Genomic DNA, 56,577 nt, shown 5'->3' with positions numbered 1-56,577 from the left:
GGAAGCCCAGCAGCGTCAGCGCCGCGCCACCGATGGAGCCCAGCAGGCCCGCGCGCGGCACCGCCCGCGTGACCGCATCGCCGAAGAACGACAGCACCAGCTTCAGCACGCCCATCACCACCAGCGAGGCCATGCCGAGCTGCCAGGTGGCAGTGGCCGCGGCCTGTTCGTCCAGGCCGGCCTGTTTGAAGCCGACGAAGGCCGGGCCCAGCACCAGCAGCGCCATGCCGATGCTGGTGGGCGCGTCCAGGCCCAGCGGCATCGCGGTGACGTCATCGCGCCCGGTCTTGGCCGACAACCGGTGCGCCATCCACGTATAGATCAGGTTGCCGACCAGCACGCCCAGCGCGGTGCCGGGGAACATGCGGGTGAACACCACCTCGGCCGGGAACTGGAAGATGCCGATCAATGCGGCGGCAATGAAGCCGAGGATGGACAGGTTGTCCACCACCAGGCCGAAGAAACCGTTGAGGTCGCCGGGAACGAACCAGCGGCGCACGGGAGAAGCCGATGCGGTCATGGGAGGCCGAAGAAGGAAAAGGGAAAGGAGGGAATGGCGGACCACAGGATAAGCCGCCTTCCCCCGCACGCGGGGGAAGGAGCAGATCGACTCAGAACGATACGTCCACCGCGTGGCGCGACCACAGCACCGACTGGTGGCCGGTGGCCTGCTTCCACGCCAGGCGGATCGCCTCGACATCGGCGCGGCGCTGCGGCGTGTCCTCGTGCAGCACCACCAGCACCTTGGTCTTCAGGCGATTGGGTTCCTTCGCACCACGGAACAGCCACTGGCCGTAGGCATCGAACACGGTCAGGCCGTCCGGGAAGCGCGAGGTCACTTCCTTGTCGAGGAAGGCGCGCCACGTCGCTTCGGTGATGGGCTCGGCCTGGGGGCGGTCCGCCGGTCCCGTCTCCTCTCCCACCCCGAAGTACAGCTCGCTGCGCACCCAGCCACTCGCGCTGGCCGGACGCAACGTGTCGCCTTCCAGCGTGGCGGTGGTGGCAGAGGGCGATGCGACAGGCGGCGTGGACGCACACCCGGCAAGCGCAAGAAGGACCAGCAGCCAGACAGCACGGTGCGACATGGGGGAAGACCTCGTGGGAGAAGGACAGGATGGAGCATGCCGCCGCGATGGCCATATGACGCGGCGGCATAAGGTGATGGAGAGCGGAGATGACACACGGTCCGCAGCGGCGGTTAATATATCGCTTCATCGCAATATAGCGATAGACTCCGCCCTGCTCCCTCCCTCGCCCCACGAGACCCGCATGTCCCACCCCGTCCTTGCTCCGCTCGGCGCCGCCATCGTGCTGGCGCTCGCCGTCCCCGCCCATGCCCAGACCGCGCCTGCCGGCGCCACCGACCTGGACGCCGTGATCGTCACCGGCACCCGCGCCACCGACCGCACCGCGCTGGAATCCACCTCGCCCATCGATGTGCTGACCGCCGAAGACATCCGCCAGGCCGGCGTGCTCAACGGCGAGCTCGGCAGTGCGCTGCAGGCGCTGCTGCCGTCGCTGAACTTCCCGCGCCAGTCCAACTCCGGCGGCGCCGACCACATCCGCGCCGCGCAGCTGCGTGGCCTGAGCCCCAACCAGGTGCTGGTGCTGGTCAACGGCAAGCGCCGCCACACCAGCGCGCTGGTCAACACCGACAGCAAGATCGGCAAGGGCAACACGCCGGTGGACTTCAATGCCATCCCGGTCAGCGCGATCAAGCGCATCGAAGTGCTGCGCGACGGCGCTGGCGCGCAGTACGGCTCCGATGCCGTCGCCGGCGTCATCAACGTCATCCTCGATGACACGCCGGAAGGCGGCGCCATCGAAGCCAGCTATGGCGCGCACCACACCAAGGTGGAGCCGATCGACCAGACCGTCACCGACGGCCAGACCGGCTTCTTCAGCGCGCAGGTCGGCGACCGCATCGGCGACGGCGGCTTCTTCCGCGTGGGCCTGGAGTACAAGCAGCGCGAAGGCACCAACCGCGCCGGCTTCGACCAGATCCCGTTCTTCGAGGAGCAGACCCCGGACAACCTCGCCCTGGCCGGCCAGCGCAACTACGTGCTGGGCGACGGCAGTTCGAAGGACATCAACGCGTGGCTCAACGCGGCCGTGCCGCTGGGCGAATCGGCCGAGCTGTACGCCTTCGGCACCTACCACCAGAGCGATACCGAAGGCGCGAACTACTTCCGCTACCCCGATGGTGTGGCGAACTGGAAGGAGGTCTATCCGAACGGCTACCGCCCGATCTCCGAAGGCGAGAACCTCGACCTGGCCGGGGTGGCCGGCGTGCGCGGCCAATGGGGCGAATGGGATTACGACGCCAGCCTCAATCATGGCCGCAACGAATTCACCTACCGGCTGCGCAATTCGCTCAACGCCTCGCTGGGCCCCAGCAGTCCCACGCGCTTCAAGACCGGCGACTACGAGTCCGCACAGACGCTCGCCAACCTCGACCTGAGCCGCGTGTTCGGCGCGCATACGTTCGCCACCGGCCTCGAGTTCCGTCATGAAACCTTCGAGACCGGCGCAGGCGATCCTGCCTCGTACGCAGCCGGTCCCTTCACCGACCGCCCGACCGGCTCGCAGGCCGGCGGCGGGCTGACGCCGCAGGACACCGCCGACCTCGACCGCGATGTGTCCAGCGTCTACGCCAGCCTCAGCAGCCAATGGGGCGAGAAATTCACCACCGACATCGCCGCGCGCTACGAACATTACGACGACTTCGGCGGCGAACTGACCGGCAAGCTGGCCGCCCGCTATGAGTTCGCGCCCGCCTTCGCGCTGCGCGGCTCGGTGTCGAACAACTTCCGCGCACCGTCGCTGAGCCAGATCGGCTTCGAATCCACCTCCACCGGTTACGACGCGTCCGGCCAACTCACCCAGGGCCGCCTGCTGTCGGTCAACAACCCCATCGCCCGCGCCCTGGGCGCGCAGGACCTGGACCCCGAGAAGGCGCTGAACCTCAGTCTCGGCTTCACCAGCCGCATCGGTGAGCATTTCGACGTATCGCTGGACGTGTTCCGCATCGACATCGACGACCGCGTGGCGATCACGGAACGCATCACCGGCGATGCGCTGACCGATTTCGTGCTGGACAATTTCGGCGTGCCGGGCGTGCAGAGCGCCAACTTCTTCATCAATGCCGCCGACACCCGTACCGAAGGTGCGGAGCTGGTGGCCAACTGGCGGCAGGTGCTGGGTGACGGCAACCTGCTGTTGACCGGCGCCTACAGCTACGCGAAGACGGAACTGAAGAACATCGCCGTTACGCCCGCCGAACTGCTCGCCATCGACCCCACCTACGTGCTGTTCGGCGTTGAGGAGAGCAACACGCTGACCGATGCCGCACCGCGCACGCGTGGCATCTTCACCGCGAGCTGGAACAACACCGATTGGTCGCTGCTGGGACGCGTCAGCCGCCATGGCAGCGCCAAGCGCGTGTTCAACTTCGGCGGCGGCTTCGAGCCGGAACAGACCTACGGCGCCGAGTGGCAACTGGACGCGGAAGTGGAATACCGGTTTTCGCCGCAGTGGAGCGTCGCGCTGGGCGGCCTGAACCTGACCGACGAGTACCCGGACCTGTCCAGCGCGGACATCGCCTACTTCGGCAACCTGCCCTACGACGTGCTGTCGCCGATCGGCAGCAACGGTGCGTATTACTACACGCGGGTGCGCTACACCTTCTGAGTGCCACGGGCATCGCCGCCTCCCTCACGGAGGCGGCTCGACGAACTGATCGTCCGGGGGCCGCAGACCACGAACGCATCGCAATGCGCCCGGACGGTGAACAACAGGGACGCCGCCTTGCAGCCAAGCATGAAGAACTCGCCGCCACGCGCCCGGATGACGAACAACCTGTAGGAGCAGCTTCAGCCGCGACCGGATACCTGCACGCCGCAGGAAACACATGCGCATCGGCTGCCATCGCCCGCGACAGGCATCATCACGAGCACGGTCGCCGTGCGGTCGCGGCTGAAGCCGCTCCTACAGGAAGCGCGCCCGCTCCTCCTCCGTCGGCACCCGGCATGCCGTCATCCCGAACCACCGGTACCGGTGTCGCGCGATCCAGCGGTATAGCGGATCGCGCACACCACGCGGCACCAGGGCGATCACCAGGGCAAGCCGCCACGCACCGCCCAATCCCATCAGCACGCGACGGATCGCATCGCTGTCGGTCCATGCGCAATGACCATCGACCAGCAGGAACGACGCAGGATCGTCGGGATCCAGCCCATGCCCTGCCAGCAGCGCGCGCCCTGCGTCCGACTGCATGGCGGCGAAGCGATAACGTCCCACGCGATCATGCTTCAGCAGGAAGCGTACCCATCCATTGCACAGCACGCAGATGCCATCGAAGACGATGATGGGGCCTTGTGCAGCGGAGGGGTCGTTTGGGGTCATTCAACCTCTCCGTGACGCTTGAGGGCTCCCCTCTCCCCGCATGCGGGGGGAGAGTGCCAACGACGAGTGAGGGGCGAACGGAGTCCGCCATCCGTCGGCCCACTGCGGTGATGCAACAGGCGACGCACGGACATACGCTCGTCTTGCGAGCGACGAAAAGCGCCCCTCATCCGCCCTCCGGGCACCTTCTCCCCCGCGCGCGGGGAGAAGGAAGGCCCATCACGCGTCGCGGACATCGAGCCACCCGCGGTAGTGCACCAACAATCCGGTGAACGGCAACGACGCCCAGACGTCGAACCGGTAGCGCCCGTCCTCGCCGAACTCTCGTGCGCCCACGCCCGTGAACCAACGCGCCGGCAACGACACGCCGAACACACTCACCCGAACGACGCGCCATGCGATGGCGTGGTCCACGACCTCCAGTCGGAAGCCGAACGTCGCCAGGCCCAGCCGCTCGCACAGCACCTCACCGTCGCGCCACAGGCGCGAGGGCATCGCACGCCCGCCGATGAAGCGCGTCCAACGCTCGGTGTCAGGCGATGCCTCGATCTCCACGCATAGCGGGCCGGCGCCAGGCGGCGGAAGATGGGTGGCCGCGGCGATCAGCCGTGACAGCCATCGACCGCCGCGCTCGACCTCGACGCCACCCCGATATCGATTCACGCCCTGCGCCATGTGCAACGCGCGCACCGGCACCGGCAGCCCGTCGAACGCCGGCCCCAGCACCTGCGCGAACAACGACCTTACGGCTGCATCCATGCCAGCGTGGCGATGCGGCCGCTGCGGCCATCGCGGCGGTGCGAGAAGAAGCGCGCGGGCTCGCTGATCGTGCAGAGATCGCCGCCGTGGATGTCCGCAGGCGTCACGCCATGCGCGGCCAGCCGTCGGCGTGCCAGCGCCGGCAGATCGGCCAGCCAATGGTTCTCGCGTGTCGGCACGAAGCAGGCTTCGGCATCCGCATCGTGTGCGACGAACACGTCGAAGACGTCCTTGCCCACTTCATACCGCCGCGGCCCCGCAGCCGGACCTATCCACGCCATCACCTCCGCCGCCGGCGTCGTCATCGCGTCCAGCGCGGTTTCCAGCACCCCTTTCGACAGGCCGGGCCAGCCGGCATGCGCGGCCGCGATCTCGCTGCCGTCCTTCGCGGCGAACACCACCGGCAGGCAGTCGGCGGTGAGGATGGCCAGTACCACGCCGGGTGTCGCCGTCACCAGCGCGTCGGCCACCGGTTCGTCGGTATCCGGATCGGCAGGCGCATCCACACGCAGCACGTCGATGCCATGCACCTGCTTCAGCCAGTGCGGCACCGACGGCAGGCCGGCGAGTTCGACCAGTTGCGCGCGATTGCGCGCCACCGTGGCCGGGTCATCGCCATCGGCGGCGTAGCGGTTGCCGAGGTTGAAGGTGTCGAACGGTGCCGCCGAACATCCCGCGCCATGACGCAAGGTGGTGAAGGCATGCACGCCGGGAGGCGCAGACCAGCCGGCGGACACGACCGGCGCGCGGTTCATCCGCGCTGCGCCTTGCTGTCCGCGCGCAGGGCCGCCAGCAGCGCCACCATGTCGGCCGGTACCGGCGCGGTGACGCGGACCGGTTCACCGGTGGCGGGGTGAGCGAACTCCAGGGTCTCGGCATGCAGCGCCTGTCGCCGGAAGCTGCGCAACACGGCGATCAGTTCCTCGCTGGCGCCCTTGGGCAAACGCAGCGGCCCGCCGTACAGCGGATCACCGATGATCGGGTACTTGATGTGCGCCATGTGCACGCGGATCTGGTGCGTGCGGCCCGTTTCCAGCCGGCACTCCAGCGCGGTGTGCGCGCGGAAGCGTTCGCGCAGGCGGTAGTGGGTAACCGCATCGCGGCCATCCTCGCGCACCGCCATCTTCAGTCGATCGCGCGGGTGGCGGTCGATCGGCGCATTCGCCGTGCCGCCTGAGACCATCGCCCCGACCACCACGGCCAGGTACTGGCGGTGCACGTCGCGCGAGGCCAACTGCGCCACCAGCGAGGTATGCGCCGGCACGGTGCGTGCGACCACCATGACGCCGGAGGTGTCCTTGTCCAGCCGGTGCACGATCCCGGCGCGCGGTAGCGCCGACAGCGACGGGTCGCGGAACAGCAGCGCGTTGACCAGGGTGCCGGTGGGGTTGCCCGCACCGGGATGCACCACCAGCCCGGCAGGCTTGTCCAGCACGAACACATGCTCGTCCTCGTACAGCACGTCCAGTGGGATGTCTTCGGGCAGTGCGTGGGTCTGGGTGTCCAGTACCACGTCCAGGCTGGCGGTCTCGCCGCCGCGCACGGGGTCGCGCGGGCGCACCACCTGGCCGTCCAGCAGGGCGTTGCCGGACTTGATCCACTCGGTCAGGCGCGACCGGGAGAACTCGGGGAACAGCTCCGCCAGCGCGGCGTCGAAGCGCCGGCCGGCCGCGCTGGCGGGCACGATGGCGGTGCGGAGGCTGTCGGGGGAATCGGTATCGGTCATGCGGAAAGACATCCAGGGAGGCCATGCTCGGTCCGTATTGGCCGATTGTTCATGGCGAAGGCGGCGCCTAGGCTATCATCGACAGCCTGTTTCCCTGCCGCGGCCTGCCGCCAGCCCATGACCCAGCGTGCCCTTCCCCGCTCCACCCGCCGTTCCGCGCCCGCCCGTTTCGTCCTGCTGGCGCTGGTAATCGCCTTCGCCGGGACCGGCTGCGGCAAGATCTTCAAGAAGAAGGAAGCAGCGGAAAACCAGCCTGTCGAGGTGATGTACCAGGAAGCCCACCAGGCGATGATGAACAACAACTGGGACCGCGGCCTGCAGAACTTCCGCCGCCTGATCGCCCAGTATCCGTACGGCCCTTACACCGAACAGGCATTGATGGAATCGGCCTACGCCGAGTACAAGTCGGGCAAGCTGGACGATGCGGTCACCACCATCGACCGCTTCATCCGCACCTATCCGACCCATCGCAACGTCCCGTACATGTACTACCTGCGCGGGCTGGCCAACTCCAACCGCGACACGGTGTTCCTGCAGAAGGTCTGGCGCCTGGAAGCCAGCCGTCGCGACCTGGCCACGCCGATGCAGGGTTACAACGACCTCAACCGGGTCGCCGAGAACTACCCCAACAGCCGCTATGCCGCCGATGCGCGCCAGCGCATGAGCGTGCTGCGCAACCAGTTCGCCCTGCACGAGCTGGACACCGCGATCTACTACCTGCGCCGCGATGCGTGGGTGTCCGCCGCCAGCCGCGCCAAGTACCTGCTGGAAACCTACCCGCAGAGCAGCCACCAGAACGACGCCATCGCCGTGCTGGCCGAGGCCTACACCCAGCTGGGCAACGAAACCCTCGCCGCCGACGCCAAGCGCGTGCTGGAAATCAACGATCCGCAGCACCCCTGGCTGGCCGGCAAGTGGCCCGACTACCCGTGGATGGTGCGTCGCCTGAACCCGTTCGGCGCCGAGAAGTCGATCAATACCGCCGACAGGCGCAACGACGACTGATCCAACCGGACACGGAAACGGAAAAGGGCCGCAAGGCCCTTTTTCATGTGCGGATGCCTGCGCGCCCTGCATGCGCAGGTGTTCCGGCTCCGCCCGGAGCGCGGCGACTCACTCGTCGTCCGCAGCACCTTCCCAGTCGAAGCGCGTAAGCACCGCCAGCTGTTGCGGTTCGATCACGCCGTTGTGCTCGATGCCATCGATGACCCAGGTAGGGAACACGGTCACGCCCGCCGCCGCACAGGTAGCCGTCATCGGCGCGTTGCGCCCGCCGGGTGAGCATTCCACGTAGGGCAACTGCTCCGCCGCGTGCCCGAAATGGCGCTTCTGCCGGCTGCACTCCACGCACCACGAAGCACCGTAGAACTTCGCGCCATACGCGGACAGATGCTGCGCCAGCGCCTCCGCACGTCGACTCTCCGGACGCTGGTGCAGCAGCCCGCTCTGGTGCACGTGCAGGACCGCGACCACCAGCAGCACCGGCAGCGCGTGGACGCCCCACCAGCGGCCCCAGGGCTGGCCTGGCGCGGACGCGGGGCGACGCGCCTGCAGCCACGCGAACATCGCCACCAGCACCGCCAGCGATGCCAGGCAACCCACGCAGAAGGCATCCAGTACCCACGCACCGACCACCGTCAGGTAAACGCTGATCGCCAGCCCCAGCAGCACCAGCCGCCACTGCCGTTGCCAGCGCAGCAGCGGCGATGCCTTGCTCATCACGGATACCAGCCCGACCACCGCGTACAGGCCGAAGCCCCACAGCGCCATCGGCACGCCGAGCAGGGTCGACCAGCCGCTGCGCTGGATCGCATCGCAGCCGCCGTCGCTGGTGCAGAACGCCGAAGCCGAACCGCTGCCCGCCGTCCAGGCCAGGTAGCCGGTGATCAGCAGGCCCAGCGCCGCCAGTGCCAGCATCACCCGGTCCGGCGGTGTCGCGTGACGGGGTGCGGGGGATGCCGTGCGGTCGCGGTGCGGCGAGCGCTTCTTCTTCCTTGCCATGCCGTTTCCTTCCTACAACGCGTACTTGTTGGTGATCGGGTAGCGGCGTTCGCGACCGAAGGCCCGGCGCGACACCTTGGGGCCGGGCGCCGCCTGGTGGCGCTTCCACTCGTTGATGCGCACCAGTCGCAGCATGCGGTCCACGGTCGCTGCATCGAAGCCGGCAGCGACGATCTCGTCCCGCGACTGCTCCAGGTCCACGTAGCGGAACAGGATGGCGTCCAGCACATCGTACGGCGGCAACGAATCCTGGTCCTTCTGGTTCTCGCGCAGCTCCGCGGACGGCGGACGGTCGATCACGGCAGGCGGGATCACCGGCGCACCGCCCACGGTGTTGCGCCAGCGCGCCAGCGCGAACACCTCGGTCTTGTACAGGTCCTTGATCGGCGCATAGCCACCGCACATGTCGCCATAGATGGTGGCGTAGCCGACCGCGTATTCGCTCTTGTTGCCGGTGGTCAGCAGCAGGCCGCCGAACTTGTTGCTCAATGCCATCAGGATCACGCCGCGGCTGCGCGACTGCAGGTTCTCCTCGGTGGTGTCGGCGGGCGTGTCGCCGAACACCGGGCCGAGCGCTTCAAGGAACCCCTTGAACGGCGCCTCGATGGAGATCGCCTCCAGCTTCACGCCCATCGCCGCGCACTGCTCGGCGGCCAGGTCGTTCGACAGGCCGGCCGTGTAACGCGACGGCAACCGCACCGCGGTGACGTTCTCCGCGCCCAGCGCATCCACGGCCAGCGCCAGCACCAGCGCCGAATCGATGCCGCCGGACAGGCCCAGCCACACCTTCGAAAAGCCGTTCTTGCCGCAGTAGTCGCGGATGCCGCGCACGATGGCGCGCCACGCCAGCGCATCGCGGCTCTCGTCGCCATCGTCCATCCAGACCACCGGACTGAACTTGCGCGTGGCCACGTCGAAATCGACCACCAGCCACTGGTCGGTGAATGCCGCCGCCGCAGGATGCACGGTGCCGTCGCCATCGGCGACCACGGAGGCCCCGTCGAACACCACCGCATCCTGTCCGCCCACCACGTTGAGGTAGGCCAGCGCCATGCCCGTCTCGCGCGTACGCTCGGCGATCAGTGCGTCGCGCTGCGCATGCTTGTCGCGGTCGAACGGCGAGGCATTCGGCACCAGCGTGAGCACCGCGCCGGCCTTCCCGGTTTCGGCCAATGGCTCGGGGAACCAGAGGTCTTCGCAGATGACCAGCCCCACCTGCGTGCCTTTCACCTCGAAGACACAGCTGCCACCGTCCGGATCGACATCGAAGTAACGGCGCTCGTCGAATACCGCGTAATTGGGCAGTTCGCGCTTGCGGTAGGTCACCTCGACCGCGCCGTCGCGCAGCACGCTGGCCGCGTTGTAGACCACGCTGCCCGCACTCTGCGGCCAGCCGACCACGGCGACGATGCCGTGCGTGGTGGCGGCGATCTCCGTCAGTGCCGTCTCGCAGTCGGCCAGGAAGCGCGGCCGCAGCAGCAGGTCCTCCGGCGGATAGCCACTGATCGCGAGTTCGGGAAACAACACCACGTCGGCGCCGTATTCGTCGCGCGCCTCGGCGATCATGCGCTGGATGCTCGCCGTGTTCTGCGCGACGCCGCCGACCGGGAAGTCGAACTGCGCCATGGCGATGCGGAGGGTCTGGGTCATGTCGGCCTTCTGAAACTGCCTCTTCCCCCGTGCGCGGGGGAAGGCTGGGATGGGGGCGAGTGTCCGAGCCAACGGAGTATCAGCGCCCGGACACCTTCAAGATTCGCCATGACCTCATTATTCCAGAAGCGCAGGGTGCGGAACCCTTTCTCACGGAGAAACGCATCGCGCGCGCAGTCAGTCTCGGCGTCCATATGCTGTCCGCCATCCACCTCGACGACCAGTGCGCCTTCGAGGCACCCGAAATCGGCGATGTATGGGCCTATCGGAACCTGCCGACGGAAGCGGAAGCCTTCAAGTTGCCGACGACAGAGGATGCTCCAGAGCCGGCGTTCCGCGAGCGTCATGCCGCGCCGCAGTTCGCGCGCGCGGTTGCGTTTCTGTCCTTGTCGCATAGTGCACGCCCTGTGCTTGGGCTTCGTGGCCATTTTGCCCCCATCCCAGCCTTCCCCCGCAAGCGGGGGAAGGGGCGGACCGCGCGCGGGATCGGGATCGGGATCGGGATCGGGGATCTTGGACCGGAACCGGGAAACTTTGCGGCCCCCGGACAAGGCCCCCTCCTCCGCTTGCGGGGGAGGGTTGGGGTGGGGGCAACGAAGCCTGTGTCCCCACACTTGCCCGGAACAACCCGAACGTCACTCCCTTTCACCCGCCGCCCAGAAAGCAGAAAGCCGCCCGAAGGCGGCTTCCTGCGTGAAGCGCGACAGCGAGGCTTACTTCACCAGCTTCGCGATCGCCGCGCCCAGGTCGCCCGGCGAACGGACGGTGACCACGCCCGCTGCTTCCATCGCCGCGAACTTGCCTTCCGCCGTGCCCTTGCCGCCCGACGCGATCGCACCGGCGTGGCCCATGCGCTTGCCGGCCGGAGCCGAGGCGCCGGCGATGAAGCCGACGACCGGCTTCTTCACGTACTTGGCGATGTACTCGGCACCGGCTTCCTCGGCGTCGCCGCCGATCTCGCCGACCATGATGATGCCTTCGGTCTGCGGGTCTTCGTTGAACAGCTTCAGGCAGTCGACGAAGTTCAGGCCGTTGATCGGGTCGCCGCCGATGCCGATGCAGGTCGACTGGCCCAGGCCCACTTCGGTGGTCTGCTTGACCGCTTCATAGGTCAGCGTGCCGGAGCGCGACACGATGCCGATCTTGCCCGGCTTGTGGATGTGGCCCGGCATGATGCCGATCTTGCATTCGCCCGGGGTGATCACGCCGGGGCAGTTCGGCCCGATCAGCACGGTGTCCGGGTGCGAGCCCTTCAGCACGTTGTCCACGCGCAGCATGTCCAGCACCGGGATGCCCTCGGTGATGCAGACGATGACCTTGATGCCGGCCGCGGCCGCTTCAAGGATGGCGTCGGCCGCGAACGGCGGCGGGACGTAGATGACGGATGCATCGGCGCCGGTGCTCTTGACGGCATCGGCGACGGTGTCGAACACCGGCAGGTCGATGTGGGTGGTGCCGCCCTTGCCCGGGGTGACGCCGCCGACGACCTGGGTGCCGTACTCGATCATCTGGGTGGCATGGAAGGTGCCCTGCTGGCCGGTGAAGCCCTGCACGATCACCTTCGTGTTCTTGTTGATCAAAACGCTCATGGATAGTTCCTTCGGTGTCGTGGATCAGGCGGCAGCTTTGACGGCAGCGACGACCTTCTTGGCACCGTCGTTGATGTTGTCGGCCGGGATGATGGCCATGCCGCTGTCGCGCAGCAGCTGCTTGCCTTCTTCCACGTTGGTGCCTTCCAGGCGGACCACCACCGGCACCTTGACGCCCACTTCCTTCACCGCGGCGATGATGCCCTCGGCGATCATGTCGCAGCGGACGATGCCGCCGAAGATGTTGACGAAGATGCCTTCGACCTTGTCCGAGGACAGGATCAGCTTGAACGCCTCGATCACGCGCTGCTTGTTGGCGCCGCCGCCCACGTCGAGGAAGTTCGCCGGCTCGCCGCCGTTGAGCTTGATGACGTCCATGGTGGCCATGGCCAGGCCCGCGCCGTTGACCATGCAGCCGATGTTGCCGTCCATGGTCACGTAGTTGATGTCCATCTCCGAGGCCAGCACTTCGGTCTCGTCTTCCTGGCTCTTGTCGCGCATCGCGACCAGGTCCTTGTGGCGGAAGGCGGCGTTGTCGTCGCTGTTGAACTTGCCGTCCAGCGCGTACAGGTTGCCGTCGTCCAGGATCGCCAGCGGGTTGATCTCGACCAGCGCCAGGTCCTTCTCGTTGAAGATGCGGTACAGGTTCACCATGATGGTGGCGAACTGGCCCGCCTGCTTGGCGGTCAGGCCCATCTTGAAGCCGAACTCGCGGCCCTGGTACGGCTGCACGCCTTCGACGAAGTCGACGTTGAGCGTGTGGATCTTGTCCGGCGTCTCGGCCGCGACCTGCTCGATCTCCACGCCGCCCTCGGACGAGGCGATGTAGGTGATGGTGCGGGTGCCGCGATCGACCAGCACCGACAGGTACAGCTCCTTCACGATCTCGCCGGCGGTGGTCACCAGCACCAGGTTGACCGGCAGCTCCACGCCGGCGGTCTGGTAGGTGGCCATCCTGGTGCCCAGCATCTTGCCGGCGGCCGCCTTCACGTCATCGACGGTCTTGCAGAACTTGACGCCGCCGGCCTTGCCGCGACCGCCCGCGTGGATCTGGGCCTTGACCATCCAGGGGCCGTTGCCGAGGGACTGGGCGGCAGCAACCGCTTCGTCCGCCGTGGCGGCGACTTTGCCGGCCGGGACCGGGATGCCGTACTCGGCCAGCAGCTGCTTGGCCTGATATTCGTGGAAATTCATGCGTCACCGTGGGTAGGGAACAGAAGACATCGCCCACGGCCGGGGCCACGGGGGCGGCGGCGCGGGCGAGCCCCCTATTGTCGCCGACCGGGCCGGATGGCGCAAAACCCGGTACCTAAGCCTTTGGTGGAACAGGCGGAAACACGGTCCCGGCGCGCAGCCGGGGGCCAGCCTGCCTATACTGGCCGCCTCGTCACGGGGAAGTACGAGTCTTGCGTCAGGCCCAGTCGCTCCTGTCCCGCATCGAATCAGTACCGCGCCGCGAACTGTATTTCTTCGCGCTGTACCGCGTGCTGGAAGCGGGCATCCTGGCCGCGCTGATGTTCAGCCCGCTGGGCGATGTGCTCGGCCAGCCCCGCCACGAAGACCTCGGCATGCTGGTGGCCATCGGCTACCTGGTGCTGGCGCTGGTGCTGTTCTTCGTCGGTCGCAGCGTGCAGTGGCTGGTGTGGATCGTGTTCGTCAGCGTCTGCCTGGACGTGCTTGTCGCCGCGCTGATCACCCACGCCCTGCCTGGCGCCACGGCCGGCGTGGCGATGATGCTGCTGTTCAATGTGTCCGCAGCGGCCCTGCTGCTGCCGTCCACCCGGATGGCCCTGGTGGTGGCGCTGATCGCCATTGCCGCGCTGTTCGGCGAGTATTTCTTCACCCTGTTCCACGACCAGAACAGCAGCCGCTCGCTGGCCGAAGTCATCATGTTCGCGGTCAGTTACCTGGCCCTGGCCTACCTCGCCCACCAGGCCGGGCAAAAGGCGCGTGCCAGCCAGGCGCTGGCGGACAAGCGTGGCGAGGAAGTCGCCAACCTGTTCGAAGTCAACGAACTGATCATCCGGCGCATGCGGACCGGCGTGCTGGTGGTCGACGCCGACAACCACATCAAGCTGTCCAACGAGGCCGCCAGTCTGCTGCTCGGGGACGGCGGCGATGGCAAGGGCGTCGACGGGAAGGGACTGTCGCTGCAGCACGCGGCGCCCGAACTCGCCCGCCGCCTGCAGCGCTGGCGCAATGGCTGGCAGACCGACGAAACCCCGATGCAGTTCTCGCCGGACCAGCCGGAAGTGCAGCCCCGCTTCGCCCGCCTGCTGGCCGACAGCGACACCTCGTTGATCTTCCTGGACGATGCCACGGTGGTCTCGCGCCGGGCCGAATCCCTGACCCTGGCTGCGCTCGGCCGCTTTTCGGCCAGCCTGGCGCACGAGATCCGCAATCCGCTGGCCGCGATCAACTACGCCGTGCAGCTGCTGGAGGAATCCCAGCAGGTCAGCGACGGCGACCGCCGCCTGCTGCAGATCATCCACCAGCAGTGCCAGCGCACCAACGGCATCGTCGAAAGCGTGCTGGGGCTGGCCCGTCGCGAACGCGCCACCCCCGAGCACGTGGACCTCAATACCTTCGCGCGGCGTTTCGTGGACGAGTACCAGCAGACGCTCTCCATCGAGACCGACACGCTGGAAACCATCATCGGGGCCAAGCCGGTGCCTGCGCTGGTGGATTCACGCCACTTGCAGCAGGTGGTCACGGTCCTGGTGCAGAACGCGCTGAACTACGGGCGCCTGCCGGGGGAACCCGCGCGCATCCGCATCCGCGTGTTCAATGCCGATGGGCGCCCGACCATCGACGTGATGGACCGCGGCCCCGGCATCCCCGAGGCCGTGGCGGCGCAACTGTTCCGGCCGTTCTTCACCACGTCCGAGCATGGCACCGGCCTGGGGCTCTACATCGCCCGCGAACTGTGCCGGGCCAACCAGGCCACGCTCGAATACGTCCCGGTGCCGGGCGGCGGCAGCTGTTTCCGCATCATCCTGCCCGGGCCGCACGCGTTGTTACCCGCGTAGGCACGGCTGGCCGCGCCGCCGGAATCCCCTGCAGGAGGCCCTTCATGCCCCACCGGGGCACATGGGCAGGATGCCTTCAGATGTGATCATGCAACCGCTTCTTGCCCAAGAGCGCCCATGCGGGCAAGCCCGGGACGCACGGCATACATGCCACGCCACGATCACAGGCCGTTGCCTACCATGATTCACATTCAGCCGGTACACTGCCCGCACAGGGGCAAGAGGGGGGATGCATGAATCAAAGCCGTAGTGCCCTGATCGTCGATGACGAGCGCGACATCCGCGAACTGCTGACGCTGACGCTGGGCCGCATGGGCCTGCGCATCGACACCGCCGCCAATGTAGGTGAGGCCCGCGAGTTGCTGGCACGCAACACCTACGACCTGTGCTTCACCGACATGCGCCTGCCCGATGGCAACGGCATCGACCTGGTCGGCGAGATCTCCCGGAACTATCCCAATACGCCGGTCGCCATGATCACGGCGTTCGGCAACATCGAGCTGGCGGTGGAAGCCCTAAAGGCTGGTGCCTTCGATTTCGTCAGCAAGCCCGTGGACCTCGCTGTCCTGCGCGGGCTGGTCAAGCACGCGCTTGAACTGAACAACACCGATCGCGCTCCCCCGCCTCCTCCTCCGCCCGAACAGGCCAGCCGCCTGCTGGGTACGTCGGCCGCGATGGATGCGTTGCGCGAGACGATCGGCAAGGTGGCGCGCAGCCAGGCGCCGGTCTACATCATGGGCGAGTCCGGCACCGGCAAGGAGCTGGTGGCCCGCACCATCCATGAGCAGGGTGCGCGCGCTGCCGGTCCGTTCATTCCGGTCAACTGCGGCGCGATTCCCGCCGAGCTGATGGAAAGCGAGTTCTTCGGCCACAAGAAGGGCAGCTTCACCGGCGCGCACGCCGACAAGCAGGGCCTGTTCCAGGCCGCCAGCGGAGGCACGCTGTTCCTCGACGAGGTGGCCGAGCTGCCGCTGCCCATGCAGGTCAAGCTGCTGCGCGCCATCCAGGAAAAAGCGGTGCGCCCGGTTGGCGCGTCCGGCGAGGCGCAGGTGGACGTACGCATCCTGTCGGCCACCCACAAGGATCTTGGCGAACTGGCCGCCGACGGCCGCTTCCGCCACGACCTGTACTACCGCATCAACGTGATCGAACTGCGGGTGCCGCCGCTGCGCGAGCGCACGGGCGACCTGGCGCAGCTGACCAGCGCCGTCCTCGAACGCCTGGCGGCCCAGCACGGCCGCATGGCGCCGTCGGTCTCGCCGGAGGCGATGGAAGCGCTGGGCCGTTACCCGTTCCCGGGCAATGTGCGCGAACTGGAGAACATCCTGGAGCGCGCGCTGGCCATGTCCGAGGGCCACAGCATCGAGATCGACGACCTCTACCTGCCGCAGGCGCCTGCCGGCAAGAAGTTCGGTGGCGATTTCAGCCCCGGGGAAGTGATCCGCGATGTCCCGGGCGCGGTGGATGTGGACCCTGCAGCCGGCGCCCTGCCCGAGTACATCGAGCAACTGGAGCGCGCCGCGATCCAGAAGGCGCTGGAAGAGAATCGCTGGAACAAGACCAAGGCCGCCGCCCAGTTGGGCATCACCTTCCGGGCGTTGCGCTACAAGCTGAAGAAGCTGGGGATGGAATAGGCCAGCGCACGCCGCGCGCCATTCCCAACGTACCCGCAGGATCGGCCCCGGGCTCGATGCTCCTGGATGGGTCACTCGTGAAAGCATCGCGCCGAAGGGCGCTCCTGCGCGACGTATGTCATGCACCGGGGCGCTGTGGGATACCGCGCCCGCATGCGCGATGCGTTGGACGCGGCCTGCGGAGACACCTTATATATGTGCCTCCGCACAAACGTGCGCCGCATCTCACAGTGACCCGGGCGACCATTCGCGTCACTTTCTGACGCAAATGGTCACATGGCCGTGCAAGCGCCATTGGATTGACGCGCACCACCTCGACAGGCCGATGTCGCAATCTGTGAACTGCTCCGGCATTGACCACGATTCCCGATACACAACAGCCGGGAATGATGCGATAGTCCCGCCCGACTTCGGCGTCAGGGTTTCCTTCCGGGGAAGTGTGGGGGAATCGCTGGGGGTATCAGAAGTTGGCACGCAACCTGCTCTACATCCCGTGCACGCGTCGTTTAAACGCGGCGCCCACGGTCCATGTAGGGACACGGGGCTTGTGTCCCTAACCATCAAGCCAATCCTGAAAGGGGAAACACCATGAAGAAGAACGCCCAGGGCTTCACCCTGATCGAACTGATGATCGTCGTCGCGATCATCGCCATCCTGGCCGCCATCGCGCTGCCGGCTTACAACAACTACCGCATCCGTTCGGCCGAAGGCGCTTGCCAGGCTGAAGCCAAGGCCTACATGAACTCGGCCGTGGCTGCTGCCCAGACCCCGGGCATGACGGTCGAGGTTCCGGAAGCCGAAGCCTGCACCGCGCCGGTCGCTGCCCTGACGGCAGCCCAAGTAACTGCTGGCGCCCAGATCACCTTTACCCCCGCCACGCCGGGCGTGCTGGCGACGATCTGCGACGCCGATACCGCCACCTGCCGTATGGCGACTGCCGCTGCTCCGTAACAGTGTTACGTCACCAGATGCAAACAAACCCCGCTTCGGCGGGGTTTGTTTTTTGCGCCCGCTCAACCCACGAAAAATTGCAGCGGTCCGCCGCCTCATGAAACGCACGGGTTTCAGCTTGCGCAACGCAAGGTGACACTCATCACAGATTGTAGAATGAACAACCACGCAGCGGCCAGCGGCGCCCTCATTGGCGTGGTCCTTGCTTGACTGGAGCACGCGGTTTTCACTTCAGGGGTAGCTCACATGTCACGCACCACACGCGGCTTTACGCTGATCGAGCTGATGATCGTGGTTGCCATCATCTCCATCCTGTCCGCCATCGCACTGCCGGCGTACAACAACTACCGGATCCGCGCGGCAGAAGGCGCTTGTCAGGCCGAGATGAAAAGCTACGCCAACTTTTCTTTGGCCACGCTGCACAACAACGACACACCGGATGCCGCCCCGCTCGAGGCATGCAGTGCAGCCGTAGATGCGACCGCCATCGGCGCGGACATCACGGGAACGCCACAGGAGCCCGGCACGCGCCGCACGCTCTGCGATATGGAAACCGGCAACTGCGTACTGGAGTAAGTCATCCGGCGGATGCCGCTTCCGCATGAAGGCAAGCGCACAGTGGCGATGAAGACATTTCGTATCATTGGGGGCACGGTGCTTCCCATGACTAAAATGCAGCGCCTGAGCTAAAGTCTCACGCAGATTCCGGAGCTTCCCGCCATGAACGCAGTCCCCGCAGCCAATCTCGTAGGCATCACCGGCCTCGCCCGCCGCTTGGTCCAGGACGGCGCCATGGACGAGGTCAGCGCTCGTGCCGCCATGGCCCATGCTACGGAAGCCAAGGTGCCTTTGCCGCAGTGGATCGCGGAAAAGCGGCTGGTCACAGCACCGCAACTGGCGGCCGCGAACGCGATGGAATTCGGCATGTCGCTGCTGGATGCGACCGCGTTCGACCCGAGCCATAACGCGCTGAAGCTGGTCAGTGAGGAACTGGTGCAGAAGCACCAGGTGCTTCCCCTGTTCAAGCGCGGCAACAAGCTGTTCGTCGGTGTCGCCGACCCCACCCGCAGCCATGGCGCACTCGACGAGATCAAGTTCCACACCAACCTGATCGTCGAACCCGTGCTGGTGGACGAGGACCAGCTGCGCCGTACCCTTGAGCAATGGCAGAACGCCGCCAACAACCTGTCCAGCAACTTCGGCGATGACGACGATGGGCTGGAAAGTCTGGAAGTGGATGCTTCCGATGAGGATGGCGGTACCGACAATGCGGTCGACTCGAAGGGCGATGACACGCCGGTCGTGAAATTCGTCAACAAGGTCCTGGTGGATGCCATCAAGCGCGGCGCCTCGGACATCCACTTCGAGCCCTACGAAAACGACTATCGCGTGCGGCTGCGCGTGGACGGCATCCTGAAACAGGTGGCCAAGGCGCCGACCAAGCTGAAGGACCGCATTGCCGCGCGCATCAAGGTGATGGCGCAACTGGACATCGCCGAGAAGCGCGTGCCCCAGGACGGCCGCATCAAGCTGAACCTGTCCAAGAGCAAGCAGATGGACTTCCGCGTCAGCACACTGCCCACCCTGTTCGGCGAGAAGGTGGTGCTGCGAATCCTGGACGGCAGCGCCGCCAAGCTGGGCATCGACAAGCTGGGCTACGAGCCTGACCAGCAGAAGCTGTTCGAGGAGGCCATCCAGAAGCCTTACGGCATGGTGTTGGTCACCGGCCCCACCGGCTCGGGCAAGACCGTGTCGCTGTACACCGCGCTGGGCATCCTCAACGACGAGACGCGCAACATCTCCACCGCCGAAGACCCGGTGGAAATCCGCCTACCCGGCGTCAACCAGGTGCAGCAGAACAACCGTCGCGGCATGACCTTCGCCGCCGCGCTACGCAGCTTCCTGCGCCAGGATCCGGACATCATCATGGTCGGCGAAATCCGCGACCTGGAAACGGCCGAAATCGCGATCAAGGCCGCACAGACCGGCCACATGGTGCTGTCCACGCTGCATACGAACGACGCGCCCCAGACCGTCGCCCGCCTGATGAACATGGGCATCGCGCCGTACAACATCACCAGCTCGGTGACCCTGATCATCGCGCAGCGCCTGGCGCGCCGGCTGTGCTCGAAGTGCAAGCGCCCGGTGCAGCTGCCCCCGCAGGCCCTGCTGGCTGAAGGCTTCAGCGAGGCCGAGATCGCCGCCGGCTTCACCGTCTACGAGGCCGTCGGTTGCGACGAGTGCACGGGTGGTTACAAGGGCCGTACGGGCATCTACCAGGTGATGCCGATGAACGACGCGATCCAGGAGATCGTGCTGGAAGGCGGCAATGCGATGCAGATTGCGGAAAAGGCACAGAAGGCCGGCATCCGCGACCTGCGTCAGTCGGCGCTGCTGAAGGTACGCAACGGCATCACCAGCCTGGCCGAAATCAACCGCGTTACGAAGGATTGAGGCGGGAGACACTGGCCCCCGCCCCGTATTCCGCACCTGATGTTCCGCTCCCTCGCGTTTGTAGGAGCGCCTTCAGGCGCGATGCTTTTCGTTCGGACCAGATTCGAAGGCGTCTCGCCGAAGCGTCTCCCTACAAATGAGCTGGGCTGGGCTGGCAGCCTTGTCTGTGATGCGCTTCGGGCAAGAGCATCGCGCCTGAAGGCGCTCCTACAGACGCAAGATGGGGTCCCGCCCGGGAGACACCTGGCCCGGCCATATCACCGAAACCCGGCCGCCGTCACAGGCGCGGCGCTTCCCTTGGGCGGATAACCGGCTAACATGGGGCGATGAAGTCCGGATGGGGAAAGCCGGACAGGGGAAATCCGATGGCCGTGACCCGTTCCGCCGCCAAGAAAACCGCCTCCGCGCCCGTCCGCGAGAACCCGCTGAACCTGTTCGTCTGGGAAGGCACCGACAAGCGCGGCGTCAAGATGAAGGGCGAGCAGCAGTCCAAGAACGCCAACTTCCTGCGTGCCGAGCTGCGCAAGCAGGGCATCACGCCCAACGTAGTGAAGGTGAAGGGGAAGCCGCTGTTCGGCTCCGCCGGCAAGCCGGTAACGGCGAAGGACATCGCCTTCTTCAGCCGCCAGATGGCGACGATGATGAAGTCCGGCGTGCCCATCGTGTCGTCGCTGGAGATCATCGAAAGCGGACAGAAGAACATCCGCATGAAGAAGATGGTCGAGCAGATCCGCTTCGACATCGAAGGGGGATCTTCATTGCACGAAGCAATCAGCAAGCATCCTGTGCAGTTCGACGAGCTGTACCGCAATCTGGTGCGGGCTGGCGAGGGCGCCGGCGTACTGGAAACGGTGCTGGAGACCATCGCCAATTACAAGGAAAACCTCGAAGCCCTCAAGGGCAAGATCAAGAAGGCGTTGTTCTATCCGGCGGCGGTGATCGCGGTCGCCATCCTGGTCACCTCGGTGATCCTGATGTTCGTGATCCCCGAATTCGAGAAGACTTTCGCCAGCTTCGGTACTGAACTGCCTGCGTTCACTCAGATGATCATGGGCGCCTCGCGGATCATGGTGAGCTGGTGGTGGGCCATCCTGATCGTGGTCGCGGGCAGCATCTTTACCGCCCTGTTTTTCTTCAAACGATCCCCCGCGTTCCAGCACGCAGTCGACCGCGCCATCCTGAAAGTGCCGGTAATCGGACAGATCATGCACAATTCATCCATCGCCCGCTTTGCCCGCACTACGGCGGTGACCTTCAAGGCCGGCGTGCCACTGGTCGAGGCGCTGGACACCGTTGCCGGTGCGACCGGCAATACGGTCTATGAGAAAGCGGTCTTTCGCATGCGCGACGACGTATCGGTCGGTTATCCGCTGAACATGGCAATGAAGCAGACCCAGTTGTTCCCGCACATGGTGGTCCAGATGACCGCTATCGGTGAGGAAGCCGGTGCGCTGGACACCATGCTGTTCAAGGTGGCCGAGTACTTCGAGCAGGAGGTCAACAACGCGGTGGATGCGCTGGCCAGCCTGATCGAGCCCTTCATCATGGTCATCATCGGCGTGCTAGTGGGTGGCCTGGTCGTCGGCATGTACCTGCCCATCTTCAAGATTGCGGCGACGGTGGTCGGCTGATCCATGGCGTTTCTGGACCAGCACCCCGAACTGGGGTACCCGGTGGTGGCAGGCCTGGGCCTGCTGGTGGGCAGCTTCCTCAATGTGGTCATCCTGCGGCTGCCGCGGCGGCTGGAGTGGGAGTGGAAACGTGACGCCCGCGAGGTGCTGGAGGAGCCGGAGATCTACGATCCGCCGCCTCCCGGCATCGTGGTGGAACGCTCGCACTGCCCGCACTGCAAGACGGCGCTGTCGTGGTACGAGAACATCCCGCTGTTCAGCTGGTTGGCTCTGCGCGGCAAGTGCCGCCACTGCAAGGCTTCGATCTCGCCGCAGTACCCCATCGTGGAATTGCTGACCGCGTTGCTGGCGGTGGCCTCGGTGTGGCGGTTCGGGTTCGGCTGGCAGGGTTTCGGCGCGGCGTTGCTGAGCTGCTATCTGGTGGCGCTGAGCGGCATCGACCTGCGCACGCGGCTGCTGCCCGACCAGCTGACGCTGCCCTTGATGTGGCTGGGCCTGATCGGCAGTCTCGACAACCTCTACATGCCCGCCAAGCCGGCACTGCTGGGCGCCATCGCCGGCTATGTGTCGCTGTGGCTGGTGTGGTGGCTGTTCAAGCAGATCACCGGCAAGGAAGGCATGGGCCGGGGCGATTTCAAGCTCCTCGCGGCCCTCGGCGCCTGGGTCGGGTTGAATGGCGTGCTGCCCATCATCCTGATCTCCTCGCTCGTGGGTGCCGTGGTCGGTTCGGCCTGGCTGGCGATGCGGGGCCGCGACCGCGCCACGCCGATTCCGTTCGGCCCCTATCTGGCCATCGCCGGCTGGATCGTGTTCTTCTGGGGTCAGCAGATCGTGGACGCCTACCTGCGTTTCGCCGGCCTGAAGTAGGGGCGCCCCGCGGGCGCTCGTACATAATCCGCCCATGAGCGACTACTTCATCGGATTGACCGGCGGCATCGCATCCGGGAAAAGTGCGCTTGAGAAGGCGTTTGCCGCACATGGCATCACGGTGGCGGATGCCGACCTGCTCGCACGCGAGGTGGTCCGCCCCGGCGAACCTGCGCTGGACGCCGTGGTGGCGCGCTTCGGGCGCGATGTGCTGATGGCGGATGGCCAACTGGACAGGGCGGCGCTGCGCGTGCGCGTGTTCGGGAACGACGAGGAGCGGCGTGCGCTGGAAGCGATCCTGCATCCGGCCATCCGCGCGCGGCTGCTCGCCCTCTGTCGAACTGCCGACAGCCCCTATGCGATCGCGACGGTCCCCCTGCTCACCGAAGGCGGGGGCCGCCGGGCCTATCCCTGGCTGCACCGCATCGTGGTGGTGGATACCCCGGTCGCCGTGCAGAAGGCACGGTTGATGCAGCGTGACGGCATCGACGCGGCACTGGCGGAGAAGATGATGGCCGCCCAGGCCTCGCGCGCCGAGCGCCTGGCGCTGGCCGACGACATCGTCGTCAACGACGGCGACCTCGCCCACCTGCAGCGTGCAGCCGATGGACTGCACCTGCGCTACCTGGCGTTGGCTGGATTCGTCTCCTCGTAGAGCCGAGCGTGCTCTGCTGGAGCCTGTCGGAAACGCATCGCGTAACCGAACACACTCGGCTCTACGTCATCCACGGCGCTTCCTAGGCGGCGGCCGGCCACAGTCCGCGGATCGCGGCGATGCCCTGCGCACCATGCCGGCGCGCGTCGGCGATGTCGTCGGTCGTCATGCCGCCGATGGCATAGATCGGCAACGACACGCCCTCGCGCAGGCCGGCGAAGCCCGGCCATCCCAGGGGCTCGCCGCCGGGATGGCTCTGGGTCGGGTAGATGCTGCCCACCACCGCGAAATCGCATCCCAGCGCCTCCGCCTGCCGCAGGTCCGCTGCGGCATGGCAGGACGCCGCGACCGGCAGTCCTTCCGGCAGCGGCCGGGTCGATAGGGCCGCCAGTTGCGTGGCGCGCAGGTGGACGCCGACCTGCAGTTCGCGCGCCAGGTCGATGTCGCCGTTGAGCAGCGTCTCGACGCCCGCCTCGCGGCAGCGCGCGACGGCCTGGCGGGCCAGCGCACGCCAGGGCTCGCCCTCCAGTCCGCGCGCGCGGATCTGCACGCGACGGGTACCGCGCGCCACCGCTTGCTCGAGGCCATCCAGCCAGCGCGGGACGTCGTCCGGCTCCGGGGTGACCAGATAGCGATCCGGCTGTAGCAGCGCGGCCACCACCGGGCGATCGGCCGGCGGCATGTCATAGCGCATCAGCTTGTCCGGTGCGACCCAGGCCAGCGCCTGGCCTTCGTGTCCGCGCGGCGTGCCCTCCCATCCGGTCAGGTGCCGCACTTCCAGGCACAGGCGCTTGTCGGGGTATTGCTGGGGCACACTGATGATGTGGTCGCCGACGCGGGCCTCGATGCCAAGTTCCTCGCGCAGTTCGCGCACCAGCGCCTCCTCGGGACGTTCCCCGGGCTCCTGCTTGCCGCCAGGAAACTCCCAGCGCCCTGCCAGGTCGCGTCCTTCCGTCCGGCGTGTCAGCAGGATGCGGCCGCGCGCGTCGGTGATGACGGCGGCCATGACGTGGATGGAGCGCAGCGGAGTAAGCATGGAAAAAGCTTGCCGGGAACGGTCAGGTAGACGCAAATAGTCTCGCCCGGACCGGATGTCGCGCGCAAAGAAAAAGCCGCGCAGTGCGCGGCTTTTCCGTCAGGCGGGGTGGTGTTGCGGCGACTCAGCCCAGCTGGCCGTGGCAGTGCTTGTATTTCTTGCCGCTGCCGCAGGGACAGGGATCGTTGCGGCCGACCTTGGGCGCATCGCGGTGCGCCGGCATCGGACCGGACTGCACGTAGCCACCCTGCGCCGCGGCCAGTTGCCGAGCCTGTTCGGCTTCCTCGTCGGCGCTGTAGCCGCCGGCATCCTGGTGCTGGAACTGCATCTGCCGGGCCTGCGCCTCGGCCATGGCGCGCTCCTGCGCTTCCAGCGCGGCGACTTCCTCCTCGCTGCGGATGCGGACGCGCGACAGCAGGGTCACCACTTCGCTCTTCACCCGCTCCAGCATGCTGGAGAACAGCTCGAACGCTTCCTTCTTGTACTCCTGCTTCGGCTGCTTCTGCGCATAGCCGCGCAGGTGGATGCCCTGGCGCAGGTAGTCCATGCGCGCCAGGTGCTCTTTCCAGTTCTTGTCCAGCACGGTCAGCATGACGTGCTTTTCCAGCGCACGCATGGTCTCGTCGCCGATCACCGCTTCCTTGTCGGCGAAGTGCTTGTCCATCGCCTCCTGCACGCGACGCTCGATGGTCTCGGCATCGAGTTCCTCGGCGTCCTCGCGCCAGCGGCTCACGGGCAGCTCCACGCCCATTTCCTCGCCGAGCTCGCGCTCCAGGCCCTGCAGGTCCCACTGCTCGTCCACCGAATTCAGCGGCACGAAGCGGGCGACCGTCTCGGCGACCACGTCGCCGCGGATGCCGTCGATGTTGTCCTTCACCGAATCGGCGTCGAGCAGTTCGTCGCGCTGTGCGTAGATCACCTTGCGCTGGTCGTTGTTGACGTCGTCGAAATCGAGCAGGTTCTTGCGGATGTCGAAGTTGTGCGCTTCCACCTTGCGCTGCGCCTTCTCGATCTGCCGGCTGACCAGCTTGTCCTCGATGACGTCGTCTTCCTTCATGCCGATCAGCTTCATCGCCTTCTGGACCCAGTCCGAGGCGAAGATGCGCATCAGGTTGTCTTCCAGCGACAGGTAGAAGCGGGACGAACCCGGATCGCCCTGGCGGCCGGAACGGCCGCGCAGCTGGTTGTCGATGCGGCGCGATTCGTGGCGCTCGGTGCCGACGATGTGCAGGCCACCGGCGGCCTTCACTTCGTCGTGGCGCTTCTGCCATTCGGCCTTCACCGCGGCGCGGTCGGCGTCGCTGGCGTCCTCGGGAAGCGCTTCGTACTCGGCTTCCAGCGAGCCGCCCAGCACGATGTCGGTACCACGACCGGCCATGTTGGTGGCGATGGTGATCGCGCCCGGGCGACCGGCCTGCGCCACGATGTGCGCTTCGCGCTCGTGCTGCTTGGCATTGAGCACTTCGTGCGGCACGCCGGCCTTGGTGAGGAAGTCGGACAGCATTTCCGACGTCTCGATCGAGGTCGTGCCGACCAGCACCGGCTGGCCGCGCTGGTAGCACTCCTGGATGTCGGCCAGCACCGCCTTGAACTTGCCCTGGCGGTTGAGGAACACCTGGTCGGGCGAATCCTTGCGCACGGTCGGGCGGTTGGTCGGGATGACGATGACTTCCAGGCCGTAGATGCTCTGGAACTCGAAGGCTTCCGTATCCGCCGTACCGGTCATGCCGGACAGCTTGTTGTACATGCGGAACAGGTTCTGGAACGTCACGCTGGCCAGCGTCTGGTTCTCGCGCTGGACCGGCACGCCTTCCTTCGCTTCGACCGCCTGGTGCAGGCCGTCGGACCAGCGGCGGCCTGTCAGGGTGCGGCCGGTGAACTCGTCGACGATGACCACTTCGCCATCGCGCACGATGTAGTCCACGTCGCGCTGGTAGATAGCATGCGCGCGCAGTGCGGCGTTGAGGTGGTGCACGACCGACAGGTTGTTGGCGCCGTACAGCGGTTCTTCCTCGCTGATGATGCCGGCCTGCAGCAGCAGTTCCTCAGCGTGCTCCATGCCCGCTTCGGACAGGTGCACCTGCTTGCCTTTTTCGTCGACCCAGTAGTCGCCTTCCGCTTCCTCGTTCTCCTGCTTGATCAGCTGGGGCACGATGCGGTTGACGCGGATGTACAGCTCGGGCGATTCGTCGGCCGGGCCGGAGATGATCAGCGGGGTGCGCGCTTCGTCGATCAGGATGGAGTCGACTTCGTCGACGATGGCGTAGTGCAGGCCGCGCTGGAAGCGGTCGGCGCGCGACATCGCCATGTTGTCGCGCAGGTAGTCGAAGCCGAATTCGTTGTTGGTGCCGTAGGTGATGTCGGCGGCGTAAGCGGCGCTCTTGTCGCCGTGCGGCATGCCCGGGTACACCACGCCCACGCTCAGGCCCAGCCAGTTGTACAGGCGGCCCATCCAGGCGGAGTCGCGGCGGGCCAGGTAGTCGTTCACGGTGACGACGTGCACGCCCTTGCCTTCGAGCGCGTTGAGATAGGTGGGCAGCGTGGCGACCAGCGTCTTGCCTTCACCGGTACGCATTTCGGCGATCTTGCCCAGGTGCAGCACCATGCCGCCGATCAGCTGCACGTCGTAGTGGCGCATGCCCAGCACGCGACGGCTGGCTTCGCGGCAGACCGCGAAGGCTTCGGGCAGGATCTTGTCGAGTGCTTCCCCGCCCGCGATGCGCTGCTGGAACTCCGGCGTCTTGGCCTTCAGCTGCTCGTCGGTGAGCTGCTGCAGCTCCGCTTCCAGCGCGTTGATCTTGTCGACGGTGCGATGCAGCTGCTTGAGCAGGCGTTCGTTGCGACTGCCGAAGACACGGGTAAGCAGGTTGTTGATCATGTAGGGAACCGGATGGGAAAAGGACGCCGGGGCCGCGCGGCGGTTGCGGGCCCAAAACGAAACAGGGCGCTAGGCGCCCTGTCTGGCAACACCGTATTGTAGCTTGGGGCGCCGCCCGGGGAATCAAGGCCGGCGGTAGGACCGCGACCTTCCCGTTTGGTTCCGCGCGCTATCAGCCGCGCTTGACCTGCCCCACCGGCGTGGGGCCTTCGCCCAGGAACTTGCGCGGATTGACCACACGCTCGTTCTCCCACACTTCGAAGTGCACGTGCGCGCCCGTCGAACGACCGGTGGAACCGGCCTTGGCCACTTCCTGGCCCACGCGCACGAGGTCGCCGGCACGTACGGTCAGGCGCGAGTTGTGTGCATAGCGGGTGACGTAACCGTTGCCGTGGTCGACATCGACGACATTGCCGTAGCCGCCCTTCACGCCGGCGAAGCTGACCACGCCGTCGGCCACCGCGAGCACGGGATCCCCCACGCTGGCCTTGAAGTCGATGCCCTTGTGGTATTGGCCACCACCACCGAACGGATCGGCGCGACCACCAAAACCGGACGTGATGTAGCTGTTCGCGATCGGCATGCGGCCCGGGGTCGCATTCCTGTCGAGTTCGCGGTTGAACAGCAGCGCCTCCAGCACGGACAGCTGACGGCCAGACGCGGCGAACTGCTTCTCCAGCTTGTCCACGCCGGAGGTCAGGTCGGCGGGCTTCATGTCGTAGGACACATCGTTGCCGCCCACGCCGACCGGCTCGTTGAAGTCGAACTCGCCGTCCTGCAACTGGCCCACGCGGGTGAGGCGTTCACCGAGCGCATTCAGGCGATTGGCCTGCGCCTGCAATTCGCCAAGGCGCGCGGCCATGGCGTTGATTTCCTGCTGGGCACCACGGCGGACCTGCTCAAGCTCGGTATCGCGCTGCTCGGCCTTGGCCTGCAGCATCGAGACCTGCGCCATGCCGAGGGCACTGCGCCCCCCCATGCCCACCAGCAGGCCGGCGGCGACGAGCACCGCAGCGCTGGCGAGCGGCCGGGCGTGGAACGCGAGGCGGATTCGATAGGCACCATGGGCCGATGCATGGGCCCACCAGGTACGCGAATTGTTTACGATGGTCTTAAAGCTCATAGATACCGATGTCTGATTCGAAGTCCAAGCCGCGCCGTACCGGCACCGCGCAACCTGCCCTGCAGGCTGCCTTGACGGATGCCGCCACCGACCCGGTGCGTCGTGCCATGTGGCTGGACGCCTTGGAACAGCAGCTTCGCCCCTGCCTGCCGCCTGCCCTGGCGCCCCATTGCCGGTTGGCGAACGTGGCGGGCAAACGGCTCGTTTTTATCGTCGATTCCCCGGTGTGGCACGCCAGGCTTCGCCTGGCCGCACCCGAACTGATCAACGTGGCCCAATCCATCGGACTGGCGGTCACCGAAGTCACCGCCAAGACGAGCCTCGCGCCGCTCCATCCCGTGAAGCCTGCGCAAGATCCGGTCGTACCTGTGTCGGAGGCGTCCCGCAAAGGGCTGCAAGCAGCCCTCGACCTCCTGTCCGCCCCGGACTCCGCCGGTACGCCCACCCCGGGGGGTGGTCATCGTAGACGCCGCGGATGTTGAGCCGGCCATCACGAGGGACGGGGCATGGTACCGGCCACCGTCGGTCGGGGCGTTAGCCAAAGGTTAGGAAAATGTTATTTCCGGCCAGATTTCCTGACACAGTTCACATTTTGACCAAGGCGTAACCATTCGCACACCACTGCGTGATGACGGTGGGAAACCGGTCGACAGCAAGGTCACCGTCCGCAGCGGACGGGCGTCTCAGATCGCCAGGACGGGCGTCGCATAGGTGACCGGGGACGGCGCGGTGCGGTCCTCGAAGGTCACTTCTTCCCAGGCCGAGGTCTCGGCCAGCAGGGCGCGGACCAGCTTGTTGTTCAAGGCATGGCCCGATTTGAAGCCCTCGTAGGCGCCCAGGATGGGGCGCCCGGCGAGGTACAGGTCGCCGATGGCGTCCAGGATCTTGTGGCGGACGAATTCGTCCGTGTAGCGCAGGCCGTCCTCGTTCAATACGCGGAACTCGTCCAGCACGATGGCGTTGTCCATCGAGCCGCCGAGGCCGAGATTGCGCTCGCGCATGTATTCCAGGTCGCGCATGAAACCGAACGTGCGCGCGCGCGCGACTTCCTTGATGTAGGCACCGGTGGAGAAATCCACTTCGGCCCGCGACTGCGAGGCGGGGATCATCGGGTGATCGAACTTCACCGTGAAACCCAGCTTGAAGCCGTCGTACGGCTCGAAGCGCGCCACCTTGTCGCCCTCGGTCACTTCGATGGGACGGGTGATGCGGATGAAACGCTTGGGGGCGTCCTGCTCGGCAATGCCGGCGGACTGGATCAGGAACACGAACGGGCCTGCGGAGCCATCCATGATCGGCAGTTCGGCCGACGACAGTTCCACGTAGGCGTTGTCCACGCCCAGGCCGGCCATCGCCGACATCAGGTGTTCGACGGTCTGCACCTTGGCGCCCTCGCAGGTCAGCCCGGTGCACAGCGTGGTCTCGGTGACCAGCTCCGCGCTGGCGGGAATCTCCACCACCGGCTCCAGGTCGACGCGCCGGAACACGATGCCGGTATTCACGGGAGCCGGGCGCAGGGTCATGTAGACCTTTTCGCCGCTGTGCAGCCCCACGCCCGTCGCGCGGATCACGTTCTTGAGGGTGCGTTGCTGGGCCATTCGAAGGAATCGCAGGTGGGGGGAACCTGAGCGGGCAGCGAGAATATCACGCAGACCACTGAATCTTAACGGAAGAACCGGTCTGTCCCACCCCTGCAACAACGGAATGCTACGGCCGTCGGGAAAGGGCTGCCGGACCGGTGAAGGTCCGGCAGCGAAGGGACACGGCGATGAAACGGCACATCATCTGCGCCCTCCCCTGTTTACGGGGGAGGGTTCCACTTCTACGTGATCAGTCCGCCTGGCGGCGCAGGAACGCCGGGATGTCCAGGTAGTCCGGCGGCAGGTCGGCCGCGATCGGGGCCGATACCGGCGCGGACGATGCCGGCGCAGCCGACCCACGACGCAAGCCCATGCCGCTGGTGGCGGCGCTGATCGGGTCCACGGCGAAGCCGTCGTCGATCGCCATCCCGGTGGTGGCGTCGCGGACCAGCTTGATCGGCGCGCGCATCGGCTCGCGCAGGTCGCTGCCACGGCCGACCGGCTGGCGGGCGGCATTGCGGTTCAGGCCGGTGGCCACCACGGTCACGCGCACTTCGTCCTGCATGTCCGGATCCAGCACGGTGCCGACCACCACGGTGGCGTCTTCCGAGGCGAAGCCTTCGATGGTGCGGCCCACTTCGTCGAACTCGGCCATGGTGAAGTCCGGACCGGCGGTGATGTTGACCAGGATGCCGTTGGCACCGTTGAGGTTGACGTCGTCCAGCAGCGGGTTCTGGATCGCGGCCTCGGCGGCGGCCTGCGCGCGATCATCACCGCGTGCCGAGCCGGTGCCCATCATGGCCAGGCCCATCTCGCTCATCACGGTGCGCACGTCGGCGAAGTCGACGTTGATCAGGCCCGGACGGACGATCAGGTCGGCGATGCCCTGCACGGCGCCCAACAGCACGTCGTTGGCGGCGCGGAACGCCTGGATCATCGTCGCGTTGCGGCCCAGCACGGTGATCAGCTTTTCGTTCGGGATGGTGATCAGCGAATCGCAGTGGTGGCTCAGTTCCTCGATGCCCTTCAGCGCGACCTGCATGCGGCGGCGGCCTTCGAACGGGAACGGCTTGGTGACCACGGCGACGGTCAGGATGCCCATCTCCTTGGCCAGCTGCGCCACGACCGGCGCGGCGCCGGTACCGGTGCCACCGCCCATGCCGGCGGTGATGAACACCATGTCGGCGCCATCAAGGGCGTCGATGATGCGCTCGCGGTCTTCCAGCGCCGCCTGGCGGCCGACTTCCGGATTCGCGCCGGCGCCCAGGCCCTTGGTGACGTTGCTGCCGAGCTGCAGCTGCAGCTTGGCGCCGCAGTTCTTGATCGCCTGCGAGTCGGTGTTGGCGGTGATGAACTCCACGCCATCCACGCTGCCGTTGACCATGTGCGCCACGGCGTTGCCGCCGCCGCCGCCCACGCCCACGACCTTGATCACCGCATTCGGGGCCATCTTTTCAACCAGTTCGAAATGTGCCATGTCCTTGTCCTCGTTTATTTAGTTATGTGTTGCTGGGTGGAACGAACGTCGTGATGCCTTTCACTTCGCGGAGGATGTCGCCTCACTCAGAACTCGCCGCGATACCAGTTCTGCAGTTTCTTGAACCAGCTGCCCGCCTTGCCCGTGGGCAGCGACGGACGCCGGGGATGTTCGATCTGGCTGCCCATCAGCAGCAGGCCGACGCCGGTGGCATGCACCGGGTTGCCGACCACTTCGCCCAGGCCGGTGACGTGCTGCGGAATGCCGACGCGCACGGGCATCTGCAGCATTTCCTCGGCCAGTTCGACCACGCCTTCCATCTTCGATGCGCCACCTGTCAGCACCATGCCGGCGCGCACGCGCTCCTCGAACCCGGAGCGGCGCAGTTCCGCCTGCACCATCTCGAAGATCTCCTCGTAACGCTGCTGCACCGCCTGCGCCAGCGCATGGCGCGGCAGGCGGCGCGGCGGGCGGTCGCCGACGCTGGGCACCTGGATGCTTTCTTCCGCCGTCGCCAGCTGCGCGAGCGCGCAGGCGTAGCGCACCTTGATCTGCTCGGCTTCCGGCGTGGGCGTGCGCAGCATGTGCGCGATGTCGTTGGTCACCTGGTCGCCGGCGATGGGCAGCGATGCCGTGTGGCAGATCGCGCCCTGCACGAACACCGCCAGGTCGGTGGTGCCCGCGCCCATGTCGACCAGCACCACGCCAAGCTCGCGCTCGTCGCTGGTCAGCACGGCCACGCTGGAGGCCAGCGAGGAGAAGATCAGGTCGTCGATCTGCAGGCCGCAGCGCTGCACGCACTTGCTGATGTTGGCGGCGGCCGACTGTGCGCAGAACACCAGGTGCGCGTCCACCTCCAGGCGCACGCCGGTCATGCCGACCGGGTTGCGGATGCCTTCCTGCGAATTGTCCAGCTTGTACTCGCGCGGGATGGCGTGGAGGATCTTCTGGTCGGCCGGGATGGCGACGGCCTTGGCCGCTTCCAGCACGCGGTCCAGGTCGCCCCAGGTCACCTCGCCGTCGCGGATCGGCACGATGCCGGGCGAGTTGCGGCACTGCACGTGGTTGCCGGAGATCGACGCGTACACCGAGCGGATCTCGCAGCCGGCCATCAGCTCGGCCTCCTCGATCGCGCGCTGGATGGACTGCACCGTCGACTCGATGTCCACGACGACGCCGCGCTTGAGGCCGCGTGACTCGTGCGAGCCGATGCCGATCACCTCGATCGGATTGCCCGGTGCGTACTCGCCGACCAGCGCCGTCACCTTGGAGGTGCCGATGTCCAGCCCGACGATCAGCGATTTGTCACCCTTGCGATTCATGTAGTGCCCTGCAGAAGACGACCTGCGACCGCGATCGGCGCAGGCAATGGAGACGGTGTGGAAGCTGGCGGCGGCGCCTTGGGCGCTTCGCCCCAGCTGAGCGCGAACCCGTTGGTGTAGCGCAGGTCCGCGCGCACCAGCGGCTGTGCCTGCGCGGTGGCCAGCAGCTGCGGCAGCATCCGCGCGAAGCGGCCCAGGCGTGGACGCGCATCGGTGCGGCCGACGACCACCTGGGTGCCGTTGCCCAGCAGCAGCGACCAGCTGCCGCGCGCATCCATCACCAGGGTGGTGACGTCCAGTCCCAGCGGTGCGAACAGCTGGCGCGATTCGTTGTAGAGCGCGGTCACTTCCTGCACCTGGGAGTCCGGCCCACCCAGCTGCGGCAGATCCAGGCCGGCGAGCTCCTTCGGCAGCGGAAACAGGCGGCCGTGCTCGGACAGCAGTTTGTCGTTGCCCCAGCGCGCGAACGGCTTGTGCTCGGTGATGCGTACCTCCAGCACGTCCGGCCAGCGCTTGCGCACGTCCGCGCGTTCCACCCACGGCAACCGCTCGACCGCGTGCTTGGCGTCCTCCAGCGGGACGGCGAAGAAGCCGCGCTTCGCGTACGGCAGCACGGCGGCCTGCAACTGCGCCGCGTCCACGCGTTCGAACTCGCCCTGCACGCGCAGCCTGGACAACGGCCACCGGTCGGCGCCGATCCAGCCATTGACCACGGCCACGACCGGCAGCGCGACCAGCGCCAGCGCCAGCAACCAGGCCATGATGCGCAGGGCGGCATTCATCAGCCGGCGACCTCCGGCACGGTCTGCTCCAGGATGCGCCAGCACAGTTCCTCGAAACCGATGCCGACCTGCGCCGCTTCCTTGGGCACCAGCGAGTGACTCGTCATGCCCGGGGCGGTATTGACCTCCATCAACAGGAAACGTCCGTCCGCGTGACGCATCACGTCGACCCGCCCCCAGCCACTGCAGCCGGCGGCGCGGAAGCCTTCGAGCGCCAGTGCACGGATCTGTGTTTCCTCGGCCGCGTCATCCAGACCGGGACAGAGGTACTGCGTATCGTCGGCGATGTACTTGGCGTGGTAGTCGTACCAGCCCTGCGCCGGCACGATACGCACCGACGGCAGTGCGAGGTCGCCCAGGACGGCCACGGTGAACTCGCCGCCGGTCAGCATCTGCTCTGCCAGCAGCTCGCCGGGGTAGGTGGATGCGAACGTCGCGGCGGGCACGAGGTCGTCTTCACCCAGGATGCGGAACACGCCGACGCTGGACCCTTCCGCGCTCGGCTTCACGAACACGGGGAAGCCCAGCGCGCGGACCGCTGCCGCGAGGTCGCCACCCGGCGGAATCCGCACGAAGCCTGCGGTCGGCAGACCGGCCGCCTGCCACACCTGCTTGGTGCGGATCTTGTCCATCGTCAGCGCAGAACCCAGCACGCCCGGGCCGGTGTACGGCACCCCGAGCGACTGCAGCAGGCCCTGCAGCACGCCGTTCTCGCCATCGCCGCCGTGCAGGATGTTGAACACCCTGTCGACCTTGCCCGCGCGGATCGCCTCGATGAGGGCCGGCACGCCATCGACGGCGAACGCCTGCACGCCGCGCGCCAGCAGCGCCGCCAACACGTTCTGGCCCGAGTTCAACGACACTTCGCGCTCGCTGGACACGCCGCCCATCAGTACGGCGACGCGGCCGAAACGGGCCGGATCCTTGAAACGCGGCGGTTGCACGGTCACGGTGGTCATGCCGGGTCCTTCGCGGTGAAGCCATGCGCGGCGATGTGTTGCGACATGTGGCCGATGTCACCGGCCCCCATCAGCAGCAACAGGTCGCCGTCCTGCAACACGTCCGGCAGCACGTCGACCAGGTCCGCGACCTGGCTGACCACCACGGGTTCGTTGCGGCCACGCGCACGGATGGCGCGCGCCAGCGATTTCGCGTCGGCGCCTGCGATCGGCTGCTCACCGGCGGGGTACACCTCGCTCAGCACCAGCGCATCGACCTCCGACAGGACCGCGGCAAATGCATCGAACTGGTCGCGCGTGCGGCTGTAACGGTGCGGCTGGAAGGCCACGACCAGCCGCTTGTGCGGCCAGCCACCGCGTGCGGCGGCGAACACCGCCGCCAGTTCCTTCGGATGATGGCCGTAGTCATCGACGAGCTGCACGCGCGCGCCCTGCGGCGTGGCGATCTCGCCCAGGTCGTTGAAGCGGCGACCGATGCCGGCGAACTTCTCCAGCGCAGCCGCGATGTTCTCCGGCGACACGCCGAGCTGCCATCCGATGGCCGCCGCAGCAAGCGCGTTCTGCACGTTGTGGCGCCCCGGCAACGCCAGGCTGACGCGGATGCTCGCGTCCTCCGGCAGGCGCAGGGTGAAATGCATGCGGCCGCCGTCCTGCTCCACGTCTTCGGCACGCACGTCGGCGTTCTCCGCGAAGCCATAGCTCATCACGTGGCGCGGCGTTTCCGCGGCAATGGCGGCGACTTCCGGATCGTCGATGCACAGCACCGCCAGGCCGTAGAACGGCAGACGCTGCAGGAATTCGGCGAAGGCCGCCTTCACGCGCTCGAAGTCGTTGCCGTAGTTTTCGAGATGATCCGCGTCGATGTTGGTGACGATGGAGATCAGCGGATTCAGGCGCAGGAAGCTACCATCGCTTTCGTCGGCTTCCGCCACCAGCCATTGCCCGTCGCCGAGCTTGGCGTTGGCGCCGGCCGCAAGCAGCTGGCCACCGATGACGAAGGTCGGATCCAGCCCGCCTTCGCTCAGCACGGCGGCCGTGAGACTCGTCGTGGTGGTCTTGCCGTGCGTACCGGCGACCGCGATGCCGCGACGGAAACGCATCAGCTCGGCCAGCATCGCCGCACGCGGGACGATCGGGATGCGCTGGCTGCGCGCTTCCATCAGTTCGGGGTTGTCCTGCCTGATCGCACTGGAGACCACCACGCAATCGGTGCCCAGCACGTTGGAGGCATTGTGGCCGCGCATCACGCGCGCACCCAGCGACGCCAGGCGACGGGTCGCGGCGTTGTCGGCGTTGTCCGAACCGGATACTTCATAACCCAGCGTGCACAGCACTTCCGCGATGCCGCTCATGCCGGAGCCGCCGATGCCGACGAAGTGCACGCGGCGGAACTCCTTCGCCAGGTTGCCGGTGTGTTGCAGGCGGCGCTCGCGTGCAGCAGCCATCATCATGCCTGCGTCCTCATGTTCGTTGTTTCCTCGAGAATGATGTCGGCGATGCGGTCGGCCGCATCGGTCTTCGCCAGCGCGCGCGCGGCCTGCGCCATGGCCAGGCGCTTGTCGCTGTCGCCAGCCAGCTGCCGCAGCGTGGTGGCCAGCGCGTCGGCCAGCGTGTCGTCCTGCTTCAGCAGCACGGCTGCACCACGCTCGACCAGGTATTCGGCGTTGCGGGTCTGGTGGTCATCGACGGCCTGCGCGAAGGGCACCAGCACGCTGCCCACGCCGACCGCGCACAGCTCGGCCAGGGTCGAGGCGCCGGAGCGGCAGACGACCAGATCGGCCCACGCGTACGCGGCCGCCATGTCGGTGATGAAGGCTTCCACGCTCGCGGCCACGCCGGCGTCGACGTAGGCCCGGGCGGCTTCGTCGCGCAGCTTTTCGCCGCATTGGTGACGCACCTCGATGCTGCCCGCCGGCAACGTCGCGATGGCCTGCGGAACTGCGAGATTCAGCGCACGCGCGCCCTGACTGCCGCCCAACACGAGCACCCGCAGCGGGCCACTGCGGCCCACCAGGCGTTCGGCCGGCGGCGGCAGCACCGCGATCTCGTCCCGCACCGGGTTGCCGACCACTTCCTCGCGCGACGGGAACGCACCGGGGAAACCGGTCATCACGCGGCGCGCGACCTTCACCAGCATGCGGTTGGTGAAGCCCGCGGCGCGGTTCTGTTCGTGCACCAGCAGCGGCAAACCCATCAGGCGCGCGGCGACACCGCCGGGACCGGCCGCGAAACCACCGAAACTCACCACCGACCGCGGCGCGCGACGGCGCAGCACGAAGCCTGCCGCGCGGATCGCGCGCAGCACGCGCACGGGCGCACCCAGCAACGCCAACCGGCCTTTGCCGCGCAGGCCGGTGATGGCCAGTGTGTCCAGCGGAATGTCGTGCGGCGGCACCAGGCGCGTTTCCATTGCCCCGTCCGCACCCAGCCAGACCACCGGCACGCCTCGCGCGCGCAACACCTTCGCCACGGCCAGCGCAGGGAAGATGTGGCCGCCGGTACCACCGGCCATGATCATGACGGGAGCGCCCGCACTGCTCATGCGATCCTCTCGAACGTGGGCTCGACGCGTTGCTGCAGGCGGCTGGTGCCGCGCAGCGTCTGCGAGAACGAAGCAGGCGCGGCAGGCACCGGGCGCGGATCGACCGGCGCAGGCGAATCGCCCGCACCCTGGATCACTTCCCCGCGCAGCGCGACCTGGCGCTGCGTGCGCTCCAGCTCGTAGGACACGCGCAGCAGCAGGCCCATCGCCACGCAGGTCATCAGGATGCTGGAACCGCCCGATGAGATCAGCGGCAGGGTCAGGCCCTTGGTCGGCAGCAGGCCCAGGTTCACGCCCATAGAAACGAAGCTCTGCATGCCGATCCACAGCGCGACGCCGAATGCGATGTAACCCGCGAAGTGCCTGCGCATTTCCACGCAGCGCAGGCCGATGACGAAGGCGCGCCCCACCAGCAGCGCGTACAGCGCCACCACCAGGCAAACGCCCACGAAGCCAAGCTCTTCGCCGATCACCGAGAAGATGAAATCGGTGTGCACTTCCGGCAGATAGTTGAGCTTGAGCACCGAACCGCCGAGGCCGATGCCGCCCCACTCGCCGCGACCGATCGCCATCAGCGCATTGGTCAGCTGGTAGCCGCTGCCGAACGGGTCGGCCCAGGGATCGGAGAACGAGGTCAGCCGGCGCATGCGGTACGGCTCGGCGATTGCGATCACCGCAAGGATCGGCAGGCCCACCAGCACCGGACCGAACATGCGCGGCATGTTGACGCCACCGAGCACCAGCATGCCGGCGGTGATCGCCAGCAGCAGCGAGGACGAACCGAAGTCCGGCTGCATCAGCAGCAGCGCGACCAGGACCACTACCACGCCCAACGGCTTGAGCATCGCGGCCCACGTTGCGTTGACCTCGTCGCGGAAGCGCACCAGGTAGCTGGCCAGCCAGACGATGAAGAAGACCTTCACCGCTTCCACGACCTGGAAGTTGGACACGCCCAGGTTGATCCAGCGGTGCGCGCCCTTCACGCTCACGCCCAGCCCGGGCACGAACACGAGCAGCAGCAATACCACGCACCCCAACAGCAGCAGGTGGTTGCGCGCCTCGATGCTCTTCAGCTCGGTACGCATCACCCACCACGCCAGTCCCGCGCCGGCGACGAGGAACATGCCGTGGCGGACCAGGTAGTAGAACGGATTGCCGTGCTGGTAGATCGACGCCGACGCCACCATCACCACGCCCAGCGACGCCAGCGCCAGCATGGCGCCGAGCAACCAGGGGTCGAAGCGGCCCCCGATGGCTTCAAGACGTGTGGCCTGGCGCGGCGTGTCGTTCATCAGCGCACCTTCAACGTGGCCAGGCCGACCAGGACCAGCACGACGGAGATGATCCAGAAGCGCACGATCACGCGCGGCTCCGGCCAGCCCTTCAGTTCGAAGTGGTGGTGGATCGGCGCCATGCGGAACACGCGCTTGCCGGTCAGCTTGAACGACGCCACCTGGATCATCACCGACAGCGTCTCGATGACGAAGATGCCGCCCATGATCACCAGCACCAGCTCCTGGCGCACGATCACCGCGATGGTGCCCAGCACGGCGCCGAGCGCCAGTGCGCCGATGTCGCCCATGAACACCATCGCCGGATAGGTGTTGAACCACAGGAAGCCCAGGCCGGCGCCCGCGATGGCCGCGCAGATGATCGTCAGCTCGCCCGCGCCCGGCACCTGCGGGATCTGCAGATAGCTGGAGAACACCGCGTTGCCCGAGGCGTAGGCGAACACGCCCAGCGCACAGGCCACCAGCACCGTAGGCATGATCGCCAGGCCATCCAGGCCATCGGTCAGATTGACGGCGTTGGAGAAGCCCACGATCCAGAAGTACGCGATGGCGACGAAGCTGATGCCCGCCAGCGGCAGCGCGATCGACTTGAAGAACGGCACGTAGAAGGTCGTCGCCGCCGGCACATCGGCATACAGATAGAGATACAGGCCGGCGGCAAGGCCGAAGATCGACTGCAGCAGGTACTTCCAGCGCGACTTCAGGCCGTTGGGATCGCGCTTGACGATCTTGATCCAGTCGTCGTACCAGCCGATGGCGCCGAACGTCGCCATCACCAGCAGCACCACCCATACGTACTTGTTGCGCAGGTCGCCCCAGAGCAGCACCGACAGCAGCACCGTCACCAGGATCAGCGCGCCGCCCATCGTCGGCGTGCCGGCCTTGGAGAAGTGCGACTGCGGGCCGTCCTTGCGGATCGGCTGCCCGCCCTTCAACTGGCCGAGCTTGCGGATCACCGCCGGGCCGAGCCACAGCGACAGGAACAGCGACGTGAGCGCAGCGAGAATGCCGCGGAACGTCAGGTAGCCGAACAGGCCGAAGAAATTCTCCAGGCTCTGCAACCAGCGAGCCAGCTCAAGCAACATGCGATGTGTCCTCCCCGGTGGACAGCAAGATGGCGACGATCCGGTCCATCGCGCTGCCACGCGACCCCTTGACCAGGCAGCGCACGCCGGGTCGCAGCTCGACGCCCAGGGCATCGGCCAGCGCAGCGTGGCTGTCGAACGGATGCGCGCCTTCACCGAAGGCGGCGGCAGCGGCGGCACTGAGCGGACCCAACGTGTACAGGCGACGGATCCCGGCGGCCTTGGCGCGACGACCGGCATCGGCATGCAGCGCCTCGGCATCGTCGCCCAGCTCGCGCATGTCCCCGAGTACCAGCCACCCTTCGCCACCGGCCTGCGCACTCGCCGCGGCCAGCGTGTCGATGGCGGCCACCAGCGAGCCAGGATTGGCGTTGTAGCTGTCGTCGATCACTACCGCGCCATTGGCGAGCGCATGCGCCACCTGGCGACCCGCTACCGGCTGTGCGGCCGACAGGCCCTCGGCGATGATGGCGAGTGACACGCCGCAAGCCATCGCGATGCCGGCGGCCGCCAGCGCATTCAGCACGTTGTGCCGACCCGGCAGGTGCAGGCTCACGCCCACCTCGCCGTGCGGAGCGACCAGTACGAAATCCGAACCCTCCGCCGTCGCGCGGATATCGCGCGCGGAGAGGTCGGCCGTGGTCTCCAGGCCGAAGCGCAGGATCCGGCGATCCGGCACGCGGCTGGCGAAGTACTCGGCGAAGGCATCGTCGGCGTTGATCACCGCGGTACCGTCGGCGGGCAAGGCGTCGTAGATGGCGCCCTTGGTCTCCGCCACGCCCATCAACGAGCCCATGCGCTCCAGATGGGCGGCCGCGATGTTGTTCACCAGCGCCACTTCCGGCGTCACGATGTCGGTCAGGTAGGCGATGTCGCCCGGCTTGCCCGCACCCATCTCGTAGACCGAGAAGTCGGCATCGTCGGGCGCGTCGATGACGGCCATCGGCAAGCCGATCTCGTTGTTGCGGTTGCCGGGATTGAAGTAGGTGACGCCAGCGCGCTGCAGGATGGAGACCACCAGCGTCTTGACCGTGGTCTTGCCGTTGCTGCCGGTGATGGCCACGGTCTTCTCCACCCGGTCGCGCTGCAGGCCGGCGGCGATGCGCGCGATCGCCAGCAGCGTGTCCGGCACGACGACCTGCGGCACGTCGACCTTCACCTCATGGTCGACCAGCACTGCGGCAGCGCCGCGCATGGAGGCGTCGTAGGCGAAATCATGGCCATCGAACCGCTCGCCGCGCAGGGCGACGTACAGGCTGCCCGGCACCAGCGTGCGCGTATCGTGGGTCAGCGAGCCGATCACGAGGTCATCGCCCAGCAGTTCACCGCCCGCCCAGTGCGCCAACAGGGAAAGGGGAAGACGCTTCATCGGCGCTCCTCCAGTGCCTGACGCGACACGGCGGTGTCATCGAACGGGTGCTTCACGCCATGGATTTCCTGGTAAGGCTCGTGACCCTTGCCCGCGACCAGCACGATGTCGTCGGCGCCGGCCTGCGCGATCGCCTGCGCGATCGCCTGTGCGCGGTCGCGCTGCACCGTGACGGCGTCCGGACGGGAGAAGCCCGCGATGATGTCCGCCACGATGCGGTCGCCATCTTCGGTGCGCGGATTGTCGTCGGTAACCACCACCACGTCCGCCAGGCGCTCGGCAATCGCGGCCATCTGCGGACGCTTGCCCGCGTCGCGATCGCCGCCGCAGCCGAACACGCAGAAGAGCCTGCCCTGCACGTGGTCGCGCAGGCTGGCCAGCGCCTGTTCCAGCGCGTCCGGCGTGTGCGCGTAGTCGATGACGACCAGCGGGCGAAGGTTGCCTGCGGCATCGCTGTCGCCGCCGAGCCGGTTCATCCGGCCATGGATCGGCGCCAGGCGCGACAGCGTGCGCGCGATGTCGGCCGTGGTATCGCCCAGCGCATGCAGCGCGCCGGCGACCGCCAGCAGATTGTCCACGTTGAAGCGCCCCAGCAGGCGCGACTGCACAGGCTGCACGTCGTCGCCGACGACCAGTTCGAACGCGATGCCGTTACCGTCCAGGCGCAGTGCATCCGCACGCACGCTGGCCTCGGCCTGCCCGCGCGAGCTCACGCCGATGCGCTGCACGCCATGCGGCAGGCGCGCGAACAGGTCGCGCCCGTAGGCATCGTCGAGATTGACCACGCCGGCCTTCAGGCCGGCACGAAAGAACAGCAGCGACTTCGCGGCGCCGTAGCGTTCCATGTCGCCGTGGTAGTCCAGATGGTCGCGGGTGAGGTTAGTGAACACCCCGACATCGAAATGCACGGCGTCCACGCGGCCCTGGTCCAGCGCATGCGAACTGACTTCCATCGCGACGGCCTTGGCGCCGGCGTCGCGGAACTGCGCCAGCAGCGCATGCATCTGCAGCACCAGCGGCGTGGTGAAGCCGGTGGGCACCACTTCGCCGTACATGCCGGCGCCCAGGGTGCCCACGGTTGCGCAGCGCACGCCGCGCAGGTGCCACGCCTGCGCCAGCAGCTGCACGGTCGATGTCTTGCCGTTGGTGCCGGTGACGCCGACCATCTTCATGTCGTGCGACGGCGCCGCGTGGAAGCGGTCGGCCATGACGCCCATGCGCGCGCGCAGGCCGGGCACCGCGATCGCATCGCGCGGCGCCTCCAGTCCGTCAGGCACCGGCGGCTCGAACAGGATCGCGCTGGCGCCGTTTTCCTTCGCCTGTGCGGCGAAGTTCAGGCCATGCGCGCCGAACCCGGCGATGGCGACGAAGGCATCGCCCGGCTGCACGCTGCGGCTGTCCAGCGTCAGGCCACGCACGACGATGTCGCGCGGCACCTCCACGTCGGGCAGCAGTTCGGCCAGGGCCATCATCCGCCTCATCGCGTCGCCCCCGTCGCCGGCAACACGGCCCGCGGGGCGTCGAACGCGGACGGGTCCATCGCGTCGACGGCGTCGTCGACGAGGGCCGCCGGCACGGGTGCGCTGCCTCCGTTGGGCTTCTGCGTGTTCCTGGCCTGCGCGGCGAGCCACGCCTCGATGTCATCCGGCGGCACGTCCATCAGGCGCAACGTTCCGTCCATCACGTCGTGGAATACGGGGGCGGCGACCAGGCCGCCGTAATAGCCGCCTTCCTGCGAATCGTTGATCACCACGACGGCGGCGAAACGCGGATTGCTGGCAGGCACCAGGCCGGCGAAGAACGACGCGTAGCGACCTTTCGCGTAACCACCGCCGGACGCGATGCGGGCCGTACCGGTCTTGCCCGCCACGCGATAGCCGAGCACGCCGGCACGCTTGGCGCCACCCTCGGTCACCACGGTTTCCATCATGCCGACGACTTCGCGCGCGATCGCAGGATCCAGCACCTGCGGCGCTTCGCCCCGCTGGCCCTTCACGAACGTCGGCGTCACCAGCCGGCCGCCATTGCCCAGCGCCGAGTAGGCGCGTGCGATCTGCAGCGGCGTGACCGCCAGGCCGTAGCCGTACGACATGGTCGCCTTCTGCAGGCCATTCCAGCGATCCGGCGGCGCCAGCATGCCGGCGGACTCGCCCGGGAAGCCGCTGCCGGGCTTCTGGCCGTAGCCGAAGCTGTGGATGCTCTCGTAGAAGTAGGCGTTCGGGAGCTTCTCTGCAATCTTGATCGAGCCGATGTTCGAGCTCTTGGTGATGACGCCCGTGACGGTCAGCACGCCGTTGTTCCGGGGAACATCCCTGATGGTGTAGCGGCTGTTCAACGCCATGTAGCCCGGATTGGTGTTGATCAGCGTCGAGGGCGTGACCACGCCGGCCCTCAACGCCGTCGACACGGTCAAGGGCTTCATCGTCGAGCCCGGCTCGATCATGTCGGTCAGTGCGCGGTTGCGGCGCGCGTCCGGCTTCACCCGCTCGATCGCGTTGGGGTTGTAGGTCGGCAGGTTGACCATCGCCAGCACTTCACCCGTGGCCACGTCCATGATCACGATCGAGCCGCTGCTGGCCTGGTGCTCGAGCAGTGCATTGCGCAGCTCGCGGTGCGCGAGGTACTGGATGCGGCGGTCGATGCTGAGCGTCAGGTCCTTGCCCGGCTGTGCGGAGCGGATCAGGTCGACGTTCTCCACGATGCGGCCGCGGTTGTCGCGGATCACCTTCTGGGCACCGGGCGTGCCGCTGAGCCATTCGTCGAACGCCAGTTCCAGGCCTTCCTGGCCGCGGTCGTCGATGTTGGTGAAGCCCAGCACGTGGGCCATCGCCGGCCCCTGCGGGTAGAAGCGGCGGAATTCGCGCTGCGAGAACACGCCGGGAATCTTGTGCGCCAGGATCCGCTGCGCTTCGTCCGGATTGATCCGGCGCTTGAGGTACAGGAATTCCTTGTCGGCACGCTGCGACAGGCGGTTGGTCAGGTGGTCGACCGGCACGCCCAGCGCCTTCGCCAGCTCGGGCAGACGATCCGGCGCCTTCAACAGCTCCTGCGGATTGCCCCATACCGATTCCACCGGGGACGACACCGCGACCGGCTCGCCATTGCGGTCGGTGATCATGCCGCGCGAGGTGGGGATGGGGATCTCGCGCAGGAAGCGCGCATCGCCCTGCCGCTGGTAGAAGTCGTGGTTGATCAGCTGCACATAGGCGGCGCGACCGACCAGGCTGATCGAGCACAGGCCCATCGCGCCCAGCACCAGCGCAAGGCGTCCGCGCAGGTTGAACCGGGCGCGGTTGCGGTTTTTCGCGGGCGCGGCGTTCATGGCCTGATCACCACCACGTCAGCCGTCTCGGGGAACTTCATGCCCAGGCGGACGCGTGCCACCTGGTCGATGCGCGTGGCCTCGGCGACGGTGGCCTGCTCCAGCTGCAGGCGGCCGAACTCGACGTTCAGTTCGTCGCGGGCACGCTCCAGCCGCGTCACTTCATCGAACAGCACGCGGTGGCGATGGCGCGCGTACACCACGCCGATCGCCGAGGCGATGCTGGCCAGCACCAGCACGATCAGCAGGAAGCGGGTCATGCCGCCACCTCCAGCTTCTCCGCCACGCGCAACACCGCGCTGCGTGCGCGCGGGTTGGAGGAGACTTCGTCGGGTTCGCCCTTCTGTCCACTGCCGATCGCTCGCAGCGTGGGCACGAAGGTATCCGCCACGGGCAGGCGTCGATTGGCTGGCGGTGCCTTCGCGTGCCGGTTGATGAACTGCTTGACGATGCGGTCCTCCAGCGAATGGAAGCTGATCACCGCCAGCCTGCCGCCCACCTTGAGCCGCGCCAGCGCCGCGTCCAGTCCTGCCTCGAGATCGGCCAGCTCGCGATTGATGTGGATGCGGATGGCCTGGAAGCTGCGCGTGGCCGGATGGATCTTGTCGCCGCGCGGCATCACCGACGCGATCGCGGCGGCCAGGTCGGCGGTGCGCACGAACGGCTGGGTGGCGCGGCGCGCGACGAGGGCGCGCGCGATGCGGCGGCTCTGCTTCTCTTCGCCGTAGGTCCAGAGGATGTCGGCGATCTCGCGCTCTTCGGCGCGGGCGATCCAGTCGGCGGCGCTTTCGCCGGCATCGGGATCCATGCGCATGTCCAGCGGACCATCCTTGCCGAAGCTGAAGCCGCGCTCGGCGACATCGAGCTGGGGCGACGACACGCCCAGGTCGAGCAGTACGCCATCCAGGCCTGCGGCGGTTTCGTCCCATTGCGCCATCGAGGCGAAGCTGCCGCGACGGATCGCCACGCGCGCGTCGCCCGCGAACATCTGTTCGGCATGCGCGATCGCGGCGGGATCCTTGTCCATCAACAGCAGCCGGCCTCCCGGGCCGAGTTGTTGCAGCACGCCGCGCGCGTGGCCTCCGCGCCCGAAGGTGCCGTCCAGGTATGTTCCGTCCTCTTTCACCTGCAGCCCTTCCATGACCTGCGTGTACAACACCGGCAAGTGCAGCGCTGGGAGGTGACCGGCCGGCGCGGACTGCCGCATGCCGTCACCCTTGCTCACAAGCGCAGCTCGAGCATGTGCGCGCTCAGATCGTCGTCAGTGAGGGTCTGACGGATCTGCGCGTGGTGCGCCTGTTCGCTCCAGAGTTCGAACTTCTCGCCCATGCCCAGCAGCACGGCCTTCTTCTCGATGCCCACCGCACTGCGATGGCTGGCCGGGATGCTGATGCGCCCATTGCCGTCCAGTTCCACGGGCGAGGCGGCACCGACCAGCTTCAGTTGCAGGTTGCGGTGCGCGCGCTGGGTGCTGGGCAGCTTGTTGACGTCATCGCGTACGCGCTGCCAGACCTGTTCCGGGTAGAGATAGAGGCTGCCGGCTTCGAAGGGGTTGTAGGTGATGACCAGGCGATTGCCGCACTCGCGCGCGACGAGGTCGCGGTACGCGGTGGGCACCGCGAGCCGTCCCTTGTCGTCCACTGTGATGGCGGTCTCACCCTGAAACACGGCCCCTGCCTTCCCGGTTCGCTAAAAGAGCGATCAATTGAACCACGGAAAACCACTAAAAACCCGGTTTTCCCTCTGCTACCCACCTTAGCACTGCGCACAGGGTTGTCAACAGGAAAGCGGAAGGGAAATCGCTTGGCGGATCAATGGCTTGCAGCAAACTTCAGAGACTTGTTCAAGCCTTATCCACAAGTTGCTGTTTCGTCTCAAATTTTGAGATTGAGGAAGGATTCAGTGAGGTGATCGTCGTTTCACATATCGGCTGACGGCGACGCAGGGGCCGGAGTGGAACTGCGCAAACCACCGGTCCAGAATCCCCCCATGTGCCTGGTCGCGCTCGCCTGGAACGTCCATCCCCGCTGGCGGCTGTTGCTGGCGGGCAACCGTGACGAGTTCCACGGGCGCCCGACCGCAGCGCTGGCCGCCTGGGCCGAGGCGCCGGGCGTCCTGGCGGGCCGCGACCTCCAGTCGGGCGGCACCTGGGCCGGCGTGGACCAGCAGGGCCGGATGGCGGTGGTGACCAATGTGCGCGACCCGGCCATCCAGGTGCCGGGGGCGCCCTCCCGGGGCCACCTGGCGGCGGGATTCCTGGGCTCTCCCGACGGCGCCGACCATCGGGCGGCGGGTCTGCTGACGGCGGCGGAAGGGTTTGCCCCGTTCAATCTGGTGCTGGCCGATGCGGTCGCATGCGAATACGTCAGCAACTACCCCACTCCACGCCGGATCGCCCTGGCACCCGGCCTGCACGCCGTCTCCAATGGGGACCTGGACGAACCCTGGCCCAAGACGATGGCCCTGAAGGAACGACTGGCCGCGTGGGTCGCCTCCGGGGAAGATGACGTGGCGCCCTTGTGGCACGCCCTGTCGGACGAAACCCGCGCGCCGGATACACGCCTGCCCGACACGGGTGTTGGACGGGACCTGGAGCGAATGCTCTCGTCCGCCTTCATTCGCGACGCCCGTTACGGCACCCGCGCCAGCACCCTGATCGCCATCGACCACGGCGGACATGGCTGGATAAGCGAGCGCCGGTTCGGTCCGGAGGGGGTGTTCGAGGGGGAGACGACATTGCGGATAGGAACGGGCGCGTAGTCGACCCTTCCACGTCTGAAGTCGTGCGGTCGCGACTGACGTCGCTCCTACAAGAAAACAGCGAGCACCTGCTTACCCGCCCCCTGAGTCAGGAGACGGCGAGCGCAAAGCACGAGCGGGGTCTGGAGGCCAAGGACCTGGGTCCCAAGGTTTGCGCCGCAAACCTTGGGACTTTCCGAAGCGCCGGTGGCGCTTTGGAAAGCGGCGGAGCCGGCCGGTAAGCCGGGTTCTGTCGTGGACAGTCATTCCTCTAGGCGCAACGTCACCGTTACGCTCAAGCAACCTACCCGGACCCGACGCGGGCCGCGCCATGAGGTCCCTATTTGGTCTTGCTCCCGGTGGGGTTTGCCGTGCCGGTCCGTTGCCGGACTCGCGGTGCGCTCTTACCGCACCATTTCACCCTTGCCGTCCTGCCGAAACAGTCTTAGGCGGTATCTTTCTGTTGCACTTTCCGTCGGCTCGCGCCGCCCAGGCGTTACCTGGCACCGTGCCCTGTGGAGCCCGGACTTTCCTCGGCATTGTTTCCAATGACGCGACTGTCTGGCCGGCTCCGCCGCGTGCATTGTCGCACAGCTGCCGCCCCCGGCCCGTCGCGAATGATCAGGGGAATGCGTGCAGCAACATGCCGAGCAGAGGCATCCCCAGCACGACCCACGCCATCGGCACCCGCATCGCCAGCGCGGCGATGCCCGCAACCACGGCTACCACGTCCCATGCCCCGGACACCGCTTCCGTCCAGAGCGGATCGTAAAGCGCTGAAAGCAGGAGGCCCACCACAGCCGCATTGATGCCCGCCAGGACGCCACGCATGCGCGGCAGCGCCACGATGCGGTGCCAGAACGGCAGCACCCCGACGACCAGCAAGAACGAGGGCAGGAAGATGGCGACCAGTGCCAGCAAGCCGCCGGCCCACCCGCCGGATCCAGCGCTCATGGACGCACCCAGGTAGCCGGCAAAGGTGAACATCGGTCCCGGCACCGCCTGCACCGCGCCGTAGCCCGCGATGAAGGCGTCCTGCGCCAACCAGCCCGGCGCGACCACACCCGATTGCAACAACGGCATCACCACGTGCCCGCCGCCGAACACCAGCGCGCCCGCGCGATAGAAAAGACCGAACACGTCGGCGGAAGAACCTGGCCCGGACAGCCACCACGGCAGCATCAGCAACGCGGTGAACACAACCAGCGCGACGACGCCCACCCGGCGCGAGGGTACGCCACGCATCGATGGCGTCGGCGCACTCTTCAGGTCCCGCCGCAACGCCAGCCCTGCCACCGCACCCGAGACGATGACGGCCAGTTGCATCCATGCCGCCGGCCACGCGATCAGCACCGCCGCGCACCCCAGCATCAGCAGCCACGTGGCCGCATTCCGGCAGAACGCACGCGCCATTCCCCATGCCGCATGCGCAACCACGGTCACCGCCAGCAGCTTGAGTCCATGGACCAGGCCCTCCGGGATATCGCCCCATCCACGCGAGATGCCGGCACCCAGGCCGATCATCAGCAGTGCGGAAGGAAGGGTGAAGCCACACCAGGCCGCGAGCGCACCGGGAAGACCCGCACGGCCCAGGCCGACCACCATGCCCACCTGGCTGCTGGCCGGCCCTGGCAACAGTTGGCACAGCGCGACGATGTCCGCGTACCCGGCCTCGTCCAGCCAGCGACGACGCACCACGAACGCCTCGCGGAAGTAGCCAAGATGGGCGATCGGCCCGCCGAACGAGGTCAGCCCGAGACGCAGGAAAACAACGAAGACGCGCCACGCTTCCATGGCGTCAACGAGGTTTGCGCCACGCCATCAGTCTTCCGCCTTCATTCCGTACAGCGCCTTGCGCGGCGCGCCGGTGATCTCGGCTGCCAGCTTGGCGGCCGCCGATGGCGGCAGGTGCGCGTTGAGCAGGGCGTAGACACGGCGCCCCTCCACCAGTTGCGCACTTTCATCGTCCGCGGCGCCCTGCACCATCACCACGAACTCCCCCTTGCGCTGGTTGTCATCGGCATCGACCCGCGCCTGCAGCTCGGCGAGCGTGCCATCCAGCACGGTCTCGAACAGCTTGGTCAGCTCACGCGCGATCACGGCAGGACGGTCTGCGCCAAAGGCCATGCCCATGTCCGCGAGGGATTCGGCGATGCGGTGCGAAGACTCATAGAACACCAGCGTGCGCGCCTCGCCCGCCAGGCGCTGCAGCTGCTCCCGCCGCGCGGACGCCTTGGCAGGCAGGAAGCCTTCAAACGTGAACCGGTCACTCGGCAGCCCGGCCACGCTCAGCGCCGCGATCGCCGCACACGCGCCCGGCAAGGGACTGACCTTGATGCCCGCCGCGCGCGCCGCACGCACCAGGCGGAAACCCGGATCGCTGACCAGCGGCGTGCCGGCATCGCTGACCAGCGCCAGCGAGTCGCCGGCCAGCAGGCGTTCGACCACGCGTTGCGACAGGGCGTCCTCGTTGTGCTCGTGCAGCGCCAGCAGGGGCGTGGAAACACCGAAATGCGACAGCAACTGGCCGCTGCGCCGGGTGTCTTCGGCGCAGATCGCCGCGACGTTGCGGAGTGTCTCCAGCGCGCGCGGCGTGAGGTCGCCGAGATTGCCGATCGGCGTGGCGACGATGAACAGGGTTCCGGCAGGCATTCCAGTGGGGCTCGATGGCTGAGGGTAGAATCGTAGCCGGTTCCCCTGCCCGATCGCCGATGCCGCCCATGAACCCGCCTGTTGCAAGCATGCTTTCCGTACGCATCCGCCCCGCAAGGGCCCTGCTCGCGCTGCTGCTGGCCACGTTGCTGGCCAGTTGCGCCACCACGCCCGGCGCCGGACCCACCGCATCGGCAGTGCGTTTCGCCCCGGCGTTCGGCAATGCCGCGGCGCTGGCCCGGCAGGACGCCACCCTGAGCGGGCAGGCGCGCAGCGACAACGCGCGCGAGATCGACCGCCTGCTCGCCACGCTGGACGATGCCACGCTCGCTCGCGACGCCGCCGCATTGCAGGCTGGCGATCCGCTGTACAACTTTGCCGGTCGCGCGCTGCAGCGCCGCGGCCTGCCGCTGCCGCGCCCATTCGACCGCGGCACGCAATGGCATTTCGATGCGGGCAACCGCCCGCCTGCGGATGCCGACGGCTACCGCCCCCCCATGAAAGTGGCCGTCCTGCTCCCGCTGTCCGGCACCCTCGCCACCGCCGCCGCACCCGTGCGCGACGGCCTGCTGGCGGGTTACTACGGCGAACACCGCCGCCGCCCCGAAGTGCAGTTCTACGACACCACCGGCACGGCAGCGGGTGCGACCGCCGCGTACGCGCGCGCGGCGGCCGAAGGCGCCGATTTCGTGATCGGCCCGCTCGGCCGCGACGAAGTCAGTGCGCTCTTCCAGCAACCGCAGCTCGCTGTCCCGATGCTGGTGCTGAATCGCGGCGTGGTGGCACCGCCGGACGGCAAGGCCGGCTTCTCGCTGGCCCCGGAAGACGATGGATTGGCCGCCGCGGAGTATCTGCTGGCGCGCGAGCGCCGCATGGCGCTGATCATCGAGGGCAGCGACGACAACGGCCGCCGCGCATCCCAGGCGTTCCGCGAGCGCTTCAGCGAGCGCGGCGGCAAGGTCACGCGGGTGGTCAGCGTGGCCGAAACCCCCGGCGACCTGTCGACCATCCTTGCGACCGCTTCGCAGGAGGGCGTCGATGCGGTCTTCCTGGCCGTGCGCGGCAGCACGGCGCGCGTCCTGACCCCGCAACTGGCGCTGGCCGGCCTGGGCGGCAAGACGCGCGTGGGCACTTCGCAACTGACCTCGGGCACCGGCAAGCCGGTGGAAGACATGGCACTGGACGGCATCGCCTTCCCGACCGAAACCTGGACCTCGCGCGGCGTGCCGGCACTGCCCGCCGCCAGCGTGACCGGCGAACGCGTGCCGACCGCACGGGGTGCTGCCGCACGGCTGTTCGCGTTCGGCTATGACGCCTGGCTGCTGACGGCCTATCTGGAGAAGTTGGCGCTGGGGGCGAACACCGAGATCCGTGGCGCCACCGGGCGCCTGCAACTGGACGGCTTCGGCAACGTGGTGCGCACGCCCTCGTGGTCGGTGTTCAGTGGTGGCCAGGCCGTGCCCGTGGCGGATGGCGGTTGACCGCAGGAAACGCGGGCAAGCCGTCGAAGCAGCGGCGCGCGAGTTGCTGCGCCGCGCCGGCCTGACCGATCTGGCTGCCAACGCCCTTTACCGCGGCGGTGAACTGGATCTGGTGATGCGGGACGCCACGCGCCCCGGCACGCCGACCGTGGTGTTCGTGGAAGTGCGCTACCGCCAATCGCAGCTCTTCGGTGGAGGCGCGGCATCGGTCGATGCCGGCAAGCGTCGCCGCCTGGTGCATGCGGCCCTGCGCTTCCTCCAGGACCACCCCGCCCTCGCAGATGCCCCCTGCCGGTTCGACGTGATCGACGCGCAGGGCGATCCTGCCGCACCCCGGCTCACCTGGATCCGCGACGCGTTCCGCGCCGACGAAACCTGAGCCGTGCACGCCGCGCCTACAATGACGGCGTGAATCCGTCCTTGCCCACCGAACTGCACGAAGCCCTGTCCACGCGCCTGGGGGACAGCTGGCTCACCGGCGATGCCTGCCGTCCTTATGGTGGCGACGATTCGCGCCAGTGGGCCATGCCGTGGGCCGTTGCCCTGCCGCGCACGCACGAAGACGTGCTGGCCCTGGTGCGCGCATGCCGTGCGCATCGCGTTCCCATCGTTGCGCGCGGTGCAGGCACAGGCACCACCGGCGCCGCCGTGCCTGCACAGGGCGGCGTGGTGGTCTCGTTCTCGCGCATGGACCGGATCATCGACATGCGCGCTGCCGACCGGTGCGTGGTGGTGGAACCCGGCGTGCTCAACGGCAACCTGCAACAGGCACTCGCACCCCACGGCCTGTTCTGGCCACCCGATCCGTCCAGTGCCGACCTGTGCAGCGTGGGCGGCAACCTTGCCACGAATGCCGGCGGACCGCGCGCGGTGAAGTACGGCACCGCACGCGACAACGTGCTGGGGCTGGTCGCCGTGACCGGTGCGGGTGAACTGATCCGCTGCGGGGGCGCCTACACCAAGGACGCGACGGGTTACGACCTCACCCACCTGCTCGTCGGCAGCGAGGGCACCCTGGCGCTGATCGTGGAAGCAACCCTGAAGCTGGCGCCGCGACCACGTGCGCAGGCCGGACTGCGCGTGCTCTACCGCGACGCCGCCACGGCCGCGGCGGCGGTGTCGCGCATCATGGCGCGCCCGGCGACGCCGACCATGCTGGAATTCATGGACCGCAGCGCCCTCGCGTTGATCCGGCGCAACGGCAGCGATGTGCCCGAGGCGGGTGCGATGCTGCTGGTCGAAGCGGACGGCGATAACGACACGCTGCCGTATTTGCTGCAGGCATTGGCCGACGCCGCCGAAGGCGATGGCATGCTCACGCTCGACGTCGCGCAGGACGGTACCGCACGCGACCGGTTATGGGCCGCACGGCGCGCCCTGTCGCCAGCGCTGCGTACCATCAAACCCGGCAAGATCAACGAGGACGTGGTGGTGCCGGTGTCGCGCATTCCGGATCTGGTGGCGGCAATGGAAGCACTGTCGATCGAGGCCGCGCTGCCGATCGTCGTGTTCGGCCACGCCGGCAACGGCAACCTGCACGTCAACATCATGTATGACGACGGTGACGCCGCCGAGACGGCACGTGCGCATGCGGCCTTGCCGAAGGTCTTCGCGCACGTGCTGGCGCTGGGCGGCACGCTGTCCGGCGAACACGGCATCGGCCTGAGCAAGCGGGACTTCATGACGGATGCGTTCAACGTGGCGACGCTCGATGCGATGCGTGCGGTCAAAGCCGCGCTCGACCCCGACGACATCCTGAACCCCGGCAAGGTCCTGCCACCGCGGAAGCCCGTGTAGGAGCGACGGGAGTCGCGACCGTGCGCCATGCGCGCCGTGAAAGCCACCGACAGACTTCTCCGTTCCCTCTTGCGCTTGATGCCGGGCCACGAACGCCGACGACATGCGGTCGCGACTTACGTCGCTCCTACAACAGCCTCAGGACTTCGCAAAGTGGTCATAACCGCGGCGCGGTGAAGACCACGGCGTGCCATCGGAACGCATCGGCTGCACCCCCTCGCCCGCCACGATGCGTCCTATCCGCGTGATCCGCAGATCAAGCTGCGAGAACACGGCATCGATGCGTCCACGCGCATCGGCAGGTGCGGTGAAGCAGAGTTCGTAGTCATCGCCGCCGCTGGCCTGCAACGGCACGCGCGTCGCTTCATCGAACGTCGCCATCAACGCATCCGACGCCGGCAACGCGTCGATGTCGACCTGCGCGCCCACGCCGCTCCGCGATGAGATATGGCCGAGATCCGCCAGCAGCCCGTCGGAAATATCGACGCAGGCAGTGGCGATACCCCGCAGCGCGCGACCCGCTTCCACGCGTGGCGTGGGACGATCCAGCCGCGCACGCAGCGCATGAGCCGGTTCGCGGTCGAGCAGCACCAGGCCGCCGGCCGCATCGCCAAGCGTTCCGGTGACCCAGACGTCATCGCCAACGCGCGCGCCGTCGCGGCGCAAGGCTCGACCGGGCTCGACCAGACCCATCGCCGTCACCGAGATCGAAAGGGGACCCCGCGTGGTGTCACCCCCCACCAGCGCGATGCCGTGGCGACCTGCCAGATCCAGGAAGCCATCGAGAAAGCCATCGATCCACGCCGCATCGGACCGGGGCAACGACAGCGACAACGTGCACCATGCGGGTTCGGCACCCATCGCGGCGAGATCGGACAGGTTCACCGCCAGCGCCTTCCAGCCGATGTCGGCCGCTGCGCTGTCTTCGGGAAAATGGACGCCGGCATTCAAGGTGTCGGCGGTGACGACGAGCTGCAAGCCCGGCGGTGGCGCCAACAGCGCAGCGTCGTCGCCGATGCCGAGCACGATGTCGGCGCGCGTCCCCGCGCGGGCACGGATGCGGGCGATCAGGTCGAACTCGCCGGCACTCATGGCGGCGTCAGGCGCGCGATCGCGCGAAATCGACGGCGGACTGGATCGCCGCACGTGCCTGCGGGCTGTTCTTCCAGCAACTGGAACCGGTCAGCCCTGCGGCACTGGCGACGATCTCCGATGGTTTTGCGGCGGCCAGCTGGCGCAGCGAAGCAATGCCCATCTGTTCCAGCCGCTGCACGACAGCAGGGCCCATCCCCTTCAACGCGAGCAACGCATCGCGCTCTTCCAGGGGGAACCGTGTGTCGCCGCCCGACACGTCAGCGCCGTGCCTGCGCCTCGGCGGGGCGCCATGCCACGGCCGCCTGGTCGAGCACGCCGTTGATGTACGTGTGCCCGTGTTCGGAACCGAAACGCTTGGCGGTCTCGATGGCCTCGTTCAGCACCACGCGGTACGGCACGTCGATGCGGTGGATCAACTCGTAGGCGGCGATGCGCAGCACCGCGCGCTCGATGGGGTCGACCTCTTCGACCGTCCGGTCGAGGAACGGAAGCAGCGCCTCGTCCAGCGAGGCGCGATGCTTCACCACGCCGCGCACCAGGTCTTCGAAATACTCGAGGTCCGCGATCTCGTGCGCCTGCTCATGGGCGAACTGCGCGATGACCTGCCCCACTTCGCCACCCGACATCTGCCACGCATAGACAGCCTGCAGCGCGCGGCGGCGCGCACGGGCACGCGTGACCGGATCGACGCCGTCCTTGCGGTGGGATTGATGATGTCGGCTCACGTCTGCTCCTGCGATTCTTGGGTTACGGCAACTGTTCCAGCAACTGCGCCATCTCGATGGCGGCCAGTGCGGCCTCTTCGCCCTTGTTGCCATGGCTGCCGCCGGCGCGCGCCTCGGCATCCTCGATCCTTTCCACCGCCAGCACGCCGTTCAGCACGGGCACGCCGGAATCCAGCTGCACGCGCATCAGGCCTTCAGCGCAACCATCGGCGACGTGCTCGTAGTGGCGGGTGTCGCCACGGATCACGCAGCCCAGCGCGATGATCGCCACATGGCGCCCGTCTCGGGCCAGACGCGCGGCGGCGACCGGGATCTCCCACGCTCCAGGCACGCGCACCACGTCGATCGCCTCTTCGCCCACGCCGTTGCCGGCCAGGCTCTGGCGCGCGCCGGCCACCAGCACATCGGTGATGCGGGGGTTCCAGCGGCTGGCGATGATCGCGAAGCGGGCGCCGTCGGGCGCGCGCAGATCGCCTTCGTAGTGGGACATGGCGGGTTCCTTGGGGGTGGGAAAGTCTAACAGCCGGGCGCGGTGACGGGTCCGCCCGGTGGGGATCAAGGCTGGACGTACTCCACCACGTCCAGTCCGAATCCGGCCAGGCCGACCTGCCGGCGCGGCGTGCCCAGCACCCGCAACCTGCCCAGGCCCAGGTCGGCCAGGATCTGCGCACCGGCACCGTTGCGACGCCACTGGCCCACGTCCTTGGCGTTGGCGCGCACTTCGGGCTGCTTGCGAAGCCGCGCCAGCAGCGCCTCGGCGCTGCGGGGTTCGGCCAGCACCACCATCACGCCCTGCCCTTCGGCGGCGATCGCCCGCAGTGCGTCCGTGGCGTGCACCCCGAAATCGTCGCGCCGCCAGTGCAGCAGGTCGCTCAGCGGGTTCTCCACCTGCACCCGTACCAGCGTGGGCGTGGCCGCCTCGGGCGTGCCGCGCACCAGGGCGAAGTGCAGGTCATGGGCGATACGGTCGCGGTAGGTCACCAGCCGGAAAGGACCGAACTCGGTCTCGATGTCGCGCTCGTCGATGCGCTCCACCGTGTGCTCGGTGGCCAGCCGGTAGGCGATCAGGTCAGCGATGGAGCCCATCTTCAGGCCATGCTCGCGCGCGAACACCTCCAGCTGCGGGCGGCGCGCCATGCTGCCGTCGGGGTTCAGCACTTCGACCAGCACGCCGGCCGGTTCCAGCCCGGCCAGCATCGGCAGGTCGCTGGCGGCTTCGGTGTGCCCCGCGCGCGTCAGCACGCCGCCGGGCTGGGCGATCAGCGGGAAGATATGCCCGGGCTGGCTGAGGTCGCTGGGCTTCGCATCCGGCCGCACGGCCGTACGCACGGTGTGAGCGCGGTCGTACGCGGAAATGCCGGTGGTGACGCCTTCCGCTGCTTCGATGCTGACGGTGAAGTTGGTGTGGAACTGCGCGGTGTTGGTCTGCACCATCGGCGCCAGGCCCAGCTGCGTGCAACGTTCGCGCGTCAGCGACAGGCAGACCAGGCCCCGCGCATGGGTGACCATGAAGTTGATGTCGGTCGGCTTCACCAGCTCGGCGGCCATGATCAGGTCGCCTTCGTTCTCGCGGTCCTCGTCGTCGACAATGACGACCATGCGGCCGTTGCGGATCTCTTCCAGCAGTTCGGGAATCGGGGCGAAGTTCATGCGGCGTCTCCGCCAGCGCGCGCGCCCAGCAGGCGTTCGACATAACGGGCGACCAGGTCGATCTCCAGGTTCACCGCATCGCCGACGGCGGTCTGCGAGAAGGCGGTGTGCGAGACGGTATGCGGGATCAGCGCGACCTCGAATCCCTCGCCGTCCACCTCGTTGACGGTCAGGCTCACGCCATCCACGCAGATCGAGCCCTTCTTCGCGATGTACTTCAGCAGGGGGGCCGGCGCGCGGAAGCGCCAGCGCTGCGCGCGTGCGTCCTCGTGCACCGACAGCACCCGGCCGACACCGTCCACATGCCCGCTGACCAGGTGG

At 67.5% G+C, this 56,577-nt stretch carries 51 protein-coding genes, 1 other RNA gene and 1 pseudogene (2 of these 53 running past the window's edge); 15 read left to right on the top strand and 38 right to left on the bottom strand.

Annotation, left to right across the window (positions count from 1 at the left end):
* Positions 1–520, bottom strand: the beginning of a protein-coding gene (locus AC3DET_RS14365; protein WP_488392052.1) for a SulP family inorganic anion transporter. The gene continues 1,064 nt to the left of window position 1, outside the view; only the first 520 of its 1,584 coding nucleotides appear in the window; the start codon lies at positions 518–520; its stop codon lies off the left edge, out of view.
* Between the two features lie 91 nt (positions 521–611).
* A complete protein-coding gene (locus tag AC3DET_RS14360; RefSeq protein WP_337731497.1) occupies positions 612–1,085 on the bottom strand; it encodes a DUF3574 domain-containing protein in 474 nt (157 codons plus the stop codon).
* Positions 1,086–1,269: 184 nt separating this feature from the next.
* Between AC3DET_RS14360 and AC3DET_RS14355 the strand changes: the two genes are divergently transcribed.
* The gene (locus AC3DET_RS14355; RefSeq protein WP_337731498.1) at positions 1,270–3,690 is read left to right on the top strand and encodes a TonB-dependent receptor plug domain-containing protein; all 2,421 of its coding nucleotides are present in this window, start codon (positions 1,270–1,272) and stop codon (positions 3,688–3,690) included.
* 297 nt (positions 3,691–3,987) lie between these two features.
* Here the strand turns inward: AC3DET_RS14355 and AC3DET_RS14350 are convergent, their stop codons facing one another.
* The 4 genes from AC3DET_RS14350 to rluD form a co-directional block, all read right to left on the bottom strand.
* The gene (locus AC3DET_RS14350) at positions 3,988–4,404 is read right to left on the bottom strand and encodes a thiol-disulfide oxidoreductase DCC family protein (RefSeq protein WP_488392051.1); all 417 of its coding nucleotides are present in this window, start codon (positions 4,402–4,404) and stop codon (positions 3,988–3,990) included.
* Positions 4,405–4,623: 219 nt separating this feature from the next.
* Entirely contained in the window at positions 4,624–5,163 is a 540-nt protein-coding gene (locus AC3DET_RS14345) for a DUF4166 domain-containing protein (protein ID WP_488392050.1), read from the bottom strand.
* Positions 5,148–5,918, bottom strand: coding sequence for a peptidoglycan editing factor PgeF (pgeF, locus tag AC3DET_RS14340; protein ID WP_488392049.1), 771 nt, complete (start codon positions 5,916–5,918; stop codon positions 5,148–5,150). The genes AC3DET_RS14345 and pgeF overlap by 16 nt, the downstream gene beginning before the upstream one ends.
* A complete protein-coding gene (gene rluD / locus AC3DET_RS14335) occupies positions 5,915–6,889 on the bottom strand; it encodes a 23S rRNA pseudouridine(1911/1915/1917) synthase RluD (protein ID WP_337731502.1) in 975 nt (324 codons plus the stop codon). The genes pgeF and rluD overlap by 4 nt, the downstream gene beginning before the upstream one ends.
* A gap of 117 nt (positions 6,890–7,006) precedes the next feature.
* Between rluD and AC3DET_RS14330 the strand changes: the two genes are divergently transcribed.
* Positions 7,007–7,894 (top strand): outer membrane protein assembly factor BamD, encoded by an 888-nt coding sequence (locus AC3DET_RS14330; RefSeq protein ID WP_192202008.1) that lies wholly within the window; start codon positions 7,007–7,009, stop codon positions 7,892–7,894.
* A 108-nt stretch (positions 7,895–8,002) separates the two neighbouring features.
* On the opposite strand, the gene AC3DET_RS14325 is transcribed toward AC3DET_RS14330, so the two are convergent.
* The 5 genes from AC3DET_RS14325 to sucC form a co-directional block, all read right to left on the bottom strand.
* Positions 8,003–8,890 carry a vitamin K epoxide reductase family protein gene (locus AC3DET_RS14325; protein WP_488392048.1) on the bottom strand — a complete coding sequence of 296 codons (888 nt, stop codon included), beginning with the start codon at positions 8,888–8,890 and terminating at the stop codon, positions 8,003–8,005.
* A 12-nt stretch (positions 8,891–8,902) separates the two neighbouring features.
* Positions 8,903–10,540 carry an NAD+ synthase gene (locus AC3DET_RS14320; protein ID WP_488392047.1) on the bottom strand — a complete coding sequence of 546 codons (1,638 nt, stop codon included), beginning with the start codon at positions 10,538–10,540 and terminating at the stop codon, positions 8,903–8,905.
* A complete protein-coding gene (locus AC3DET_RS14315; protein ID WP_488392046.1) occupies positions 10,537–10,968 on the bottom strand; it encodes an endonuclease domain-containing protein in 432 nt (143 codons plus the stop codon). The genes AC3DET_RS14320 and AC3DET_RS14315 overlap by 4 nt, the downstream gene beginning before the upstream one ends.
* Positions 10,969–11,253: 285 nt before the next feature.
* A complete protein-coding gene (gene sucD / locus AC3DET_RS14310; RefSeq protein WP_142125725.1) occupies positions 11,254–12,129 on the bottom strand; it encodes a succinate--CoA ligase subunit alpha in 876 nt (291 codons plus the stop codon).
* Positions 12,130–12,153: 24 nt separating this feature from the next.
* A complete protein-coding gene (sucC, locus tag AC3DET_RS14305) occupies positions 12,154–13,323 on the bottom strand; it encodes an ADP-forming succinate--CoA ligase subunit beta (protein ID WP_488392045.1) in 1,170 nt (389 codons plus the stop codon).
* Positions 13,324–13,535: 212 nt separating this feature from the next.
* On the opposite strand from sucC, the gene AC3DET_RS14300 reads away from it, so the two are divergent.
* The 8 genes from AC3DET_RS14300 (at position 13,536) to coaE (ending at position 23,350) form a co-directional block, all read left to right on the top strand.
* A complete protein-coding gene (locus tag AC3DET_RS14300; RefSeq protein ID WP_488392044.1) occupies positions 13,536–15,158 on the top strand; it encodes a sensor histidine kinase in 1,623 nt (540 codons plus the stop codon).
* A 233-nt stretch (positions 15,159–15,391) separates the two neighbouring features.
* A complete protein-coding gene (locus tag AC3DET_RS14295; RefSeq protein ID WP_142125722.1) occupies positions 15,392–16,792 on the top strand; it encodes a sigma-54-dependent transcriptional regulator in 1,401 nt (466 codons plus the stop codon).
* Between the two features lie 588 nt (positions 16,793–17,380).
* On the top strand, positions 17,381–17,743 hold the full coding sequence (locus tag AC3DET_RS14290) for a prepilin-type N-terminal cleavage/methylation domain-containing protein (protein WP_488392043.1): 363 nt from the start codon (positions 17,381–17,383) through the stop codon (positions 17,741–17,743).
* Between the two features lie 246 nt (positions 17,744–17,989).
* Positions 17,990–18,319, top strand: a complete 330-nt coding sequence (locus tag AC3DET_RS14285) for a type IV pilin protein (RefSeq protein ID WP_488392042.1) — start codon at positions 17,990–17,992, stop codon at positions 18,317–18,319.
* 144 nt (positions 18,320–18,463) lie between these two features.
* The gene (gene pilB / locus AC3DET_RS14280; RefSeq protein WP_488392041.1) at positions 18,464–20,197 is read left to right on the top strand and encodes a type IV-A pilus assembly ATPase PilB; all 1,734 of its coding nucleotides are present in this window, start codon (positions 18,464–18,466) and stop codon (positions 20,195–20,197) included.
* 365 nt (positions 20,198–20,562) lie between these two features.
* Positions 20,563–21,828 carry a type II secretion system F family protein gene (locus tag AC3DET_RS14275; RefSeq protein ID WP_488392040.1) on the top strand — a complete coding sequence of 422 codons (1,266 nt, stop codon included), beginning with the start codon at positions 20,563–20,565 and terminating at the stop codon, positions 21,826–21,828.
* 3 nt (positions 21,829–21,831) lie between these two features.
* Positions 21,832–22,695, top strand: coding sequence for a prepilin peptidase (locus AC3DET_RS14270; protein WP_488392039.1), 864 nt, complete (start codon positions 21,832–21,834; stop codon positions 22,693–22,695).
* Between the two features lie 34 nt (positions 22,696–22,729).
* Positions 22,730–23,350 carry a dephospho-CoA kinase gene (gene coaE / locus AC3DET_RS14265; protein WP_488392038.1) on the top strand — a complete coding sequence of 207 codons (621 nt, stop codon included), beginning with the start codon at positions 22,730–22,732 and terminating at the stop codon, positions 23,348–23,350.
* Positions 23,351–23,432: 82 nt separating this feature from the next.
* On the opposite strand, the gene AC3DET_RS14260 is transcribed toward coaE, so the two are convergent.
* From AC3DET_RS14260 to AC3DET_RS14250, 3 genes are all read right to left on the bottom strand, one after another.
* Positions 23,433–24,386, bottom strand: coding sequence for a Nudix family hydrolase (locus tag AC3DET_RS14260; RefSeq protein WP_488392037.1), 954 nt, complete (start codon positions 24,384–24,386; stop codon positions 23,433–23,435).
* A gap of 124 nt (positions 24,387–24,510) precedes the next feature.
* Positions 24,511–27,264, bottom strand: coding sequence for a preprotein translocase subunit SecA (gene secA / locus AC3DET_RS14255; protein ID WP_488392036.1), 2,754 nt, complete (start codon positions 27,262–27,264; stop codon positions 24,511–24,513).
* A gap of 172 nt (positions 27,265–27,436) precedes the next feature.
* Positions 27,437–28,387: a M23 family metallopeptidase gene (locus AC3DET_RS14250; protein ID WP_337731512.1), complete on the bottom strand. Its 951-nt coding sequence runs from the start codon at positions 28,385–28,387 to the stop codon at positions 27,437–27,439.
* Between the two features lie 8 nt (positions 28,388–28,395).
* Here AC3DET_RS14250 and AC3DET_RS14245 point away from each other — a divergent pair, with 8 nt between their 5' ends.
* On the top strand, positions 28,396–28,869 hold the full coding sequence (locus tag AC3DET_RS14245) for a DciA family protein (protein ID WP_446538149.1): 474 nt from the start codon (positions 28,396–28,398) through the stop codon (positions 28,867–28,869).
* Positions 28,870–29,070: 201 nt separating this feature from the next.
* On the opposite strand, the gene lpxC is transcribed toward AC3DET_RS14245, so the two are convergent.
* The 15 genes from lpxC to mraZ form a co-directional block, all read right to left on the bottom strand.
* Complete coding sequence (gene lpxC, locus AC3DET_RS14240) at positions 29,071–29,985, bottom strand: UDP-3-O-acyl-N-acetylglucosamine deacetylase (protein WP_192202028.1); 915 nt, start codon at positions 29,983–29,985, stop codon at positions 29,071–29,073.
* Positions 29,986–30,217: 232 nt separating this feature from the next.
* On the bottom strand, positions 30,218–31,444 hold the full coding sequence (gene ftsZ / locus AC3DET_RS14235; RefSeq protein ID WP_192202029.1) for a cell division protein FtsZ: 1,227 nt from the start codon (positions 31,442–31,444) through the stop codon (positions 30,218–30,220).
* An 86-nt stretch (positions 31,445–31,530) separates the two neighbouring features.
* A complete protein-coding gene (ftsA, locus tag AC3DET_RS14230; protein ID WP_142125704.1) occupies positions 31,531–32,766 on the bottom strand; it encodes a cell division protein FtsA in 1,236 nt (411 codons plus the stop codon).
* Positions 32,763–33,548, bottom strand: a complete 786-nt coding sequence (locus AC3DET_RS14225; protein ID WP_337731514.1) for a cell division protein FtsQ/DivIB — start codon at positions 33,546–33,548, stop codon at positions 32,763–32,765. The genes ftsA and AC3DET_RS14225 overlap by 4 nt, the downstream gene beginning before the upstream one ends.
* Positions 33,548–34,507, bottom strand: a complete 960-nt coding sequence (locus AC3DET_RS14220; protein ID WP_446538150.1) for a D-alanine--D-alanine ligase — start codon at positions 34,505–34,507, stop codon at positions 33,548–33,550. Before AC3DET_RS14220 ends, AC3DET_RS14225 begins: the two co-directional genes overlap by 1 nt.
* Complete coding sequence (murC, locus tag AC3DET_RS14215) at positions 34,504–35,955, bottom strand: UDP-N-acetylmuramate--L-alanine ligase (RefSeq protein WP_337731917.1); 1,452 nt, start codon at positions 35,953–35,955, stop codon at positions 34,504–34,506. The genes AC3DET_RS14220 and murC overlap by 4 nt, the downstream gene beginning before the upstream one ends.
* Entirely contained in the window at positions 35,955–37,049 is a 1,095-nt protein-coding gene (murG, locus tag AC3DET_RS14210) for an undecaprenyldiphospho-muramoylpentapeptide beta-N-acetylglucosaminyltransferase (RefSeq protein ID WP_488392035.1), read from the bottom strand. The genes murC and murG overlap by 1 nt, the downstream gene beginning before the upstream one ends.
* On the bottom strand, positions 37,046–38,341 hold the full coding sequence (gene ftsW, locus AC3DET_RS14205; RefSeq protein WP_337731517.1) for a putative lipid II flippase FtsW: 1,296 nt from the start codon (positions 38,339–38,341) through the stop codon (positions 37,046–37,048). Before ftsW ends, murG begins: the two co-directional genes overlap by 4 nt.
* Positions 38,341–39,426, bottom strand: a complete 1,086-nt coding sequence (gene mraY, locus AC3DET_RS14200) for a phospho-N-acetylmuramoyl-pentapeptide-transferase (RefSeq protein WP_142125700.1) — start codon at positions 39,424–39,426, stop codon at positions 38,341–38,343. Before mraY ends, ftsW begins: the two co-directional genes overlap by 1 nt.
* Positions 39,416–40,795 carry a UDP-N-acetylmuramoyl-tripeptide--D-alanyl-D-alanine ligase gene (locus AC3DET_RS14195; RefSeq protein WP_488392034.1) on the bottom strand — a complete coding sequence of 460 codons (1,380 nt, stop codon included), beginning with the start codon at positions 40,793–40,795 and terminating at the stop codon, positions 39,416–39,418. Before AC3DET_RS14195 ends, mraY begins: the two co-directional genes overlap by 11 nt.
* On the bottom strand, positions 40,792–42,276 hold the full coding sequence (locus tag AC3DET_RS14190) for a UDP-N-acetylmuramoyl-L-alanyl-D-glutamate--2,6-diaminopimelate ligase (protein ID WP_488392033.1): 1,485 nt from the start codon (positions 42,274–42,276) through the stop codon (positions 40,792–40,794). The genes AC3DET_RS14195 and AC3DET_RS14190 overlap by 4 nt, the downstream gene beginning before the upstream one ends.
* Positions 42,273–44,117: a peptidoglycan D,D-transpeptidase FtsI family protein gene (locus AC3DET_RS14185; protein WP_488392032.1), complete on the bottom strand. Its 1,845-nt coding sequence runs from the start codon at positions 44,115–44,117 to the stop codon at positions 42,273–42,275. The genes AC3DET_RS14190 and AC3DET_RS14185 overlap by 4 nt, the downstream gene beginning before the upstream one ends.
* Complete coding sequence (gene ftsL / locus AC3DET_RS14180) at positions 44,114–44,377, bottom strand: cell division protein FtsL (protein WP_192202037.1); 264 nt, start codon at positions 44,375–44,377, stop codon at positions 44,114–44,116. The genes AC3DET_RS14185 and ftsL overlap by 4 nt, the downstream gene beginning before the upstream one ends.
* The gene (gene rsmH / locus AC3DET_RS14175; RefSeq protein WP_488392159.1) at positions 44,374–45,324 is read right to left on the bottom strand and encodes a 16S rRNA (cytosine(1402)-N(4))-methyltransferase RsmH; all 951 of its coding nucleotides are present in this window, start codon (positions 45,322–45,324) and stop codon (positions 44,374–44,376) included. The genes ftsL and rsmH overlap by 4 nt, the downstream gene beginning before the upstream one ends.
* A gap of 14 nt (positions 45,325–45,338) precedes the next feature.
* The gene (gene mraZ / locus AC3DET_RS14170; protein WP_142125694.1) at positions 45,339–45,785 is read right to left on the bottom strand and encodes a division/cell wall cluster transcriptional repressor MraZ; all 447 of its coding nucleotides are present in this window, start codon (positions 45,783–45,785) and stop codon (positions 45,339–45,341) included.
* A 321-nt stretch (positions 45,786–46,106) separates the two neighbouring features.
* Between mraZ and AC3DET_RS14165 the strand changes: the two genes are divergently transcribed.
* Complete coding sequence (locus AC3DET_RS14165) at positions 46,107–46,877, top strand: NRDE family protein (protein ID WP_488392031.1); 771 nt, start codon at positions 46,107–46,109, stop codon at positions 46,875–46,877.
* 202 nt (positions 46,878–47,079) lie between these two features.
* On the opposite strand, the gene rnpB is transcribed toward AC3DET_RS14165, so the two are convergent.
* The 3 genes from rnpB to rsmI form a co-directional block, all read right to left on the bottom strand.
* Positions 47,080–47,429, bottom strand: an RNA gene (rnpB, locus tag AC3DET_RS14160) — RNase P RNA component class A.
* 48 nt (positions 47,430–47,477) lie between these two features.
* Positions 47,478–48,650, bottom strand: coding sequence for a chromate efflux transporter (chrA, locus tag AC3DET_RS14155; RefSeq protein ID WP_488392030.1), 1,173 nt, complete (start codon positions 48,648–48,650; stop codon positions 47,478–47,480).
* Positions 48,651–48,677: 27 nt separating this feature from the next.
* On the bottom strand, positions 48,678–49,508 hold the full coding sequence (gene rsmI / locus AC3DET_RS14150) for a 16S rRNA (cytidine(1402)-2'-O)-methyltransferase (RefSeq protein WP_192202040.1): 831 nt from the start codon (positions 49,506–49,508) through the stop codon (positions 48,678–48,680).
* Positions 49,509–49,723: 215 nt separating this feature from the next.
* Between rsmI and AC3DET_RS14145 the strand changes: the two are divergent.
* The 3 genes and pseudogenes from AC3DET_RS14145 to AC3DET_RS14135 all read left to right on the top strand — a co-directional run.
* Positions 49,724–50,989, top strand: a pseudogene (locus AC3DET_RS14145) (penicillin-binding protein activator); the annotation flags it as partial.
* Positions 50,979–51,368 carry a YraN family protein gene (locus AC3DET_RS14140; RefSeq protein WP_446538158.1) on the top strand — a complete coding sequence of 130 codons (390 nt, stop codon included), beginning with the start codon at positions 50,979–50,981 and terminating at the stop codon, positions 51,366–51,368. The pseudogene AC3DET_RS14145 and the gene AC3DET_RS14140, both read left to right, overlap by 11 nt.
* 29 nt (positions 51,369–51,397) lie before the next feature.
* Positions 51,398–52,786, top strand: a complete 1,389-nt coding sequence (locus AC3DET_RS14135) for an FAD-binding oxidoreductase (protein WP_488392029.1) — start codon at positions 51,398–51,400, stop codon at positions 52,784–52,786.
* A gap of 138 nt (positions 52,787–52,924) precedes the next feature.
* Here AC3DET_RS14135 and thiL read toward each other — a convergent pair whose 3' ends face one another.
* The 6 genes from thiL to AC3DET_RS14105 form a co-directional block, all read right to left on the bottom strand.
* On the bottom strand, positions 52,925–53,878 hold the full coding sequence (gene thiL / locus AC3DET_RS14130) for a thiamine-phosphate kinase (protein WP_488392028.1): 954 nt from the start codon (positions 53,876–53,878) through the stop codon (positions 52,925–52,927).
* Between the two features lie 7 nt (positions 53,879–53,885).
* A complete protein-coding gene (locus AC3DET_RS14125; protein ID WP_488392027.1) occupies positions 53,886–54,137 on the bottom strand; it encodes a helix-hairpin-helix domain-containing protein in 252 nt (83 codons plus the stop codon).
* Between the two features lies 1 nt (position 54,138).
* Complete coding sequence (nusB, locus tag AC3DET_RS14120) at positions 54,139–54,606, bottom strand: transcription antitermination factor NusB (RefSeq protein ID WP_337731529.1); 468 nt, start codon at positions 54,604–54,606, stop codon at positions 54,139–54,141.
* A gap of 22 nt (positions 54,607–54,628) precedes the next feature.
* Positions 54,629–55,096, bottom strand: a complete 468-nt coding sequence (gene ribH, locus AC3DET_RS14115; RefSeq protein WP_488392026.1) for a 6,7-dimethyl-8-ribityllumazine synthase — start codon at positions 55,094–55,096, stop codon at positions 54,629–54,631.
* A gap of 65 nt (positions 55,097–55,161) precedes the next feature.
* On the bottom strand, positions 55,162–56,256 hold the full coding sequence (gene ribB, locus AC3DET_RS14110; protein WP_488392025.1) for a 3,4-dihydroxy-2-butanone-4-phosphate synthase: 1,095 nt from the start codon (positions 56,254–56,256) through the stop codon (positions 55,162–55,164).
* Positions 56,253–56,577: the 3' portion of a riboflavin synthase gene (locus AC3DET_RS14105; protein ID WP_488392024.1), read on the bottom strand. 287 nt of this gene lie beyond the right edge of the window; the window shows 325 of its 612 coding nt (coding positions 288–612); its start codon lies off the right edge, out of view — the gene reads right to left on this strand; the stop codon is at positions 56,253–56,255. Before AC3DET_RS14105 ends, ribB begins: the two co-directional genes overlap by 4 nt.

Source organism: Pseudoxanthomonas sp. 97-1-1 (assembly GCF_057773125.1).
Note: the sequence above shows the minus strand (reverse complement) of the source record. Positions and strands in the feature narration are given on the sequence as shown.

Excerpts from the sequence above, each read along its gene's own strand:
- AC3DET_RS14355 (WP_337731498.1), top strand. The coding sequence starts at position 1,270 with ATGTCCCACCCCGTCCTTGCTCCGCTCGGCGCCGCCATCGTGCTGGCG.
- AC3DET_RS14290 (WP_488392043.1), top strand. The coding sequence starts at position 17,381 with ATGAAGAAGAACGCCCAGGGCTTCACCCTGATCGAACTGATGATCGTC.
- AC3DET_RS14275 (WP_488392040.1), top strand. The coding sequence starts at position 20,563 with ATGGCCGTGACCCGTTCCGCCGCCAAGAAAACCGCCTCCGCGCCCGTC.
- chrA (WP_488392030.1), bottom strand. The coding sequence starts at position 48,650 with ATGGAAGCGTGGCGCGTCTTCGTTGTTTTCCTGCGTCTCGGGCTGACC.
- murG (WP_488392035.1), bottom strand. The coding sequence starts at position 37,049 with ATGAGCAGTGCGGGCGCTCCCGTCATGATCATGGCCGGTGGTACCGGC.
- AC3DET_RS14295 (WP_142125722.1), top strand. The coding sequence starts at position 15,392 with ATGAATCAAAGCCGTAGTGCCCTGATCGTCGATGACGAGCGCGACATC.
- AC3DET_RS14185 (WP_488392032.1), bottom strand. The coding sequence starts at position 44,117 with ATGAACGCCGCGCCCGCGAAAAACCGCAACCGCGCCCGGTTCAACCTG.
- AC3DET_RS14245 (WP_446538149.1), top strand. The coding sequence starts at position 28,396 with ATGTCTGATTCGAAGTCCAAGCCGCGCCGTACCGGCACCGCGCAACCT.
- murC (WP_337731917.1), bottom strand. The coding sequence starts at position 35,955 with ATGATGGCTGCTGCACGCGAGCGCCGCCTGCAACACACCGGCAACCTG.
- AC3DET_RS14345 (WP_488392050.1), bottom strand. The coding sequence starts at position 5,163 with ATGGATGCAGCCGTAAGGTCGTTGTTCGCGCAGGTGCTGGGGCCGGCG.
- pgeF (WP_488392049.1), bottom strand. The coding sequence starts at position 5,918 with ATGAACCGCGCGCCGGTCGTGTCCGCCGGCTGGTCTGCGCCTCCCGGC.
- AC3DET_RS14260 (WP_488392037.1), bottom strand. The coding sequence starts at position 24,386 with ATGCTTACTCCGCTGCGCTCCATCCACGTCATGGCCGCCGTCATCACC.
- AC3DET_RS14140 (WP_446538158.1), top strand. The coding sequence starts at position 50,979 with ATGGCGGTTGACCGCAGGAAACGCGGGCAAGCCGTCGAAGCAGCGGCG.
- AC3DET_RS14165 (WP_488392031.1), top strand. The coding sequence starts at position 46,107 with ATGTGCCTGGTCGCGCTCGCCTGGAACGTCCATCCCCGCTGGCGGCTG.
- thiL (WP_488392028.1), bottom strand. The coding sequence starts at position 53,878 with ATGAGTGCCGGCGAGTTCGACCTGATCGCCCGCATCCGTGCCCGCGCG.
- sucC (WP_488392045.1), bottom strand. The coding sequence starts at position 13,323 with ATGAATTTCCACGAATATCAGGCCAAGCAGCTGCTGGCCGAGTACGGC.
- rsmI (WP_192202040.1), bottom strand. The coding sequence starts at position 49,508 with ATGCCTGCCGGAACCCTGTTCATCGTCGCCACGCCGATCGGCAATCTC.
- AC3DET_RS14220 (WP_446538150.1), bottom strand. The coding sequence starts at position 34,507 with ATGACCACCGTGACCGTGCAACCGCCGCGTTTCAAGGATCCGGCCCGT.
- coaE (WP_488392038.1), top strand. The coding sequence starts at position 22,730 with ATGAGCGACTACTTCATCGGATTGACCGGCGGCATCGCATCCGGGAAA.
- sucD (WP_142125725.1), bottom strand. The coding sequence starts at position 12,129 with ATGAGCGTTTTGATCAACAAGAACACGAAGGTGATCGTGCAGGGCTTC.
- AC3DET_RS14330 (WP_192202008.1), top strand. The coding sequence starts at position 7,007 with ATGACCCAGCGTGCCCTTCCCCGCTCCACCCGCCGTTCCGCGCCCGCC.
- ftsW (WP_337731517.1), bottom strand. The coding sequence starts at position 38,341 with ATGAACGACACGCCGCGCCAGGCCACACGTCTTGAAGCCATCGGGGGC.
- AC3DET_RS14270 (WP_488392039.1), top strand. The coding sequence starts at position 21,832 with ATGGCGTTTCTGGACCAGCACCCCGAACTGGGGTACCCGGTGGTGGCA.
- secA (WP_488392036.1), bottom strand. The coding sequence starts at position 27,264 with ATGATCAACAACCTGCTTACCCGTGTCTTCGGCAGTCGCAACGAACGC.
- mraY (WP_142125700.1), bottom strand. The coding sequence starts at position 39,426 with ATGTTGCTTGAGCTGGCTCGCTGGTTGCAGAGCCTGGAGAATTTCTTC.
- ftsA (WP_142125704.1), bottom strand. The coding sequence starts at position 32,766 with ATGAATCGCAAGGGTGACAAATCGCTGATCGTCGGGCTGGACATCGGC.
- ftsL (WP_192202037.1), bottom strand. The coding sequence starts at position 44,377 with ATGACCCGCTTCCTGCTGATCGTGCTGGTGCTGGCCAGCATCGCCTCG.
- rluD (WP_337731502.1), bottom strand. The coding sequence starts at position 6,889 with ATGACCGATACCGATTCCCCCGACAGCCTCCGCACCGCCATCGTGCCC.
- ribB (WP_488392025.1), bottom strand. The coding sequence starts at position 56,256 with ATGAACTTCGCCCCGATTCCCGAACTGCTGGAAGAGATCCGCAACGGC.
- AC3DET_RS14250 (WP_337731512.1), bottom strand. The coding sequence starts at position 28,387 with ATGAGCTTTAAGACCATCGTAAACAATTCGCGTACCTGGTGGGCCCAT.
- AC3DET_RS14195 (WP_488392034.1), bottom strand. The coding sequence starts at position 40,795 with ATGAAGCGTCTTCCCCTTTCCCTGTTGGCGCACTGGGCGGGCGGTGAA.
- AC3DET_RS14350 (WP_488392051.1), bottom strand. The coding sequence starts at position 4,404 with ATGACCCCAAACGACCCCTCCGCTGCACAAGGCCCCATCATCGTCTTC.
- AC3DET_RS14225 (WP_337731514.1), bottom strand. The coding sequence starts at position 33,548 with ATGAATGCCGCCCTGCGCATCATGGCCTGGTTGCTGGCGCTGGCGCTG.
- AC3DET_RS14360 (WP_337731497.1), bottom strand. The coding sequence starts at position 1,085 with ATGTCGCACCGTGCTGTCTGGCTGCTGGTCCTTCTTGCGCTTGCCGGG.
- ribH (WP_488392026.1), bottom strand. The coding sequence starts at position 55,096 with ATGTCCCACTACGAAGGCGATCTGCGCGCGCCCGACGGCGCCCGCTTC.
- pilB (WP_488392041.1), top strand. The coding sequence starts at position 18,464 with ATGAACGCAGTCCCCGCAGCCAATCTCGTAGGCATCACCGGCCTCGCC.
- AC3DET_RS14320 (WP_488392047.1), bottom strand. The coding sequence starts at position 10,540 with ATGACCCAGACCCTCCGCATCGCCATGGCGCAGTTCGACTTCCCGGTC.
- AC3DET_RS14315 (WP_488392046.1), bottom strand. The coding sequence starts at position 10,968 with ATGGCCACGAAGCCCAAGCACAGGGCGTGCACTATGCGACAAGGACAG.
- AC3DET_RS14325 (WP_488392048.1), bottom strand. The coding sequence starts at position 8,890 with ATGGCAAGGAAGAAGAAGCGCTCGCCGCACCGCGACCGCACGGCATCC.
- lpxC (WP_192202028.1), bottom strand. The coding sequence starts at position 29,985 with ATGGCCCAGCAACGCACCCTCAAGAACGTGATCCGCGCGACGGGCGTG.
- AC3DET_RS14285 (WP_488392042.1), top strand. The coding sequence starts at position 17,990 with ATGTCACGCACCACACGCGGCTTTACGCTGATCGAGCTGATGATCGTG.
- AC3DET_RS14190 (WP_488392033.1), bottom strand. The coding sequence starts at position 42,276 with ATGAGGCGGATGATGGCCCTGGCCGAACTGCTGCCCGACGTGGAGGTG.
- ftsZ (WP_192202029.1), bottom strand. The coding sequence starts at position 31,444 with ATGGCACATTTCGAACTGGTTGAAAAGATGGCCCCGAATGCGGTGATC.
- rsmH (WP_488392159.1), bottom strand. The coding sequence starts at position 45,324 with ATGCGGCAGTCCGCGCCGGCCGGTCACCTCCCAGCGCTGCACTTGCCG.